Origin of the sequence: Melioribacter sp. Ez-97 (genome assembly GCF_051488665.1) — a bacterium.
Taxonomy (GTDB): Bacteria; Bacteroidota; Ignavibacteria; order Ignavibacteriales; family Melioribacteraceae; genus Melioribacter.
Genome location: NZ_JBPSEG010000003.1, coordinates 173,015 through 230,685, shown reverse-complemented (window position 1 = coordinate 230,685; position 57,671 = coordinate 173,015). Strand labels below are relative to the sequence as shown.

Sequence of the window (57,671 nt, the reverse complement as noted above, 5' to 3'; positions counted from 1 at the left end):
CACGATATCGATATGTAATGAATTTATAAGAAACGCCAACAAAGCCATCGACACTACTTCCGGGGCGTTTCAAACGGAGTTAAAAACATATAAAGCGGAAGCTCGCTTTTTAAGAGCTCTTTCGTACTGGCACGCTATTGATATGTTTGGCAATGTTCCTTTTGTTACCGAGGAAGACCTGCCGGGCGCTTTCTTCCCGAGAAGAATAACACGCTCTGAACTTTTCGAGTATATTGAAAATGAGTTGAAAGAAATTGAAAACGAGCTGGCGCCCGCAAGACAGAATGAATATGCGCGGGCAGACAGAGGAGCTGCATGGTTTCTGCTTGCAAAATTGTATCTCAATGCAAAAGTGTATACCGGTACAGAGCGATACACAGACGCACTTACTTATTTGAATAAAGTTATTTCGGCGGGCTATTCTCTCGACAACAGCTACGAACATTTATTTACAGCCGACAATAATTCGAGTCCTGAAATTATTTTCCCGATTACTTTCGACGGACAAAACACTCAGCAGTACGGAGGCATGACTTTCATTGTGCACGCTTCCAACGGCGGCGGAATGCCCTTGAACGGAATAGACGGCGGATGGGGCGGTATTAGAACTATTAAAAATTTCGTCGCTAAGTTTAATCTCAAAGAGAGCGATTTTGATTCCGATCCTCAGTATCAGGGTCCCGATAAAAGAGCTATGTTCTTTTTTGATAAATCGACCTGGAAATGGGATATTAACAACGTTGGCACGTTTACGGAAGGAATCGGAGTGACTAAATTTAAAAATATTAGCTCCAACGGAGGTCCGGCTCCTAATGCCCATGCAACATTTGTAAGCACCGATTTCCCGATGTTCCGTCTTGCAGACGCCTACTTAATGTACGCCGAAGCCGTATTAAGAGGAGGTTCGGGCGGAGATATCGGAACTGCAGTCAGCTACATAAACGCTTTGAGACGACGAGCGTATGGCAATGATTCGGGCAATATTACCGCATCCGATCTTACTCTCGATTTCATTCTTGATGAAAGAGGACGCGAATTATACTGGGAAGGGCACCGAAGAACCGATTTAGTGCGTTTCGGACAATTTACTAGCGGTCCTTACGTCTGGCAGTGGAAAGGAAAAGTAAAAGAAGGTATCCAAACGCCTTCTTTCAGAGACCTTTATCCTATTCCAATAAATGATCTCAATGCTAATCCGAATCTTATTCAAAACCCGGGTTATTAAAAATGATAAGTATTACAGTTTAAGGAAGATAAAAATGAAAAAAATAACATTAACAACTTTACTAATGGCGTTGGTCGGATTTCTGATGATCTCGTGCGAACGAGATATTACGGAACCAACAATCAGCTCAAATCCTGCCGGACCTGAACTGGCGAACTTATCCTTGAATGTGCCGTTTAATGTTAATAATGCCGACAGTCTCGTCAGATTCTCCTGGTCAGCGGCGGATTTCGGCTTTAAAGCGTCGGTAACCTATATGGTACAATTGTCGCCTAAGAGCGACTTTTCGGAAAATGTCGCCAATCTTATTACGACTCAACAGCTAAGCGGGAGCGCCACTGTCGATGCAATTAATACGCTTATACTCTCGTGGAATTATTCGATCGGGGAAAATGTAACAGTCTATTACAGAGTGGCAGCTACCGTTAGTCCTTATGTGGAAACGGTCTATTCTGAAATTAAGTCTGCCGCGTTTGTCCCGTATGACGCTGTAATTAACTATCCGATGATTTATGTTCCCGGTTCCTACCAGGGATGGTCGCCGGGAGCCGAAAACGGCAGACTGTTTTCTTACGGATTTAATTCCATTTACCAGGGTATAATACGACTTAAAGACGGAGATAATCCAACTGTCGAATTTAAAGTTACTCTTTCGCCCAATTGGAATGGTCCGAACTACGGCGGCACGTTGACAAAATCCGGCGTTGATTATACGGGCGTACTCGATCCTGACGGCGGCAATTATGTGGTTGATGCCGGAACGTATAAATTTAATGTAAACGTTGACGCTTTGACAATTTCTCTAACCAAAACAGATGATTGGGGCATTATCGGCTCTGCAGTACCCCCGTATGATTGGTCGCAGGATGTCGATATGTTCTATAACGGTCAGAGAAAAGTGTGGGAAATAACGGCAGACTTTAACGCCGGAGAATTTAAGTTCAGAGCAAATGACGACTGGGCGCTTAACTATGGAGATACCGGTGGCGACGGTACGCTGGACGCCGGAGGAGACAATATCCCTCTGCCCGAAGCGGGAAATTACACAATACGATTCGACCCTGAAAAATTAACTTATACGATTAAAAAGAACTGACATTTTTACCGGAAGGCTATCAATATCGGATAGCCTTCCGTTTTTATTTTCACCGCTAAAACGAGAGGCTCTTTTATATGTTTGCCCCAAACTATTACAGACATAACAATCAAATTAAGACGATATTGAATTTATGCATTCTCTTATTATTTACAAGCGTTATATATTCTCAAACCATTTTTACAAGCTCCCCGGCATATCCGTCGCAAACAGATAATATTACAATCACCTTCGACGTAACCAACGCAACGCACCCAAATAAGATTGCCGGATATCAGGGCGACGTTTACGCTCATACAGGCGTTACATTGAGGGATGAAAACGGAAACGTAACGGCGTGGGAAAAGGTAATCGGCAACTGGGGGAATAATTCGGTTCAACCGAAATTGAGCAGGATTGCGGAAAATGTCTACAGGATTACTATAGAAAACCCGAGAAAGTTTTATAATGTTGATAATCCTGCCGTGGACATTATTCAACTCTGTTTTGTATTAAGGAGCGCCGACGGCTCGAAACAAACCGAGGATATATTTGTCCCGATTTATGAGCCCGGAATTACGGTAGTTTTAAATTCGCCGGCGGTGAATAATTATTACGGCGATCCGATGCGTTCGCCTTATTTCATTACAAATAATAATCCCGTACTGATTTCAGCCAGAAGCGCCGCCATTGGAACTTCGACAAAGAGTATGAGTTTGTTTATAAACGGTCAATTGCTCGCCGAATCAAACGCTGATTCCATTGTGTATTCTTTCGTTCCGGATCCGAATATTCATACGAACTTAGCGCGAATAATTGCCGAAGGCATAACAGGGCTTAAGGATACCGTTGAGTTTGCCATCGTTAATGTCCCGACAATTCCCGAAAGTCAAATGCCCGAGGGTCTTCAACACGGAATTAATTACAAAGAAGACGGAATATACCTTGCTCTTTTTGCTCCTTATAAAAAGTTTGTTTACGTGCTGGGCGATTTTAACGACTGGAAAGTCGACGACAATTATTTGATGAATAAATACGAAGCGAGACCCGACAGCGTAATTTATTGGATTAAATTAAACGATCTTACGCCCTCAACCGAGTATGCCTTTCAATATTTGGTGGACGGCGTTATTAGAATGCCCGACCCCTACTGTGAAAAAATCCTCGATCCGTGGAACGATTCTTACATTCCGTCAACCGTTTATCCGAACCTGAAAGAATATCCTTACGGCAAAACCGAAAACATTGTGGGAGTAATCAATACCACTCCGGCAAAATATAATTGGAAAATAACGGATTTCGAGAAACCTCCGAAAGAAAAACTCGTAATTTATGAAACGCTCGTAAGAGACTTTGTAAAAACCCATAGTTTTGCTACTCTAATCGATACAATCAGCTATTTTAAAAAGCTCGGAGTCAATGCCATCGAGCTAATGCCGGTAATGGAATTCGAAGGCAATTCGAGCTGGGGATATAATTCGATGATGCATTTCGCTGTCGATAAATATTACGGCACGGCTGAAAAGTTGAAAGAATTTATCGATTCGTGCCATTCAAACGGAATAGCGGTAATACTCGACGTGGTTTTGAATCATGCGTTCGGTCTAAATCCGCTCGTCAGGATGTATTGGGATACCGCGCAGGGAAGACCCTCAGCAGACAGTCCGTGGTTTAATCAGGTTTCGCCTAATCCTGTATTTTACTGGGGCTACGATTTCAATCACGAAAGCGCCAACACAAAGTATTACGTTGACAGAGTTACATCATACTGGCTTAATGAGTTTAAAGCGGACGGATTCAGATTCGACTTTACCAAAGGATTTACTAACACTCCGGGCGACGGAGGCAATTACGACGCAGCTCGTATCAAAATATTAAAGAGAATGGCAGATAAAGTATGGCAGACCGATCCGGAAGCGTATGTGATTTTGGAACATTTTGCAGCCGATTCGGAAGAGAGGGAATTGTCCCAATACGGAATGATGTTGTGGGGCAATCTAAATTATAATTATTCGGAAGCCGCTATGGGATGGAACGACGCGGGCAAATCGAACTTCAACAGAATTTCTTATAAGGCAAGAGGATTTTCGAATCCGCATTTGGTAGGATATATGGAGAGCCACGACGAAGAGAGACTTATGTACAAAAACCTACATTGGGGAAATTCTTCGGGCGATTACGACATCAAAAAACTCAACTATGCTCTTGCAAGAATTAAACTGGCGGCGGCATTTTTTATTACCGTTCCCGGTCCCAAAATGATGTGGCAGTTTGAAGAACTGGGTTATGACTATTCGATTGATTATAACGGAAGACTGGGCGAAAAACCGGTCAGGTGGGATTATTACACTTCGCCTGAACAATCCGAACGCCAAAAACTTTTCCGTTTTTTTGCTGAATTAATAAAACTCAAAAAGAGTTTTCCGGTCTTTTCTACCGATGATTTCAATATGAATGTGACCGGACCGACAAAGGAGATTACTCTGCTGGATACCGCGATGAATGTTAAAATCATCGGCAACTTCGACGTTGTATCCCGATCTGTAAATTTTTCTTTCCCTGAGGACGGGTATTGGTACGATTACTTTACGGGTGACAGCGTATCAGTGGAAAACGGCAGTTTGTTTGTAAGTTTACAGCCGGGTGAATTTCATCTTTATACTTCGGTAAAATTGCCTGTTCCGCCGGACGGAAAGGAAATTATTACAAAAACCGAATACGAGGAAAATTTGCGGACTAATGATTTTACAGTCAGTCCCAACTATCCAAATCCGTTTAATCCGGGAACCACGCTCGAATGGCGTCAGCCGGAAAGCGGCAGAGTTGCAGTTTCGCTTTATAACATACTCGGTCAAAAGATCGCTGTGCTTCTGGACGAGTATCAATCGTCCGGAAAACACTCGTATTATCTTAATGCCGATAAATTTAATTTGTCGAGCGGAACTTATTTTGTCAATTACAACCTGAACGGATCCGTCAAAACGCAAAAAATAGTTTTAATCAAGTAGTCGCTGCCGATCAAAAAGAAACAACCGAAATAGTTCATACTATTTAATAAATTAAATTTAGCGGCGTGTAAAAAGTTTTTCACGTTATACGCCGTCTTTTTTTTACATCGCGCCCTCTTGTTTGAGAGCTTTTGCCACTCAATTACTTTGCCTGAAGGCGTTACTTATTATCGATATTTTTAATTATCTTTGAAAAAAGTTTAACGCCAATTTTCACGGGGCTAATCATGAACAAGACAGTTTTTTTACTCTTCTTTTTTATTTCGTTAATGGCAAAAGCCGGCGGTATTTCAATTAATCAGGCGGGATATTTAACCGACGCGCCAAAGTATTTTTTTATAAACGAACCTGCTGATTCATTTTATCTGCATGACGCATCCGACGGCAAGCTGGTATTTAAAGGAACGATTCGATTAAAAACGAAAAACGACCCCGCAACAGGAATGGATATTTATAAAGGAGACTTCTCCGGTTTCGACGCGCCGGGCAAATATTATATTGCGCTTGCTAACGGTAAAAAATCGCCGACGTTTGAAATATCGGATACAGTTTACAATAATTTATTTAACGCGTCTCTCAAATCGTATTATTATCAAAGATGCGGAGTCGGACTCGAAAGTAAATATGCGGGAGAATTTAAATACGGTAAATGCCATACAAAAGACGCGCGGTTTCATCCACTTGCGGGAGAAGGCTACAAAGACGTTACAGGAGGCTGGCACGATGCTGGCGATTACGGTAAGTATGTAGTTAACGCGGGCGTTACCGTAGGAACATTGTTGATGGCATACGAATTTTTCCCCGCTAAATTTTTGAGCGACAGCTTGAATATTCCCGAAAGCGGAAACCGTATTCCCGATATTCTCGACGAAGCTTTATTCGAAATCGATTGGATGCTGAAAATGCAGAGGGAGGACGGCGCTGTATTCACAAAAGTTACTAAAGAAAAATTCGAAGACTTTGTAATGCCGGATAAAGACGTTGAAGAAGGACGTTTGATCTATCACGTTTCTTCGACCGCGACGGCAGACTTTGCGGCTGTTTTGGCTAAAGCGTCCCGTTTGATAAAAGACTACGATAAAGACCTCGCTAAAAAGTATCTCGATGCGGCTACCGCGGCATGGAAATTTTTATCTGATAATCCCGGAATAATACCGACGGGAGGCTTTAAAAATCCCGAAGGCACGGTTACGGGCGAATACGGCGATCGGGACGATTCCGACGAAAGAGCCTGGGCTGCGGCGGAATTATTTATGTCCACAGGCGACAAGGAATATCTCGATTATTTTACAATATATGCGCGCAAAAATAATTTCCGTTTTAAATCGATCAGCTGGTCGCAACTCAACGACCTGGCGTACTTTACCATTCTCGCCAATAGTTCCAAAAGAAATATTCCGGAAGATATTAAAGATAAAATCAAAGCGGAATTGCTTGCTTATTCGGATTACCTTACCGCAAAAAGCGACAGAGACGGCTACGGGGTTACTATTCTGCCGGGAGAATATCGTTGGGGTTGCAACTCGGACGTCCTGAACAATGCGCTAATTTTAATTATAGGCTATGAAATAACCGGCGATAAGAATTTTTATAATCTGGCGTTAGGACAATTGAATTATATTCTGGGAGCTAACGCGCATAAAATTTCGTTTGTTACCGGTATCGGCGCCGATTACGTCCGTCATCCGCATCATCGTCCGACTGCATCCGACGGCATAGAAGAGCCTGTGCCGGGATTCTTGTCCGGAGGTCCGAATCAAAACCTTCAGGATCCTGTTCTGTTAAAATTATTCGACAAAAATACTCCTCCCGCAATGTGTTACGCGGACGATACCGGCAGCTGGTCGTCAAACGAAATTGCCATCAATTGGAATGCTCCTCTGGTTTTTGTAAGCGGCTATTTCAAATAATTTATAAACCCGGTTCGGATTTGCGTTGTCAAAAAATACGTAAATCAAACCGGGTGAATTATGAAAAGCATAAGAAGAGGAATAATAATTTTAACGCTCTTAATATCCGGCTGCTCGTCTGCCATACTTTTAGAAAAGAGCGAAGTAACAAATGTTATTATCGACGCTAATCCTTCCGAATGGAAAGGCAAGTTTTATAATTTCGAGGACAAAAAAATCGGGGCCGCCTACACGAACGACAATCAGAATCTGTACCTTTGTATTACTTTCGGAGACTTCAGGAGTTTTGCGCCGGTATTGAGAGGGGGACTAACGTTATGGGTCGAATCAGATAATCGGAAAGTCGGTCTGAAGTTTCCGATAGTTTACCGGGAAAGAAGAACCGGCGATTTTAATAGAGATATGCTCGGAAACAGGGAAGAGATGCGTAAGATGTTCGAAAAACGGCTGCAAGAGTTTCTGGAAAATCAAAATGAAATCGAAATACTCAACGAAGAAAATTATCCTCTGGCATTGATTAATAAATCTGATAATACTTACGGTATTATCGCCGACATAAACCGTTTTGAATCCGAGATCATTTATGAATTGCAGATGCCAATCGGAACCGGATTGATAAACCGGGACGATGACAATTTAATAAAGGTGAAAATCGAAACCGAAGAACCGGCTCGTATGACTGGGGATTTCGGGGGAGGCATGAGAGGCAGCCGGGAAGGAGCACGTTTGCAAAGATTCGCCAATATGTTTGAACCGCTCGAACTCGAATTTTCACTGAAATTGTCCTTCTGATTTTTTGTTGTTGACGGCGGTTTTCTCGATACTTTTCCGATTAAAAATCGGAAAAACTCGAAAACCTTTATTTTGAGAACGGTTATCGAGTAGCGTAGCTGTCGAAGGAAGCGGTTTGAGATAACTCCCAAACGACGGTTTTCTCGATACTTTTTCGGCTGTCGCCGAAAAAACTCGAAAACCTTTATTTTGTGACGGTTATCGAGTAGCGAAGCTGTCGAAAGAAACGTTTTGAGATCATTCCCGGACGACGGTTTTCTCGATACTTTTCCGATTAAAAATCGGAAAAACTCGAAAACCTTTTTTTGTGACGGTTATCGAGTAGCGGAGCTGTTGAAAGAAACGTTTTGAGATCATTCCCGGACGACGGTTTTCTCGATACTTTTCCGATTAAAAATCGGAAAAACTCGAAAACCTTTTTTTGTGACGGTTATCGAGTAGCGGAGCTGTTGAAAGAAGCGTTTTGAGATAACTCCCGGATGACGGTTTTCTCGATACTTTTTCGGCTGTCGCCGAAAAAACTCGAAAACCTTTATTTTGAGAACGGTTATCGAGTAGCGAAGCTGTCGAAGGAAGCGGTTTGAGATAACTCCCAAACGACGGTTTCCTCGATACTTTTTCGACTGTCGCCGAAAAAACTCGAAAACCTTTTTTTGTGACGGTTATCGAGTAGCGGAGCTGTCGAAAGAAACGTTTTGAGATAATTTCCAAACGGCGGTTTTCTCGATACTTTTCCGATTAAAAATCGGAAAAACTCGAAAACCTTTTTTTGTGACGGTTATCGAGCAGCGGAGCTGTCGAAAGAAACGTTTTGAGATAACTCCCGGATGACGGTTTTCTCGATACTTTTTCGGCTGTCGCCGAAAAAACTCGAAAACCTTTTTTGTGACGGTTATCGAGTAGCGCAGCGTATCGAGATAACCGGAGCCACCCGAAAATTTATTAAATTAATAATCATTTGTATTAATTTAATAACCGGAATTTTCTTTTTGCTTCAAATGCGCCGTTTTCTGTACTTCCGAAAAGGCATAAAATTTGTTTAATAATTTGGTTTAACCATTTTTCGGATAACGGGAGAAAAGTAAAAATGAGCAAAATTCAGCTGGTAATGGGAATCGATGTCGGGGGGACAAATACCGCATTCGGATTCGTCGATCGGAAAGGGAAACTGATTTACGACGCTTCGCTGCCGACAAAAGCGGAATTGGACGCGCGGCAATTATTCGAAAGAATATTTAATGCGGCAAATAAGTCGTTTAAGAAATTTGAAAAAAAATATGAATTGGTGGGAATAGGCATTGGAGCGCCGAATGCAAATTACTATAAAGGCACGGTAGAAAAGCCGCCCAATCTGAATTGGGGTAAAGTCAATGTAGTTAAACTTATTAAAGAATTTTCCGATTTGCCTGTGGTCATCACAAACGACGCAAACGCAGCGGCTCTGGGAGAAATGATTTTCGGAGCGGCGAAAGGAATGAAAAATTTCATCGTTATTACGCTTGGCACGGGACTCGGCAGCGGCATTGTAGTCGACGGAAATCTTGTATACGGCAGCGACGGCTTTGCCGGCGAACTCGGGCACACTACATACGATCCCAACGGCAGACTATGCGGATGCGGAAGACTGGGATGTCTCGAAACGTATGCCTCGGCTACCGGAATCAAAAGAACTGCGCTCGAATTGATGGCTAAATATCCGTATCCGAGTTCATTGAGAAAATTGAATTGCGAAAAATTATCGGCAAAGGATATTTACAATGCCGCGGTAAAAGGAGATAAAATCGCTCTCGAAGCTTTTGATTTTACGGCAAAAGCGCTCGGATTCAAATTGGCAGATACCGTAGTGCATCTGAGCCCCGAAGCAATAATACTCTACGGCGGACTGGCTCTTGCCGGCGACCTGATTATCAAACCGACGAAAAAATATATGGAAAGGCAGATGCTGAATATATTCAAGAACAAAGTGAAAATTATTCCTTCGGCTCTTCCGGGCAAAGGAGCTGGGATTATGGGAGCCGCCGCGCTAATCTGGAACGAATTGGAAAAAAATTAACGACGCCTGCAGTCTGCGCTTTGCAGATGTTGTCGATTCCGTTTGTATTATCGGGGATTTAAAGAAGAATTTAGTTTTGCATTAATTCTTGCCCGATCAAAAATGCATCTATTTGTTTTATAAAATTTACAGGGTTAACATTATGAAAAAATATCTCCTTTTGTTTTTTATCGGAGCTCTTGTATCGGCTCAGAATAAAACTCTCGATCAAAAAGTCGATTCGGTTCTCGCTTTAATGACCCTCGACGAAAAAGTCGGACAACTCGTTCAATACAGCGCGGGATGGGATACGGGAACGAGAACAAGAAAACCGAAAGAGGGACATGAAGAATTAATTAAACGTGGACAGATCGGTTCGTTTTTGAATATTGTGGGAGCCGAACAAACCAAACGACTCCAGAGAATCGCCGTGGAAGAAAGCAGACTTGGAATACCATTGATTTTCGGGCTCGACGTAATTCACGGTTATAAAACGACATTCCCGATTCCGCTGGCTGAAGCGTGCAGCTGGAATCCCGAATTAGTAGAGCTCTCCGCACGCATGCAGGCAATTGAAACATCGGCTGCGGGAGTACATTGGACTTTCAGTCCTATGGTCGATATCGCAAGAGACCCGAGATGGGGCAGAATAATGGAAGGAAGCGGCGAAGACCCGTATCTCGGTTCGGTTATGGCTGCAGCGCGCGTTAAAGGCTATCAGGGTAAAAACTTATCGGATATTAATTCCATACTTGCCTGCGCCAAACATTTTGCCGGTTACGGCGCAGTCGAAGGAGGAAAAGATTACAACACGGTGGATATATCGGAACGTACGCTGAGAGAAATTCATCTTCCTCCTTTCAAAGCCGCCGTGGAAGCCGGCGTCGGATCGTTAATGTCGGCTTTCAATGAAATCGGAGGAGTGCCCTCTTCTGCAAATAAATTATTATTGACCCAAATACTCAGAAACGAATGGAATTCGGACGCGTTTGTTTTAACCGACTGGAATACAATCGGCGAATTTCTCGTTCACGGAATCGCACACGATCTGAAAGAGGCGGCTAAAATTGCAATCGAAGCTTCGGTAGACATGGATATGGAAAGCAACGGCTATCATTATCATCTGGCGGAGCTAGTTAAAGAAGGAAAGGTAGACGTTAAATATATCGATAACGCCGTAAGACGAATTCTCAAAGCAAAATTCAAACTCGGTTTGTTCGACGATCCTTATAAATATTGCAATCCGCAGCGCGAAGCCGAAGTTACTTTAAATGAAGAATTACGAAAGGCTGCAAAGCAAGTCGCTCTTGAATCGGTTGTATTGTTGAAGAATGAGAACAATCTTCTTCCTCTGGATAAGAATATCAAGTCGATAGCGTTAATCGGCGAGCTCGCGGCGTCGAAGGACGACCCGCTCGGTCCGTGGTCGCAGCAGGGAACGCCAGAAACGGTTGTATCGATACTGGAAGGATTGAAAAATAAAGTCGGCGACAGGATTAAGATTAATTACGCCGAAGGGTGCAAAGTGCGCGGCAACGATAAATCGGGTTTTGCCGAAGCAGTCGAAGCGGTCAAAAAATCCGACGTGGCGATTGTGGTTATAGGAGAAACCCGCGATATGAGCGGCGAAGCCCATTCGAGAGCCACTCTCGATTTACCCGGCGTTCAGGAAGAATTGATAAAAGAAATAGATAAAACCGGAAAGCCCGTAATAGCGATTTTGATGAACGGCAGACCTCTGACTATAAACTGGGTGTCTGAAAATATACCGGCTATAATCGAATCGTGGTATCTCGGTTGCGAACACGGAAACGCCGTTGCAGATATTCTGTTCGGCGATTTCGTACCGTCAGGCAAACTTACGGTTACGTTCCCTAAAGGAGTCGGTCAAATACCGCTCTATTATAATCATAAAAATACCGGTCGTCCGTACAATCCGGAAAACCCGCGTTTTACTTCATACTATATCGATTTCAGTCTCGAACCGCTTTATCCGTTCGGCTACGGACTCAGTTATACCACTTTCGAATATTCCAACCTGAAATTGAAAACTGATAAAGTTAATGCAAGCGACACGCTGCGTTTCAGCGTGGATGTTGCCAACACGGGAAAATACGAAGCGCAAGAAATTGTGCAGGTATACGTCAGAGACCTGGTGGGAAGCGTAACGCGACCGGTTAAAGAGTTGAAGGATTTCAAAAAAATAAATTTGAAACCCGGAGAAACCAAAACGGTCGAATTCGAATTGCCGGTCGAACGTCTGAAATTTTTCGATATAAATATGAATTACGTTCTTGAACCGGGCAAGTTCAAACTTATGGTGGGACCTAATTCCAAGGATTTGATGGAAACGGAATTCGAATTAATTCAATAAAATCCGGAGCGATAATGTCTATTAAAAATATCCTTCTTCTTTTAACGCTAATTTCCTTTTCTTTTTTTAATTGCAAGGATGAAAACCAGGCGGTTACGAATCCTGCTGAAGATGCAAGTCCAAAAACAATTGTTGAGTTGATCGGACCTCTGAAAACAGCCGGAAACAGAATTGTCGGGAAAGCCGATACCGCCGTAGTGTTGAGAGGAATGAGTCTGTTCTGGAGTCAATGGGGCGGCAAGTATTATAACGAAGAATGCGTAAGATGGCTGAGAGACGATTGGAAATGCACGATTGTAAGAGCGTCGGTCGGAATCGAAAGCGGCGGTTATCTTTCCAATCCGGATGCGGAAATGCAAAAAGCCGAAACGGTTATAAACGCCGCGATTAATCTCGGTATTTATGTAATTGTCGACTGGCACGACCATCACGCCGAAAATCATCTGGAAGAAGCCAAAGAATTTTTCAAGACAATAGCTCAAAAATACGGCGACAGACCGAATCTGATTTACGAAATTTACAACGAGCCGATGCAGGTGTCGTGGAGCAAAGTCGTCAAACCGTACGCTGTGGAAGTGATTAAAACCATCAGAGAATACGACCCGGACAATTTAATCGTCGTTGGAAATCCCACGTGGTCGCAGGACGTAGACGTCGCGGCAAAAGACCCGATTGACGATGTTAACGTTGCATATTCGCTCCATTTTTATTCCAGCACTCACAGGCAATACAACAGAACAAAAGCCGCAAACGCGCTCGCCAACGGAGCGGCGTTATTTGTAACCGAATACGGATTGAGCGAAGCCAGCGGCAACGGCAATATCGATATGAACGAAGCAAATCGCTGGTTCGACTTCATGGAACAAAATAAATTGAGCAGTTGCAACTGGTCGGTTATGGATAAAAACGAAAGCTCAGCGGCACTGAAGCCCGGCGCTTCTGCTACCGGCGGATGGAACGAATCCGACCTGACGCTATCGGGCAATACAATACGAAATTACATCCGCTCGCATAACGCTCCATTATTCGAACTTTTAACTAAACAGAGCAAGCGATGAAGTTGACAAAACACCTCCTTTGGTTTGTGATTCTTCCTTTAATTACAATAAACGGACAAAACTTTACCGGCGGTTTTAATTTTTATCTTCCGTCGGACGATACCTCGTCTCAGAATTTTCTGCCGAAGTTCCCGGTAAGCGAAATCAAAGATTTTGTTAAGACAGACGACGACGGGCATTTTAGTATTAACGGGAAACGGATACGGTTCTGGGGAACGAATCTGGGAGCGGACGCCGCATTCCCGCCGTTGGACAAATGCGAGTTCCTTGCGGGAAGAATGCGTAAATTCGGAATTAATCTCGTCCGGCTTCATCACCTCGACAATCCCTGGTCTAACCGGAGTCTGGTGGGAAAAACATCGACGCGCGAACTCAATTCCTATTATCTCGATATACTCGAATTTCTGATCGATAAATTGAAACGCAACGGCATATACATCAATATGAATCTTCATGTGTCGCGCACTTTCAGAATAAACGATAATGTGCCGGCTTACGATTCGCTTCCGGAATTCGGAAAGGGGGTAAATTTTTTCGACCCGTATATAAAAAGTCTTCATAAAGAATATGCCCGGCAGCTTCTTACGCATGTAAATCCTTATACGGGTTTGCCGTTGAAAGACGACCCGGTTATGGCAATGGTTGAAATTACTAACGAAAATTCGCTCTATCGTTTCTGGCGGGATAATAATCTCAAACCGATTGCCGACGGCGGACAACTCCCTTATGTTTATTCGAAAAAGCTCGACAGTTTATGGATCGAATTCCTTCGAGAAAAATATCAAAACGACGAGGCGCTTAAAAACGCATGGAATAGTTATATAAAAGGAGCGGGCGCGGGCGAACAAATCGAAGACGGCGGCTTCGAATCGGGATCGAAAGGAAATTGGCAGCTCGAACAACATTCCGGCGCGGCGGCTCTTTTTACGATCGATTCGAACGAGTCTTACAAAGGCGGAAAAAGCGCAAAAGTGGAAGTGACAAAATCTTCCGACCAGAACTGGCATATTCAGTTCAAATATCCGTATGCGACAGTTAAAAAAGATTCTACTTACACGGTCAAATTTGCCGCCAAATCGAGCGCTCCGGTTCAAATAAGCGTAAGCGTAATGAACGACGGCTCCCCGTATACTTATTACTCGGGAATGTCGCTTAATTTGAATTCCGGTTGGCAGGAATTTTCGTTCAGCTTCAGAGCGCCGGAAGACAATAACGGACATACACGCCTGTCGTTCAATCTCGGATTGGAAGTCAATACATTCTGGTTCGACGATTTCAGTTTTGCCGCTGCAGGCATCGAAGGGCTGCGCGAAGGCGAATCGCTTGCGTCGGGCAATGTGAAGAGAATCGATTACAGCAAGGCGGTTCAATTTTCCTCGCAACGCGTTAAAGATATGTCGGAATTCTATATCGATCTGGAACGTCAATATTTCAAAGAAATGATGGCATACCTGAAAGATACAATCGGCGTAAAAGTTCCGATTGTAACGACGAACTGGAATGCGGGCACAGCCGATTTAGCGGCAATGTCCGACGGCGATTATGTGGATAATCATGCTTACTGGGATCATCCTCAATTTCCGAACGAGCCGTGGTCTTCGACCGACTGGCTGATCAATAATACGCCGATGGTAAAAGACGTTAACGGCGGGACTGTTCCCGGACTCTATGCCGGACTGCCGGTTAAAGGGAAGCCGTTTACTGTAAGCGAGTACAATCACGCTTTCCCGAATCGATATCAGGTCGAATCGGTTCTATTTTCAGCCGGATACGCTTCGTTCAACGACGCCGACGGATTTATGTATTTTGCCTATGACGAAGCTTACGACTGGAGCGTCGATAAAATCAATAATTATTTTGCAATCAACAGGAACTCCGTTTTGATGTCGTTCTTTCCGACGATCGCATACGTATTTCGGAACGGCATCGTAAGACCTTCTTCGGAGCCGGTGTATCTTTCTTACACAGCCGACACAATATACGCGCTGCCGCGCGAAGACGCTTCCGGCTGGACGGGTCCGACTTATTTCGACAGAAAACTCGCTTTGAAACATTCTGTTAAAACGGAATCGTATTTCGGAAATCATACAACCGGCTTCGAAACTCTTGAGCAGCCGCCTGTCAATCCTTACAAAACCGACACGGGCGAAATCGAATGGGATGCCGATAAAGGAACGATAAGCATAGTTACGGATCGATTTGTGGGATGCGGAGGATTCTTTAACGGATTGCTGAATAAAAACGCCGGCGGCTTGAAGATTATCGATACGCGCGGCGGTAACGACTTCGGCGTAATCACATGGCTTTCGCTCGAAGGCGACTCGCTTTCCGAATCGAGAAAATCTTTGATTACGATTGCCTCGCAAATTCAAAACAGAGGAATGACCTGGTACAATAACAACACGACTCTCAAAAACAGCTGGGGCGGAAGTCCCACCGAAATTCTTCCGCTCGACTTGACGCTCGAATTGAACATCCTTGCCGATTCGATTAAAATTATTCCGCTCGATACGAAAGGAAAAGAGAATTATACGAAAGCTTTTACGGTTCTTCCTAACGCCGGCGGCAAGTTCGTTGTCGATTTGAATCAATCGGTTCTTAATACCCTCTGGTTCGGAGTCGAAGCTTACGGCGAAGGCGTTCCTACTTCAATAAAAGAAGAAAGCGCAATAAATTACGATTACAATTTAATGCAGAATTATCCGAATCCGTTTAATCCCTCGACGCAAATCGAATACAGCGTGGGAAAAGAAGGTTTCGTATCGCTGAAGGTTTACGACGTTCTCGGCAGGGAAGTAAAAACTCTCGCCGAAGGATATCACAAACCGGGCGGCTATAAAATTTTGTTCGACGCTTCGGAACTCTCCGCGGGCGTTTATTTCTACCGGCTCGCTGCCGGCAATGCGGAATTTACAAAATCGATGCTGCTGGTGAAATAAATATTGCGCGATTTAATTGAAATTATTAAGTTCAAACCTCAGTAAATAAATTATAGGGCAAAGAGGCATCCTAAAACGAATGATTTTATTTGTTGCGTTAAATGTAATTGGCAAATCATTTTTGAGATAAACGTAAGTATTAAAATCACAGATTCAGTATTAATTCAGGATCCGGTTAGTGAAAAGTCTTATCGAAGAATATCTTAAAAATCTAACAAAATCCTTAGATAAGGGAGACGCCAGGGAAGAAAGCTATTATAAGCATCTCGAAAATCTAATAATAGAGTTCGCTACGCTTAAAGAAATTAAGAATGTCGATGTTACAATTCTCCCCAAAAAAACAGAGGCGGGTAATCCCGATTTTAGGATATGGGACGGTAAAAATCATATTACCGGTTACATTGAAGCCAAAGAGCCTTCGGTTACAAATCTTGATTACATTGAGGATACTGAACAACTGAGGCGATATCTTTCTACGTTTCCCAACGTAATATTGACAAATTTTTACGAGTTTAGATTATACAGGGACGGCGAACGCATTAAGCAAGCTATGATAGGCCGTCCTGTAATTGCAAAAAAACTTAAAACGGCTCCGCCGGTTGAACAGGTAAAAGATTTTGAAGAACTATTCGAATTATTCTTTTCTTATTCTTTGCCTAAAGTTCAATCAGCGCAAACTCTTGCTGTGGAATTAGCAAAGCGCACCCGTTTTCTGAGAGATGAAATTATTTCCTTGGAAATGGAGGAATCAGGCGCAGAGAAGGGAAAAAAAGAGCATAATAATATTGCGGGTTTTTATGAAGCTTTTAAAAAATATCTGATAGCGTCTTTAACGGAAAAACAATTTGCTGATTTATACGCGCAAACTATTACATACGGTCTTTTTGCGGCAAGAACGAGAGCCTCGGATGAATTTAACCGCAAACTTGCATTTGATTATATTCCGCATACAATAGGAATACTCCGGGACGTCTTCCGTTTTATCTCGCTTGAAGACCCGCCAAAATCGCTCGAAATAATAGTTGACGATATTTCTGAAATTCTTAACGTTGCCGACGTATACAAAATTTTGAGAGAATATCACGGCAAAGGCAAGGATCCGCTTATACATTTTTATGAAACTTTCCTGGCTACTTACGATCCCGAAGTAAGAGAACGCCGGGGAGTTTATTATACGCCCGAACCGGTTGTAAACTATATTGTACGCGCAGTCCACTCGATTCTAAAAAGCAGGTTTCAACTAAACGACGGACTTGCCAGCGAAGAAGTAAAACTGCTCGATCCGGCGGGCGGCACTTTAACTTTTCCCGCCGAAGCCATCAAACTCGCAGCGGAAGAATTTAAGAGCAAATACGGAAAAGGCGGCTTGCATGCATGGATTCAAAAACACATTTTAAGCAATTATCACGCTTTTGAATTAATGATGGCTCCCTATGCAATCGGTCATTTGAAAATCGGTTTGATATTCGAAGAACTGGGTTACAAAATGAAAGACGACGAGCGCTTCAAGCTGTACTTGACGAACACTCTTGAAATGGAAGAAATCAGTCAAACCGAAATCCCGGGGATATCGTCATTAAGCGAAGAAAGTCATCTGGCGGGAAAAATAAAAAAAGAACAGCCTGTTCTCGTTATTCTGGGCAATCCCCCTTACAGCGGTATTTCATCCAATATAAACGAATGGACTGAACGCCTTCTCAAAGAAGATATTAACGGAGCGCAAAGCTACTATAAAGTCGACGGTCAGCCTCTGGGCGAGAAAAAATTGTGGCTACAGGATGATTATGTGAAATTTCTGCGCTTTGCGCAGTGGAAAATCCAGACGTCGGGTCATGGAATCGTAGGGATGATTACAAACCACAGTTATCTGGACAACCCGACTTTCCGCGGCATGCGCCAGAGTTTGATGAAAACTTTTGATGAGATTTACATACTCGACCTGCACGGAAACAGCCTGAAAAAGGAAACCGCGCCAGACGGCGGAAAAGACGAAAACGTATTCGATATTCGCCAGGGCGTGGCGATTGCCCTTTTCATAAAAAACAAGAAGCCGGGCAAGACAAAGGTTTTTCATGCCAACCTGTATGGACTACGGGAAAAGAAATATGACTGGCTGGATAAAAACGATTTTACTGCAAAAAATTATAATGAAATCAAACCTGCTTCACCGTGGTATTTTTTTATTCCCCGAAACACTTCACATATTCAGCAATATCTGGAATGGAAGAGAATTAATGAAATATTTAAACAAAACACTGTAGGTTTTGTAAGTGGCAGAGATTCAATGACTATTGCTTTCGATGAGCATGAAATATGGACAAGGATTAACAATTTTATCCGTTTAGATATTGAAATTGCAAGACAATCATATGGTTTAGGAAAAGATAGTAGAGACTGGAAAGTAAAAAATGCACAGAATGATATAAGAAAATCAGGACCTTCACGTGAACTAATTAAGAAAGTAACATATAGACCGTTCGACATCAGATATACATATTATACTGGTAATTCACGTGGTTTTTACAGTAGCCCACAAGTATCAATCATGCGCCACATGCTGGAAGAGAATATTGGTTTGACAATTGGCAGAGCAGGGCAAGTTGTTGGATCGGAACATTTATGGAATCTTGTTTTTATCTCTGAAAATATTATTGATTTTAATCTATACTATCGTGGTGGTGAACTGCTTTTCCCTTTATATCTTTATCCAGACAAAAACAAAAAAGACCTGTTCAACCAGCGCCAAACCGAAAGAGAACCCAATATTCCTGATGATATATTTAACCTTCTAAAGTCAGCATACAAACGTAAACCGTCGCCGGAAGAAATCATTTATTACGTCTACGCCGTTTTCTACAGCAATATTTACAGAGAGACATACTCCGAATTTCTTAAAGTTGATTTCCCGCGCGTGCCCTTTACTACGGAATATAAGTTATTTAAATCGATGTCAAAATTAGGCAACGAGCTCGCCGATTTACATCTCTTAAAAAGCAAAACGTTGGATAAACCGATAGCTAAATATCAGGGAAGCGGATCAAACGATAAAATCGAAAAGGTTATTTACAAAGAGGAAGAACAACGTATTTATATAAACGACGAAAAATATTTCGAGGGCGTCAATCCGGAAGTCTGGAATTACCAGATAGGAGGCTACCAGGTTTTGAGTAAATATCTGAAAGACAGAAAAGGCAGAATAATGGACGACGCCCCGCGTTACTGCCGTATTGTCACTGCATTGAGCCGTACTATCAAATTACAAAAAGAAATAGACAAAATTTATACCGATATAGAAAAGAAGGAGAAAATAATTTAACGCGTATTACTAATCTTTCGCCTCGGCTTGATTGACATTAAAATATATTTTATGTTTGACTTCAATAAGAGAAGGCAAAATTAAAGGGCGTTTTATTCGATACAAATAATAAATCCGGTTACGGCAAAACGGGATGTATAACAAACTTTTAAAAATAACTCATTCAAGAATATTCGGGATAACGCTCGGAGCGGTTTCCGCGTTGCTTTTGATTGCAAATCATTTTTCGAATACGGAATGGCTGGACGATTTGAGCAGTTTGGTCTTCGGATTTTTTGCCGGAGCGGCGCTCGGAACCAAATTCTGGACGGGCAAAACCAAATAGCTCGAATTAAATAAACTTATAACCGGACTCAGGGCGTGATTGAAAAAAGTAAATAAACTAACCGCTCCGTGTCCGGTCGTACGCATTTTTTCTTATTCCCAAAAACGGAAAGTCATGAAGCAGTACGAACAAGTAATTGAAGTAATGAGAAAGAACGGCGGCTATGCCACTCTGGGTTTCCTCTATCAAAACGTTGACGTCTCGAATTGGGCTACTAAAACTCCATATGCGTCGATACGCAGAATTGTTCAGGACGGCAGATTCTTTTTTAAGATAAAACCGGGATTGTGGGCTTTAAATGAATCTAAGGCGGAGATATTAAACAAATTCAAGCTGGAAAAATCGCCGTCGCGAAACGCCGACTTTAATCATTCGTACTACCAGGGACTGCTGCTCGAAATAGGAAATTTAAAAGGCTTCAAAACATACATCCCTCCGCAGGATAAAAATAAAAAGTTCTTAAATACAAAACTGGGCGACATTGCGGCGTACGACAGAATATTAAATTTCTCTTATCCCGAAATTGTCAGAAGAGCCGGAACTGTCGACGTTATTTGGTTTAATTCCAGAAAACTTCCGCATTCCTTTTTCGAAGTGGAACACTCGACCGATATTCAAAACTCTTTACTAAAATTCACGGATCTTCAGGATTTCAATGCCGGGTTTTATATAGTTGCGGCAAATGAAAGGAAAAAAGAATTCGAAGCGAAAATCGGATACTCGGCTTTCAAAGATATAAAAGAAAGAGTTAAATTTTTGGATTACGAATCCGTCTCAAAAATTCATTCGAATTCTTTTGCGCAGGCTAAGTACGGTTCGTTATAAAATTATTTATCGTAGATTTATTTATTAACTCGCAATAGCGCCGTTCTTATAGGTTCTTTTACGATTTTACGGTAAGGAGAAGATAAACATTGTTAAATAAATAGCGGGGGTAAAATGAACGGTCAGGAAGTAAATCACAGGGAATTATACCGGCTGCCGTGGAATCTGGCGGACAACGCAATATCTTGGCTCGAACCGACTGCAATATGCAATCTTGCGTGCGACGGTTGTTACCGCGAGAACGAAAAAGATTCTCACAAAACGCTCGACGAAATTAAACGCGAGCTCGACGTATTCCAGTCGAAAAGAAATTCGGATTGCATTTCGATCGCAGGAGGCGACCCGCTGCTACATCCTCAAATTGTGGAAATCGTAGCCGAAATAAAAAAGAGAGGTTTGAAACCGATACTCAATACAAACGGCGCGGCGCTCGATAAATCTTTATTAAAGGATTTGAAAAAAGCCGGCGTTTTCGGATTTACTTTTCACGTGGACAGCAAACAGGGCAGAGGCGGAAAATGGAAAGGAAAAAATGAAATTGAACTGAACGAATTGAGATACGAATATGCGCGTATGTTAGCCGACGAGGGCGGAATTGCCTGCTCGTTCAATTCGACTGTTTACGAGGACACGCTTCAATATCTGCCCGAAATGATTAAATGGGCGGAAGAAAATATCGACATAGTACACACAATGGTTTTTATCGCCTTCAGGCACGTAGTTCCGAATTTGCCGTTCGATTGGTACGCCGGCGGACAAAAAATCGACTGGCAGGCAATCGCATATCATTCGGACAACGAACGCAAGGTCGATATCCTTTCGACCGATATGGTCGCCGAGGCGAGGAAAATCTATCCCGACTTCAGTCCTTCTGCATATCTCAACGGAACCGAAAAAGTCGATTCTTTCAAATGGCTGTTAACCGAACGCTTCGGCTCGAAAGGGAAAATTTACGGCTATGCCGGCGCTAAGTTTATGGAAATGGTGATGACATTCCATCATCTTCTAAAAGGAACGTATCTTTCGTACGCGTCGCCGGGACTGGCGTCGATGGGACGCTCGACAATGCTGATAAGTTTTCTTTTCGACAGAGGAGTCCGGAAAGCTTTTGCCAATTATCTCAAGAATCCGTTGAATATTTTCCGCAAAGTACACATGCAGACGATTCTGTTCATTCAACCGGTCGATTTTATGCAGGACGGACGTCAGAGCATGTGCGACGGCTGCCCCGATATTACGGTTTGGGACGGAGACCTTGTTTGGTCGTGCCGCCTCGAGGAACAAAAGCAATTCGGAATGTTTCTCCGCTCCGTGCCTAAGCGGCAAGGAAACGGATAAATTTCCGTTTTGCCACGGGCAGAACGGTTTCGTTGAACGGAAAGTCCACGTCCGTGTCCAGATTGTAAGTCGCCGGATTAGGCAGGTCGGGATACTTCTTGATCAGTTCGAGTTTGATTGCTTCCGGCGGCACTACCGTCGCTTCTTCTTTGAAAGCTTCCAAAAAATTTGTTTTAAGCGACTGGAACGGCACATTTGAATTGACGACTTTTGCCATCGAAAATTTATAAATATAGAGCATCCGTTCCTGATTGTCCCTTACGAAAAAATAACCCTCGTCTTTGTAAATCGGGAGAAGTCCGATTTCTTTGATTTCTATATTATTTTCAACAAAGTCGTAAACGGCTGCTCCTTCCTCGAGCGTTTCTTTTATTTTAGGAAGAGCCCACTCGATAAACGAAAATACCCGCGATATCTTTTCCTCGCTAAGATTTTCTTCCGTGTATTCGTAAATCAACTGCTGATTTTCCAGATCGATGCCTGTAATCTTTTTCGAACGGAGTTTGTTGAATTCTTCTTTGCTGTTGATTAACTGATGCAGCTGGTTGCTCACTTCCACAATTTCGCCGAAGAACGGATAGAGCCTGTATTTGTGAAATTCTTCTTTATAATTTTTAAGAGCTGCCAGCAATTTATATTCCGCCAGTTCGGCGTCGTCTGCGGATGTAATGAATATGTTTAAGTCCAGGTGTTCCATAAAACCTCCACCGGATAAAATTAATTTCTGATTTATTATCGTAAGATATGACTTTGGGATTAGCTTATTTTCATAAGGGTAACAATTTTTCTCACTATAAATTCAACTTTGTGCATAACGATAATAAATTATTTTTTATTTGTCAGTGCAAAAATTCGTCATAAAATTTTTGTTAATCAGGTCACACCGTTCGTTTAGTTAAAGAAGAATTCATTATATTTTGGCAGTTGATAAGGGCAGGTATGAAGAAAAAAAACGTCGATCCGGCAGTTACCTTTTTTATATCCGTAGTGGGTCTTGTCGTAATATTTATGGTGCTCAAAGAACTGCGCCATATCTTCATTCCGTTTGTCATTTCATATTTCCTTTATTTCGTATTCGAGCCTCTTAACGGATTTCTTAAACAAAAGAAGATTCCTCTTGCCGTTACAATATTGCTGAATATAATAATTACCCTCGCGCTCTTTGGCGGAGTAGTGCAGATAATTGTCGGACGTTTTGTTCGTTTCGGCGAAGCTTTGCCTGTTTATCAGGAAAAGATAGTTCGTCTGTTTCAGGAAGGGATGCATTCGATCGGAATGAACGACACGATGATGCGCGAATTTCTGAAGACGATTCAAAACATTAATTACGGCTCGATTGTAGGCGGACTCTTCTCGTCGACTCTCGATATATTTGTGAGTCTTTTTCTCATACTCTTCTTTTTCATTTTCATCAGCAGCGGTCACGAAAAAATATTCGAAGCAATTAGAATCCGGTACGTCGAAAAAAACGTCAAGTCGACCGTCAAAAAGCTCAAAAAAGAATTGAAAGAAAAAAGTATCAAAGAGGGATTGCAGACAAAATCGTTAGACGACCAGCTTGCCACTATGACAATTCAGAGAGAAATGAAATTGAAAAAAACTTTCAAAGATATTACAAGCCAGGTGCAAAAATATATTATCACGAAATTTCTCATCAGTCTGACGCTCGGTGTGCTTGTGGGACTTGTATTGTGGCTTTACGGAGTGGAGTTTTATGTCGTATGGGCGACGCTTGCGTTTCTTTTGAATTTTATTCCCAATATCGGTTCGATAATAGCGGTAATATTGCCGGCATTAATGACGCTTATACAATTCGAATCTTTCGGTTATATGATACTTGTAACTGCAACGTTAATTTTAGTGCAAAACATATTGGGCAATATTGTCGAGCCGATGGTCTTCGGCGACCGTTTGGGATTAAATCCTCTCGTAATTTTGATTTCTCTTATGCTCTGGGGATATATCTGGGGGATAGTGGGAATGTTCCTCTCGGTGCCTTTGACGGCGGTAATAAAAATCATTATATCGAATTCGAGCTCCAAAAACATGCGTTTTCTCGCCAATTTGATGAGCAATTAAATCTCCTTTCGGGAACTTTTCTTCGCTGCTGTCTGTAATTGAAAAGCCTTAATTTTGGTAGTGCGGAGCGGCTTTAAATTTATTATATTTGTCTCAATTGAAAAGTAATGTATAAATAAAAAGAGCAGAAGAAGAGCAGATGAATCGTGTTGGGCAGTTGCCCCGATATGTAAGGGGAGGAAAGTCCGAACTCCGCAGAACAAGGTGCCGGGTAACGCCCGGGGTTCCGGTTAAACCGGAACACGGATAGTGCCACAGAAAACAGACCGCCCTGACTTTAGTTGGGGTAAGGGTGAAAAGGTGAGGTAAGAGCTCACCGCTTCGGCAGTAATGCCGGAGGTCCCTTTACGGGATCCCGCCTCCGGCGGGACAAGGTAAACCCCACCTGGAGCAAGGTCAAGCAGAAGGTCTTCCCGTTTTACGGGAAAAAGGTTGTTCGCCTTTAGCGCCTTCGGGTAGACCGCTGGAACCCGGCAGCAATGCCGGGTCTAGACAAATAACTGCCGTCCGCCTAAGGCGGATTACAGAATTCGGCTTACAGACACGATTCATCTGTTCCCTCTTCTGAATAAAATATGAAACCTAAACGCTGGAAACTAAAAGATTTACCCGATGAAAAATCGATTCTGGCGCTCGCAGACAGCCTGAATATTTCGAATGCCTTAGCCGTCCTTTTGATTCAAAGGGGAATTACAAACTTTTTTGAAGCCAAAACGTATTTCCGTCCCTCGCTCGAATCGCTTCACGATCCGTTTATGATGGACGGTATGCAACAAGCCACGCAGAGGGTTATTGAGGCGATTACCGGCAATCAAAAAATTTGCGTCTACGGCGATTACGACGTCGACGGCACCTGCTCGGCGTCTTTGATGTATCTCTTCCTTAAAGAATTGGGCGCCGACGTGATGACTTACATTCCCAATCGTCTTACCGAAGGCTACGGCATATCGAATCAAAGCATCGACTATCTGAACGAGCAGGGCGTAAATCTGATTATTTCCGTCGACTGCGGAATTACGGCGGTCGACGAAATCGAACACGCCAAATCCCATAAAATCGATACCATCGTCTGCGACCATCACCAACCGAAGGAACAATTGCCCGAAGCTTATGCGGTTCTCGATCCTTTGAAACCGGGCGACACCTATCCGTTCAAGAGTCTTTCGGGCGCGGGCGTTGCATTTAAATTGGCCACCGCTATTGGCGACAGAATCGGCAAAAAAGAAATGGCGTACAAATATCTCGACCTGGTTGCGCTTGCCAGCGCGGCGGATATTGTTCCGCTTGTCGACGAAAACCGAATCCTTGTAAGGGAAGGTCTCGAAATTATTAATAAAAATCCGAGACCCGGCATCGAAGCTCTGATTCGATCGGCAAGAATGGAGCCGGGTAATTTATCAGCAGGACAAATTGTTTTTACGATTGCGCCGAGAATCAACGCCGTCGGGCGACTCGGCGACGCTCATCGCGCCGTCGAATTGTTTACGACTAACGATCCCGGCAAAGCCGGTCAACTGGCAAGAATTCTCGAAGAGGAAAATTCGAAAAGAAGAGAAATCGACGAAGCCACTTTCAGCCATGCCGTCAGTATTGTTGAAAAACAAATCGACCTGAACGCCGACATGGGAATCGTATTGCACGATCCCGAATGGCATCCCGGCGTAATCGGCATCGTAGCGTCGCGTCTGGTTGAAAAATTTTACCGTCCCGCTATCATGCTGACTACGGTCGACGGTATTGCCAAAGGCTCGGCGAGGAGCATTCCGGGATTTAATATTTACGAAGCGTTACAAAGCTGCGAAGATCTTCTGCTCCAATTCGGCGGGCACGAAGCGGCTGCGGGTCTTGCAATCGAAATCGATAAACTCGACGAATTCAAAAAACGCTTTAATGATATCCTCTGCAAATCGATGAACGAAGAGGATATACTACCCGAAATTACGATTGATTTCAAGCTTTCTTTTTCGGAGATATCTCCTAAATTTTTACGAATCCTGCGCCAGTTCGCTCCGTTTGGTCCGGGCAATATGCGTCCGGTCTTTTTGAGCGAAAACGTCAGTCTGGTTTATCCTCCGAAAATTGTCGGAATGAATCACATCGTAACTTCTTTCAAACAGAACGGCAACGACAAAGTCTTCGACGCTATCGGATTCAATCTCGGTTATTATGCGGATTATATTGATAAAGACCGGGATTTAGTGGATATTGTATATACGATTGAAACAATTAATAAAGACGGCAAAGAATTTCCGCAATTACGCATAAAGGATTTGAAAATCAAAAATAATATAAAGGAGTAATTTATGTCCGGACATTCAAAATGGGCTACCATCAAAAGAAAAAAAGCCGCATTAGATGCCAAGAGAGGTAAATTATTTACTAAACTGATTAAAGAAATAACAATAGCAGCCCGTCAGGGCGGAGGCGATCCGGAAGGCAATCCGCGACTCAGACTGGCGATAGATAACGCAAAAGCCGCTAACATGCCCGCAGACAATATAGAACGCGCAATTAAAAAAGCCACGGGTGAGCTTGAAGGCGCCACTTATTACGAAGTGGTTTACGAAGGCTACGGTCCCGGCGGCATTGCAATTTTGGTTGAAGCCGCTACGGATAATAAAAACAGAACCGTCGCGGAAGTCCGCCATATCTTTTCGAAAAACGGAGGCAGCCTCGGCGAATCGAATTCCGTAGCATGGATGTTCGAAAGAAAAGGCATTATTACCGTTAAACGGGAAGGTATGTCGGAAGACGAAATGATGGAAATTATTATCGACGCCGGCGCTGACGACTTGCAGACCGAAGATGAATTTTTCGAAGTGGTTACAACTCTCGAGTCTTTCGAACCGGTAAGACGCGCTTTGGTCGAAAAAGGCTTGCCGGTTGAAAACGCGTCGTTGCAGTGGATTGCCCAAAATCAGGTCGAAGTTAAAGGCGAAGAAGCTGAAAAGGTTATGAAGTTGATTGAATCGCTCGAAGACAACGACGACGTTCAAAACGTCTTTACGAACGCCGACTTTGTAGAAGAACAATAAAATGAGAATTTTAGGTGTTGATCCCGGCACTCTTATAACGGGTTTCGGGATCATCGATTTTAAAGACAACGAAATTTCTTACATCGCATCGGGTATAATACGCATTCCCGCCGTAAACGACTTTTCTCTCAGACTAAAAAAAATTCACGACGATTTAACCGCCGTAATTAAAAAATATAAACCGGACGAGTTCGCTCTCGAGACGGCTTTTTACGGTAAGAACGTTCAGTCGGCGCTTAAAATCGGTTATGCGAGAGGAGTTTCGTTATTGACCGCCGCTCAGAATAATTTGACGGTCAGGGAATACTCGCCGAGAGAAATTAAAAAAGCCGTCTGCGGAAAAGGCTCTTCTTCGAAACAGCAAATTCAATTTATGATTTCGAAAATCTGCGACATTAAAACTTCGGATTTGAAATACGACGAAACCGACGCATTGGCGGTCGCCGTTTGTCACGCATTTAAATTCAAAGCCCCCGCTTCAAAATCGAAAAGCCGCAACTGGAAAGAATTTATCGAAAAAAATCCCGACAGGATATTATCATGATCGGATATTTAAGAGGAAAAATCGTTTCGGTAAAACCGACTCAATTGATACTCGACGTTAACGGAGTCGGCTACAAACTGAACATCTCAATTGCCACTTACGAAAAAGTAAGCGGCGGCGAAGAGGTCGAATTGCACACATACCTTGTCGTCAAAGAAGACGCGCTCGATTTGTACGGTTTTTATAACGAAGAAGAAAAAGAGATGTTCGAGTTGCTCATTAGCGTGAGCGGAGTGGGACCTAAGACGGCTCTCGGTATTTTATCCGGAATAAGAGCGGAAGAGATTAAACGGGCTATAATTACGGGCGACGTTTCGAAAATTGTATCGGCGCCGGGAATCGGAAGGAAAACCGCAGAAAGATTGATTCTCGAATTAAAAGACAAAATTAAAACTGTGGGCGAACCGGAACAAGCTGCGGGTTTAAGCGACATTTCCGGCGACGCAATAGCCGCGTTGGTTAATCTGGGCTACAATCAAAAAACGGCTGAAAAGGCGGTAAGAGCTGCGCTGGATAAAAATCCCTCGATCGCACTCGAGGATTTAATTAAGGAAGCGTTGAGCGGTATGATGAGATAGATCCTCTTTATTCGGTTTCCTCGATGCAGTCGCTTAATCCGAGAAAATCGATTAATCTGTTGTGCGCGTCTTCGGACAAATCCACGTTGTATTTTCTGTAAAACTGAATAGTAGATTCGATATTCTGGAAATAATGCTGGCAGTTATCGCAATTTTCCAGATGATTTTTGATTTCGATGCATCGGGGCGAGTCGAGTTCTTCCCCGAGATTATCGCAAATGTGATACATTACGTCTTTGCACGAAATTTTATTTGAGTTCATGAGCGAATCTCTCGTTTAATTCGTTTCTTAAAAATGCGCGCGCTCTGTGCAGTCTCGATTTGACTGCCGGCACGGTTAAATCGAGTATCTTTGCAGTCTCTTCGGTCGACAAACCTTCCACGTCCCTTAGCATAAAAACCACTCTGTATTCAGGGGCAAGTTTTTGAATCGATTCGTCGAGTATCATTTTCAGCTCGTTATTTTCGGCTACTTTGTCCGGCGTCACTTTCCATTCGGCGATCTCTTTTTCGTCTATATATGTTTCGTCGTCGTCAAAAGACGAGAATCCGTATCTGTTTTCGGAACGGGCGAGCATAAGACAATGATTCGCTACAACGCGGTAGAGCCAGGTAGAAAGCTTTGACTGTCCGGAAAACTGACGCAGATTTTTTACCATGCTTAAAAATGTTTCCTGCATTGTATGCTCGGCTCTTTCGCGGTTTCGGCACAATTTGAATGAGAAATTATAAACCGTCTGTTCATACATTTTAACCAGTTCCGCCAAGGCTTTTCTGTCGCCGTTTTGAGCCGCTTCGATTAATTGCTGTTCGTTCATTTGGTATGATGCCGTCACTTTAAAATAGTTTCAAAATTCGTGTCGAGACTTTTCCACAAATAGAGCGAAGCTACCGTGGAAAAGGGCGACCACTTGTTCTTTTTTGCCAATTTTTCGATTTCTTCGCCCGAAGGCAAATTTTTAAGACCGTAATTTAACATTATCGCTTTTCTAATGCCAAGATCGTCTACGGGCAATACATCGGGTCTGCCGAGAGTGAATATTAAAAACATCTGCGCGGTCCACACGCCGACGCCTTTGACTTTTGTCAGTTCCTCGATAATTTCCTCGTCCCGCTTTTTCGAAAAATTTTTGAGTTTGACTTCGCCTTCTTTTACTTTTAAGGCGAGGTCTTTAACGTATTTTACTTTTGCATTCGAAAGCCCGAGCGAGCGGAGCGTTTCGTCTTTTGCCGAAAGAATAGAATCCGGGTCAGGAGAATTATCGAAATGCGCTAAAAATTTCCTGTTAATCGAATCGGCGGCTTTGATCGATAATTGCTGTCCGATTATTGCTCTTAAAAGCGCAATGAAGTATTTTTTGTGTGTCGGTAGATTGCAAATCCCGTTGTTTTTTATTAATGTTGAAAGCACCTTATCGTTTCTGCTAAGGTGAGCGAGCGCTCTTTCAATCTCAATTTTTTTCATAACGATTCAGACTATTTTATGGAAAATCAATTAATAAGCAGATTAAGTAAGAATAAGTTACTGAAAAATGCCGATATATCTAAAATCGAACCGGATAAAATAAAAGGAAAGCTTTTCACCGTCAACGAAGGCGAGTATGTTTATAAAGAAGGCGAACCGGCGGATTCAGTTTATCTTATTATTTCCGGCAAAGTCAATTTGATTAAGAAAAAACTGCTCGGCAAGTCGAAAGCTTATCTCTTCGAAGAAAACGAATTCTTCGGTCAGGATGAAATGCTCGAAGGAACTTCGAGAACCACTGTGGCTGTCGCTTTGTCCGATTCTTATTTGATTGCGCTTTCGAAAGAGGAAATAGAATATCTTCTTCAAGTTGACGAGAATATAAAAAAGAATTTGACCGAAAAACCGGAAGAGGAAGAAAACGTCCGCAAATCGACTTTTGAAGAAGATAGCGGAGAAAAAGCCGGACCTTCCGGAACGCAGGAATTTTTCATGCCGATTGACGATAAACAATTTCCCGACAATAAAGAAAACGTAAGCGACCTTACTTCGATTGATTTTCCCGATGAAAAAGTCGAAACAAAAGAAGAAGAGAAGAAAGACGATTTTAATTTCGATTTCCTTCTCGACGAAGACGGAATTCCCAAGCCCGAATCCGAATTGCCTGAAATTGACGAAACGCCTGAAAAAGAAAATCTCGACGAGACAATTTTCGATTTGCTGACCGGACAGGAAGAATCCGTAGAATCAGGTGAGGAAGAACAAGAAGATCAAAACGAAGAATTTATTCCCGACACAATTACAACTTCCGGCGATACGGCAGATAAACAAGAAACAAAAGTTGAGCAAGTTGACGAAGCAACGGAAGAAAGTGTTGCGGAAACATTGGAAAACGAGCAGTCCAACTTCGAGGAACCCGAACGGGAAAATATAAATGAGGGCAATAATAATACTCGCGATGTGATATCAAAAGAAGAGGAAAATAAAATGGACATTGCTCAACTCAAAAAAATTATCAAAGCGGCTGAACTGGTTAATTCCACAGTTAAAATAGACGAAGTGTTGAAAAATATCGTTGAAGCAGCCACGGATATTGCCGAAGCCGACAGAGGAACTCTCTATCTGATCGACAAAGAAAAAAACGAACTCTGGTCGTTGATTGCAATGGGAAAAGAAATGAAAGAAATCAGGCTGAAGATTGGCGAAGGAATGGCGGGGTATGTGGCAAAAACAGGAGAAGTTCTCAATATCAAAGACGTTTCCAAAGACATCCGTTACAGATCGGATTTCGACAAAGCCAGCGGATATGAAACCAAGAACGCTATTACTTTTCCCATCAAAAACAGAGAAGGCGAAATAATAGGCGTACTTCAACTGCTCAACAGCAAACGAGGCGAATTTTCAAAAGACGACGAAGAAGTTCTGAATGCAATGTCGATTCATGCGGCAATCGCCCTCCAAAATGCCGAGATGGTTGAAAGACTTCTCAAAGTCGAAAGAGTTCAATCCCTCGGTAAGATGGCTAATTTTCTTATTCAGGATATTAAAAAACCGATACTGGTAAGCAAACGTTATGCCGAGCATTTGAGAAATAAAGATTTGACGCCCGACAATATTCAAATAATCGATATGCTGCTCGAACAATTAAATCACGTTGCCGACCTGGTTCAAACCACGTCAAGCTACTCCGAAGGCAAGGCTATTCTGCGAACGATGAATATAAGCCTGAATAAAACATTGAATGATTATGCTTCGCGAATCGGCACTTATGTGGAATCGAGAAATTGCAGCATAAAAAACGAGTTCGACAAAGATGTTACAGTAAAAATCGACGTTAAGGAATTTTATCAGTGTTATACTCATATAATAAAAAACGCCTGCGACGCAATGCCCGACGGCGGCACAATTGAAGTGATGACAAAAAAAGACGATAAGAACGGCGTGGTAAAAATTTTAATACGCGATTACGGTCTGGGTATAGCGGACAGCCTGAAAGAAAAAATATTCGAACCATTCTTTACGCAGGGCAAAAAAGAAGGCACAGGGCTGGGACTTTCGATAACCAGACAGATAGTCGAAGCGCACAACGGTAAAATTGAAGTCGAAAGTTCGCTCGGCGAAGGCACTACGGTGATTGTTACCATACCGTTTGTTTCCGGTATGTGAATGATATGAAGTATAATCTGATTACCATTCTGGGACCGACAGCCGCGGGTAAGACGCGGCTTGCGGCGCTTCTGGCTCATCGATTCAACGGAGAAATTATTTCTGCGGATTCACGCCAGGTATACCGCGGTTTGAATATCGGCACGGGCAAAGACCTCGACGACTATATTGTAAACGGAAAGCAAATCAATTATCACTTGATTGACGTCGTCGAACCGACCGAAGAATTTAATCTCTATTCCTTCAATCAGATGTTTTATCGGGCTTACGATGAAATTCTCCGGAACAATAAAATTCCTTTTCTTGTCGGCGGCACGCCGCTCTTTATCCATTCTATATTGAAAGGATATAAACTCGGCAAAGCAGATTTTTCCAAATACGACGAACTGAATCAACTTACTGACGACGAATTGAAAAAGATTCTCTTACAAATCAGTCCCAAACTTCACAACACTACCGATTTGTCCGACCGGGACAGAATGATAAAAGCTATTATTGTAAAAAGCGCGGAGGAAGAACCCGCAAAAGTAAAAATCAATTCGTTGGTTATCGGAATAAAGTACGATAGAAACGAAATAAAAAAGCGTATTACCGAGCGCCTCAAGAAAAGATTAAAAGAAGGAATGATTGAAGAGGCGGAAGAATTGATCAAGTCGGGTTTGACGTACGAAAAACTCGAATTCTTCGGTCTCGAATATAAATATCTGTCGCTCTATCTGAAAGGCGAATTAAATTACAACGATATGTTTCAGAAACTGAACAGCGCAATTCACAATTTTGCCAAACGCCAGATGACCTGGTACCGTAAAATGGAAAGGGAAGGAATCGAAATTTTTTGGCTCGAAGGCGCCGACCTCGAAAAAGCAAACCGGATAATTAAAGATTATTACTTTAATGAATAATTTACCCGACTTTATTAAAAAATATAAACAGCTGGAATTAAACAGACCGATCTTTCCGCAGGATGAAAGATTGTACAATAACATTGCGGTTATACCCGCTATTGACGAATACGATAATTTGATTGCGCTATTGAATTCGCTTGCCGAACTCGAAAAAAGATATCTGGACGAAACGCTGTTTCTCTTCGTAATCAACAATTCAGACAAAGCTAAAGAAGAAATAAAAGAAAATAACAAACGCAGCCTGGAGACGTTGAGGAATCTTATTCAAAAAAAGATTACTGACAAGAGGCTAAAAACTAATTTAACCGAATCCGGTTTGAATCTGGGAATTGTGGACGCGTCTACTCGGGGATACGAGCTGCCCGTAAAACATGCCGGGGTAGGCTACGCGCGTAAAATAGGCATGGACCTTGCGCTTACAAAGTTTGATTATTCGAACGACAGAAAGAAAATACTCGTCTGCCTGGACGCCGACTGTATTGTGGATCGTAATTATCTGATAGAGATTGTCGATGGCTTTAATAAAAGAAATCTTAACGCGGCTTATATCGATTACGAGCATACTTTGCCGGCAGACGAAATCGAAAAGAGCGCTGCAATAACTTACGAAATCTTTCTCAGATATTACGTTCTGATGCTTAAATATTCGGGCTCGCCGTACGCTTATCAGACTATCGGATCCACCATGCTTTGTACCGCCGAATTTTATTGCAAAGCAGGAGGCATGAACAAAAAGAAAGCGGGGGAGGATTTTTATTTTCTCGAAAAATTAAGAAAACTTACGGAAATAAAATTGATATCCGGCGCAAAAGTAAAACCCGCCGGAAGAATTTCATGGCGCGTTCCATTCGGCACAGGCAGAAGCATAAACGAATTTTGCAACAGCGTTAAAGAAAAAGGCAACCCGGAATCGGAACTGTACGTTTATAATCCTTTCATATTCGAACTGCTTAAAGAATGGAACGCTAAGTACTATGACGATTATAATCTGGACTTAGAAAAAATATTGAAGTCGGCCGGTTCCGTTCATGAAGGAATCCGGAAATTTCTTGAAGAACAGGAATTCCCGGTCGCCTGGAAAAGAATTACGAATAATACAATAAAACCCGAACAGATTAATAAGCAGAAATTTTTATGGCTCGACGCTTTCAGAACTATGAAGCTTATACATTATTTGAGGGACAATTATTTCCCAAATGTCAATTTGTTCGACGCCGTTGATAAAATGTTCGAATTGTACGATGTAAAGCCGGGTATTGCCGGGAAAGGAAATTTGCCCGAGATAGACGTAATGATGAGATATCTCGATTATATAAGAAAATTGTATGTGAAAATATTGGAGTCCTAAAAATCGAGTAAGCCCTTTTTAGGTAAAGGGCTTACTCTAAGTAATGTTACTCTTTTGCGCTGTCGATTTGGTTGAGCAAAACCTCGACGGCTTTTTTCAGTTGAGGATCCCAGCCTTTTTCAAGCCAGTCAGGCGGATTCTCAACGATAATATCCGGAACGGCTGGACCTAACTCCTGATTCTTGTCGTTCGCTTTTACGAACCAGCCGCGGAATGGGAGCCTTACGTAAGACCCGTCTATTAATGTTCTTGCGCCGGTTGATATGACCGAACCGTTTGTGGGATATCCGACGAGAGTTCCGATTCCTAAATTTTTATAAGCGTGTGAAAATATTTCCGCATTCGAATAACTGCCTTCGTTGCACAATGCAACCGAAGGTTTTAACCAGGCGGCAAATACAAGGCGTTCGCCGATCGGATAATAATCTCTGAATTTTTTCTTCTCTTTTTCCAGATGTTTTGCCGCCCCGCGAGGAATTGTATATGCATGCTGTTTGTAATTCAGAATGGTCATCAGCAAATCGGTGGTAAATCCTCCTCCGTTATAACGCACGTCGATTACCAGACCTTCTTTGCCGTATCCTGCCGCCGTAAGTTCCCTTTCGAAAACTTCAAGACTCGGAATGTTCATTCCTTGAATGTGGATGTAACCCAATCGTCCGTTCGAATATTCTTCAGTCAACTTCTTCCGGCTGTCTACCCATTCTTTGTAAAGTAGATCCCGTAATGATTTTACGGGGCGAATAACTACTTCCCTTGTATTTCCCTCATTGCCTTGAACGGTAAGCAATACCTTTTCGCCCGCGGTTTTATTGAAGTATTTGTAAAAGTTAGTTTTTGCGTCGACTTTAATTCCGTTGACGGCGGTAATAATATCGCCTTCGTAAAGTTTGCTTTCGTTTTTATCGGCGGGAGAACCCGGGATGACGTGTTTGACTAGCATGCCGTTCCCGGCGGGGAATAATTCGGCTCCTATCAAGCCTGTTTCGTCTTCCTGTGTTTCGGCGATATCGCGGTTACGGAATCCCATGTGACTGGAATTTAATTCTCCCAGCATTAAATTGAACATATCTCTGAAATCGTAATTGGTAGAAGCGGCAAGGCAAAGCTCTTTGTATTTATCTTTTAGAGCGTTCCAATCTTTTCCGTGAAAGTCGGGATCGTAAAAATTATCTCTCAAAGCCCGCCATGCTTCTTCGAAAATTTGTTCCCTTTCGCCGGGGTAATCGACGAACATTTCCGCCCGGAAACCGAGCTCTTCGCTTTTATCTTTTTTTGTGTCGATGCGGGCAATAGTTCCGCCTCTTTTCATGTAATAAAGTTTATCGTCTTTCGAAATGAAAAGTTCGGACGGATTGACGCCCGAATGAGTTAATTCCTTTATATCTTTTCCGTTCCACTTGATTGAATAAATATCGCGTCCTTTTGACGAAGAGTTTTCGGCTGTGTAATAAAATGTTTTGCCGTCGGCTGAAATAACAACGTCGTCTTCATTGCCCGAAAAGTCGGTTACGCGCACAAGCCGTTCGTGTATGTTTTCGAAATCTATTTTAATGTCTGAATTGCTCTTTTTGTTTTTTGCCGAGTCTTCCTCTTCTTCCCAATCCTCTTGCGTTTTTTCCCAATCCGATTTTTTCAGCCATACAAACCATACGTCGTCGTCTCTGTTGTGACGTTCTGAAATAAACGCCAGTTTAGAGCCGTCTTTGCTCCAGTGCGGGTTGAAATCGGAACGCGGATGCATGCTGATATTCACGGCGGGAGACGAATTATCAGCCGCCTGAATAAATACTTCTTCATTGAAATACAAATCGTCCATCGAGTATGCCAACCATTTATCGTCGGGACTCCAGCAAACTCCGTGAGGCTCAGCCCACCCGTCTTGCAATGTAATTCGGTCGTTCAGTTTTCCGTCGCCGTCGATTGAAGCCGTAATCAACTTTTTCTTTTCGCCTTCAAGAATGTAGGCGATCTTATTTTGTTTGTTGGAAACCACCGGTTCGGCTTCGTCTTCTTTTGTGTTTGTCAAACGGATTATTTTGCGTTTGAGCGTTTTGAATAAATCGGATTCATTCGGATCGGACGACTTGATTAAATACAATTCGAAGTTATTATCTTCGCGGTCGGAAGTAAATACCAGCGTAGTGTCGCTGAGCCACGCAATTCCTTTGTCGTTAAAAGGTGAGTTCGAAAGGTTTATCGATTTGCTGTCCTCTTTGTTATTCTCCTTCAGGAATATTTCTCCCCTTACAACGTATGCCATTAGTTTACCGTTCGGCGATACTGCGTATTCGGTTGCGTCTTTGGAAAAGGTTTTGAATACTACTGGGTCGTATCTGTAATCGGCGGAAATTCCAATATCGACTTTCCGGAAGTCGTTTGTTTTTGTGTCGAGCAGATAAATCGATTTGTTTTGCTCGAAGACAATGAAATTACCGTCGCCCGAAATATTAAAATGCCTTATCGAATGATCTTTGAAATTCGTTATCTTCTCCGGCTGTGACGACTGACTGCCGTATTCGTCGAGCGTGATTTTGTAAATATTATATTGCCCCGATTCGGAGCTTAGAAAATAAAGGGTGTTGTCGTCTTTCCATCTGGGTTGTATGTCGTTTGTTTCGAAGAGTTTAAGTTTGGTATACTTATCGTTTTCGAAGTTGTAAATCCAGATTTCACGATTAGACGGACCTCTGTATTCGAGACGTTCGACCGGATTAATATCTGCCCGAACAAAAGCGAGCAGTTTGCCGTTCGGGGACAATGACGGCTCGTAACCTTGAGCGCCTAAAAATCTCTTTTCAGTTCCGCCGTCTTTCGATACGACGTAAATTTCGGGAGGGCGTTCGATTTTTCTGAACTCGCGGTACGTATTGAATAAAATATTTCCGTCTTTGGTAAATGATGAAATATTATCGTTAGCCGAATGATATGTCAATCGTTCCGGTTCGCCGCCTGTCGATGGGATAATAAAAATATCGTCGTTGCCGTAACGTTCGCCGGAAAACGATATAAATTTTCCGTCGGGACTGAAAACCGGATAGCTCTCGTAACCTTCGTGAACGGTTAAACGGACTGCCTGTCCGCCTCCGGAGGGAACAGTCCAGATATCGCCCTGATAAGAAAATGCTATTAACGAACCGTCGTTGTTAATTGACGGGAAACGTAAAAGCTTATCCTGAGCATTTAAAATAGCCGAAGCCAGAATAAGCAGAAAGATTATTCTTTTCATCGATCCTCCGTAAGAAAATTTGTTAAAGAAGATTGCTTGCCAATTCGGCAAGTAAAGAGCGCTCTCCTTTTTCCAGATTTACATGAGCGTATAATTTCTGACCTTTAAAATGTTCTATCAAATATGAAAGTCCGTTCGACTGCGCGTCGAGGTAGGGGTGGTCGATTTGATAGATATCGCCGGTCAGAACAATCTTGGCGCCTTCGCCGGCGCGTGTAATAATCGTTTTGATTTCATGAGGCGTTAGGTTTTGCGCTTCGTCTACTATAAAATAGATGCGTTGTAAGCTTCTTCCGCGAATATAACTCAAAGGTTCTATAACCAATTTCTCTTCTTTGAGCATATTGTTGATTGTCTGATAATTTTTGTCAGTCTCTTTGAATTGGTCCTGAACAACTTTCAGATTGTCCCAGAGCGGCTGCATATAGGGCGCCAGTTTGCTTTCGACGTCGCCTGGCAAAAAGCCGATGTCTTTATTGCTCAACGGGACGACAGGGCGAGCCACGTATATTTGTCTGTATTCGCTTCTAACCTGCAAAGCGCTTGCCAGCGCAAGTAAAGTTTTGCCGGTTCCGGCTTTGCCCGTTAACGTGACGAGCGGAATCTCTTTATTAATTAGCGCATTGACGGCAAATGTCTGCTCGGCGTTCCTCGGTTTTATTCCATAGACTGTTTCTTTGTCGATTCGATGAAGAGCTTCCATCTCCGAGTCGAGGTATGCCAGAATCGAACGGTTTGTGTTTCTCAAAATAAAATATTTATTCGGCGCGGCGTCAATTTTATATTTCTTTATGATTTTTGTGGCGGGCGCTTCATAAGGCGGCTGATAAAGTTTTTGAAGAATGCCGTCGTCGAAGTTTTCTATAGTCTCTTTGCCGCTGTAGAGTTCTTCGACGTTCGGAATCCGGTCGGTCGTGTAATCTTCGGCTGGAATTCCGAGAGCTTTGGCTTTCATCCTCAAATTCACGTCTTTGCTTACCAGAATTACTTTCCGCTTTCCGTCGAATTTTTGTTTTGCTTCGTAAGCCGCGCTCAATACGCGATGGTCTACGTTGTCTTCCCTGAATACTTCCTGAATTTCTTTTGCAAGACCTTTTGTAATTACGATTCGTATCTTGCCCTTGCCTTCCCCGAGCGAAATGCCGCCGTTGAAAATATCGTTGCCCGTAATCGAATCGAGCGTGCGCGCGAATTCTCTGGCGTTTAAGTTAATTACCTGATTGCCGCGCTTGAAATGGTCGAGCTCTTCAATGACAACCAGCGGGATTATTATGTCGTTTTCCTCAAAATGATTGATACAGGTTGGGTCGTGCAAAATAACGTTTGTGTCGAGTACAAAAGTCTTGGGATTTTTCTTTTTCATAAAAGAACAAAATTATTTTTTGTTTTCGATATTATACGTAATTTCTTTTGGAACATACGAAATTTTTAATGCAAAAGGAAAAATATTTTGCCGGAGGTGAGTCATGCCGCTTAAATCGGTAAATCCCGCTACGGGAAAATTAATTAAAGAATTCCCGGAAATGAGCAAAAAGGAAGTTGAAGAAATAATTTCGGCAGCCGGCTCCGCTTTCAACCAATGGAAAGAATACGATTTGAAAGGACGGTGTGATTTGATGAAAAATGCGGGAGCGCAATTGCTGAAAGAAAAAGAAAAGTACGCGGAAATAATTACTAACGAAATGGGCAAGCCGATAAGCCAATCGATAGCAGAAGTAGAAAAGTGCGCATGGGTTTGCGATTACTATGCGGAAAACGCAAAAGATATTCTGAAGAACGAAATTATCGAAACTGATGCAACCGAGAGTTTTGTCTCCTTCGAACCGCTCGGAGTAATCCTTGCCGTAATGCCGTGGAATTTCCCGTTCTGGCAGGTTTTCCGGTTCGCCGCGCCGGCATTGACGGCGGGCAACGGAGCCGTTTTAAAACACGCTTCGAATGTGTCGATGTGCGCTTTGGCAATCGAAGAAGTTTTCGCCAAAGCGGGCTTTCCTGAAAATCTGTTTCGCACTCTTCTCATTCCTTCTTCTGCGGTAAAGTATATAATCGATAATGATTTGATTAAAGCCGCCACTTTAACGGGCAGCGAATTCGCAGGAAGCATGGTCGCTTCGGAATGCGGAAGTAAGTTAAAAAAGACCGTGCTTGAACTCGGCGGCAGCGATCCTTTTATCGTATTAAGAGACGCCGATGTTGCCGAAGCCGCCTCGGTGGGAGTAAAAGCCAGAATAATTAATAACGGTCAAAGTTGCATCGCCGCAAAAAGATTTATTGTGGCAGAAGAAATTTACGACGAGTTCATGGACAGGTTTACCGATAATATGAAAAACCTGAAAATAGGAAATCCGATGGAAAAGGATTGCGAATTGGGCCCGATTGCAAGAGAAGACCTGTTGGCAGAACTTGAAATGCAAATTAGGAAATCGGTAGAAAAAGGAGCGGCGATTTTAATTGGGGGTAAACGATTGAACAGAGAAGGCTTCTTTATTGAGCCTACGATTCTGGAAGGAGTTAAAAAAGGTATGCCCGCTTACGAAGAAGAATTATTCGGACCTGTAGCCTCCGTAATAAAAATTAAAACGGAAGAGGAAGCGATTAGAATTGCAAACGATACTCCGTTCGGACTTGGCGCAGCAATTTGGACGCAAGATATTGAAAGAGCAAAGTCGTTGGCTCGTAAAATCGAAGCCGGCTCTGTTTTTATAAACGGAATGGTCAAAAGCGATCCTCGACTTCCTTTCGGAGGAATCAAGAAATCAGGTTACGGTAGGGAACTGTCACATTACGGTATGAAAGAATTCGTAAATATTAAAACCGTCTGGATAAAATAAAACCGGCGCTTTACAGATTAAAACGCCGGTCTTGATAAAGAGAGTGTTGATTTTCTAAAGCATTTCCTTTAAAAGATTATCGACCGCGTTCAAAGCTTCGTCGATGCGGCTGACGTCTTTTCCGCCTGCCGTTGCAAGGTGAGGTCTTCCGCCTCCTCCGCCGCCTACGACTTTTGCAACTTTTCCGACTAAATTTCCGGCGGAAAGTTTTTTCTCTTTGATCAGGTCGTCCGATACTACGCATACAATTCCAACTTTACCGTCGATATCGGAAATTAACAATCCTACGCCGCTTTTCATTTTCGACCGGAGTTCGTCGCCCATCGATTTCAGATGGTCCATATTGTCGACCGTTACTCTGCCTTTGAAAAGCTTAACTCCGTTAATCTCTGCGGGATTGTCTGTAATGTTGTCGAGCGCGGAAAGTTTTTCTTTCAGTTTCAGATCGGATAATTCCTTTTCGAGTTTTTTCTTTTCGTCCAAAAGATTATTGTAAAGCTCTTCCTGTTTGGCTAACTTGATTTCCTGTTCTTTAATGAATTTTTCTACTCCGGCGCCAGTTACGGCTTCTATTCTTCTGATTCCGCTGGCAATCGACGATTCGCTGATGATTTTGAACAGTCCGATTTGGGAACTGTTTTTAACATGAGTTCCTCCGCAGAATTCCATAGTGTAATCGCCGAACTGAACCACGTTGACTTTTTCGCCGTATTTGTCGCCGAAAAACATTAAAGCTCCCATTTCTTTCGCCTGCTCGAACGGGATGTCCCTGTGATGAATAAGCGGCAAATTCTCTCTCAGTTTTTCATTAATGAGCGATTCGATTTGCTCTAGCTGTTGACGGCTCGGTTTTTCGAAATGGCTGAAATCGAAACGGAGCCGGTCGGGACCGACATACGAGCCGGATTGTTGAACATGCGTTCCGAGGATTTCGCGCAAAGCTTTGTGCAAGAAATGAGTGGCGGAATGGTTGCGCATTATGTCCCATCTTCTTTTTTCGTCCACCTGCGCGATTGCATTCATTCCGGGTTCTATTTTTATTCCATCCGGTTTATTCACAACGTGCACAATCATATTGTCGAGTTTAGCCACATTAACCACAGGTAATTTGATCCCGTCGATAATGATAAAACCGGTATCGCTTACCTGACCGCCGGCTTCAACGTAGAAAGGCGATTTGTCAAGAATAAGGAATATATTTTTTTCGTCTTCTTTATAGCCGACAATTTTAGCTTCCGATTTCAACTCGTCGTATCCGGTAAACAGAGTCGGCGCTTTCCCGATGAACGTAAAATCTTCGATCGAATCGGTTCTCATATTTGCAGCTGTCGATTTATCCCGCGCCGATTTCCGGGCTCGTTCCTTTTGCTCTTCCATTAGTTTATTGAATTCATTCTCGTCGATAGTAAAGCCTTGTTCGCGAGCCATCACGTTTGTCAAATCAACTGGAAATCCGTACGTATCGTAGAGCTTGAAAACTTCGCTCCCCGGAATAACGGTCTTTTTTTCGATCTTGAGTTTTTCGATGAGCGAGTCGAAAAGTTCGAGTCCGCGATCGAGCGTTACGTTGAAACTCTCCTCTTCGGCTTTAATTATTTTTTCGATATTGTTTTGATTTTCTTTTATTTCCGGGAAAACATGCGAGAAATTTTTAACGACAGTATCGACAATCCTGAAAAGGAATGGCTCTTTTAAATTTAGCTTTCTGCCGTATCTTGAGGCTCTTCTCAAAATTCTTCTCAATACGTAGCCGCGTCCGTCGTTGCCCGGTATGGCGCCGTCGGCAATTGCGAAAGTAAGCGTGCGAATGTGGTCGGCAATAACGCGCATTGCAACGTTTACAATGCCCTGATCCGTTTTGTCTTCCGCCGGAAGCGTATAATCGTATTTATGTCCGCTTAAATTTTCGATGGCGGAAATGATAGGAGTGAAAATGTCGGTATCGTAGTTCGACTTTTTACCCTGCAGAACTGCAGTAATTCGTTCGAAGCCCATTCCGGTGTCTACATGCTTGGCGGGCAGCTCATTCAGTTTGCCCGTTTCGTCCCTGTGATATTGAATAAATACAAGATTCCAGATTTCGATGCAGAGCGGACTGCCTGCGTTAACCAGTTTGGGATTGTCGTAATCGTCGCTCAGATTAATATGAATTTCCGAACACGGACCGCATGGACCGGTTTCGCCCATTTCCCAAAAGTTGTCTTTCTCGTCGAATCTCAAAATGTGAGCGGGATTGATATCTGTCTCCGATTTCCAGTACTGGTAAGCTTCGTCGTCTGTTCGATAAACGGTAGCCCATAATCTTTCTTTGGGCAGTTTCCAGACTTCGGTCAATAATTCCCACGCCCAGGCAATGGCTTCCTTTTTATAGTAGTCGCCGAACGACCAGTTGCCGAGCATTTCGAAAAATGTATGGTGATAAGTGTCGTGTCCCACTTCTTCGAGGTCGTTGTGTTTGCCGGAAACGCGTATGCATTTTTGAGTGTCGGCGGCTCTTTTATATTCTCTGCTTCCGGTACCGAGAAAAACATCTTTGAATTGATTCATCCCGGCATTGGTAAAAAGGAGCGTCGGGTCGCCATGCGGAATAACCGGCGCGCTCGGCACTATTTTATGCCCTCTTTCAGCAAAGAAATCGAGAAACTGTTGTCTGATCTGATTCGATGTCATAATGTTCCGTTTTTTAGGTGTAAATATAATAAAAACGGATTGAGTAATACCTTAGTGAACGATCAGACGGCGACTTTATTTTTACGGCTTTTTTTAATCTTCTTTTTATACCAGAGGTAAAATCCGGTAAAAACAAGAACGGTAACGCTAAAGCCGTTTATAGTTATCCAGATCCATTCCAGTTCTTTGCCGAAGAAAGCCCTGCCAGAATGTAGATGAAGTATTAACTCTTTGAGAGCAATATAATTTTCGTCTGCTGTTTTAAATTCGGCAGCATAGGCAAAACTTGATGTTAATTCGATTGTGTCGATTCCTTTTTTACCGAGAGCAACGTAAAATTTACCGTTTGAAAATCTTCCCGCATCAAAAACATCGCCGTTATAGATTTTTGACCAGACGTTGTTTGTATTTATCCAGAGCCCCTCTTTACCGCCGGCGAAGATATCGGAGTCAATTGCTTTTATGAAGCGTATTTCGGTATTTGTTATGACCGGGCTGGGAGTTTTGTTCTCTTCGGTCGTAAAAAATAGACCGTACTTTGTGCCATAATAATTAATTCTTCCGGCTTGATAAAAACTTTTTATGTCGGAAAGAGGATTAATTTTTTTTGTCGTTGAATTTTCAATAAAATATCCCGGGAAGAGATTTTTACTGAAGAAGATTTCTTCGAAGCCCAATTCATCCCTGAAAGGCAAAGCGATAGCTGTTATTGAGGTTATAAAGATAGGGAGCGCCAGAAGCGCTCCGATCCAATTGTGCCATTTATATAAATTTTTGCGAAGTTTATTTGAATTCAGAAGTTCCATTGGAATCCCAGATTAATTATTCTTCCCGTAGTATTTTCATTTTCGATTTTTGTTGATTTATCCGTGGTTTCACGCTTTACTTTTTTTAGTGAATCGAAAATATCGCTGATTCTAAGATAAATCTTTCCGTTTTCGTAAATTTTCTGAGATAACCCCAAATCTGCGTATGTAATTTTGTCTTCCGACTTTTGTGTAGCCGGTTTCGGACCGATAAAATTTGCTGTAAGTTGAGCATTCAAACCAAAATCGAATGAAAAATCGGCAATGATTTTGGCAGTCCATTTTACTTGATCGTTCAGCGCTTCGCCTTCGAAATCAACGTCGGTTATCTCGGAATCGAACCAGGAATAATTGGCGTTGAGCTGGAACCATTTGAACGGTTTTACTGCCGTAAGTAATTCTACCCCGAAGAGGTATGCGCGGCTCAAGTTAACAGGCTTTTCGAATACGATGCCCGAGTCGTTTTCGCTTATAAGTTTTTGTATCACATCGTCGATCTTTCGGTAAAAAATATTAGAACCTACATTGAAGTTCTTAAAATTCCGCATATAACCGACTTCAGCAACCCATGCTTTTTCGGGACGCAGATTAGGATTGCCGGTTTTGATTTTAGAGGGGTCTTTATCGTCAATAAAAGGATTCAGGTCCTTAAATCCGGGTCTGCGTAAACGTCTTCCGATACCAAGTGTTATAAATTCGTTCTCCGATAGATTATAAATCATATTTAAGTTCGGAAGAAGAAGCAAATAGTCGGAATTAACGGTCAGGGTATCGAGAAAAGAGTCTGAGTTCAAATTTGTGCTTTCGATTCTGATTCCGGGGCGCAAGCTGAGATTGCCGACGTTTATTTTTGTATCGGTATAGAAAGCATAGATGTCTTCCCTCAAATTAAAATTGTCCTGATTCGAAGCCGATGTTTTCCATGATTCGGTTTTGTAATCATATTCCAAAATTTCTTTAAGAGCGTCTCGTTTGTCGCTTGTAAATAAGAAGCCGACTTTTATTTCTGTTTTTTCGAATGGCGAAAATTTATAGGATAATCCGGTTCTCATTTTACGTTCGTCGATTATTTCGCTTTCGTCTTTTTTGACGGGATTAGGAGATTTCAACGAGCCGTCTTCGTTATATTTATATTCGTTTTTGCGGGCTAATTTATCCTGATTGCTGAAATTTAATCCCGCATAAATTTTTAATTCCGAATAGTCAGAAAAGTAGTTCGTAAATTCGGTGTAATATTCATTGAAGTAGTTGTTCTTTTCTTCGTCGTTTATTTCGACTGTGTTATCTTTGAAAGACAAGTCGGATTTTAAATTCAGTTTGCTGCCTTTTTTTTCCTTCGATTCGTTTTGGCGAGAGTAAGTTGATTCGAACAGCAGATTTGAATTTTCTCCCAATAATAAATTGACCCCGCCTTTTAAGAAGTCGTTTTTAAAGCTTTTGTCTTCTTGTACTGACGTAACTTCCTGTCCGTCAAATGTTCCGTTTTTAAAATTACTTTTTACGCCGTCTTTGATGTTGTCAATAAGGCGATTCAATCGCGAATAGTCGGCGTATAGGTTAACTGATGAGAAATTATAATTTAGAGAAAGGTCGGTCGAAAAGCCTTCGTTGTTGTCCACGGACGCCGATGTGTTAAGCGACCATGTTTTAGGCAATCCTTTTTTACGCGTGACGATGTTGATCAGACCGTTAATTCCCTCGCTGTCGTATTCCGCTGAAGGGTTCGATAATATTTCTATGTAGGCTATTTGATTGGCGGGCAGCATATCGATAACGGTTTCCCTGTTGTTGCCCTGAATACCGCTTTCTTTACCGTCGATAAGTACTTTTGTATAGGCATTCCCAAGTCCCCTGAAACGAACGTCTCGGTTGTGATTGGGACTTCCTCCCATATAGACCGAAGGCATGTTTTTCAAAATATCGCCGCCGGTGCCGTTTCTTTGAGCGGTTAGGTCTGCTGTGTTATATGTTATAGCTCCCGGGCTAATTTTTGTAACTCCGATGTTGCTTGTAACCATCACTCCCGCCAAATCAATTTTGGAAGTTCTCAGAATTATATCGCCGAGATCCAAAGCGGAGCTCCGGAGTTCGAGATTCTTATAATAAGTTTCGTAGCCTAAATAAGAGATCTTTAAAACATATTTACCCGGATTTAGAGCAGTCAAAATAAATTGACCCGCATTATCCGATGAAGTTCCCTTTACGATAGAAGAATCGACTGAGTAGAGCAGCATTATATTTGCCAGTTCGAGCGGCGAAGAATGAGTGTCTACTACTCTGCCCCGGACGGTGAAACTCTGTGAGTAGACCAAAACATTAAGCGCCAAAAGTAGAAATAAAACACGCATTTTTGCTCCTTATTGAAATTTAGATTAAGTATAAATAACGTCTCAAACTTAATTCTCTCTCTTTTTATCCGCAATACTTAGATTTTAGTATTCTTAGGTCCTTTATAGGAGCGGTTGATTAGGCAGTAGTTATTGTGTGCGGCGGGCTGGAAGGTAAAAATTTTCATTAAAATAAAATAAGTTGTAAATTTGAAATGCATATCATAGTTTTGAAGAGGCAATCGAAGCGGGTTAAGGTGAATAAATTCAAGAATTATAGCGACATAGAATTAATGCAGGAGATAGCGAAGTTCGAATCTCGCGCTCTGGAAGAATTATACGACAGATATTCGCCTCTCCTGTATACGATTGTAAAGAAAATCGCGCCTGACGAAGAATCCGCCAGAGAGCTTCTTGTTGAAATATTCTCGATTATATGGAAGAAGAGCAATAAATTCGATTTTACAAACGGCAATGTTTATGCGTGGCTTGTAACGCTTACGCGGAATAAAGCGGTCGATTTTCTAAGACGCAGCCGGAAATCCGAATCGATATCTCAGATTTACGACGACGAATACGAAGATTATTTCATACTTCCCACATTTCTGCCGGGAATGGATAGCCTCGACCTTGAAACTGCGAGAAGCCTGAAACCAAAGGTTGAAGAAGCTCTGTCGGAATTGACGGACACTCAAAAGTACGTTTTGCATCTTGCGTATTACGAAGGCTATACGATTGACGAAATTGCAAATAAATTGAATGTGCCCGTCGAGACGGTGCGCAATAAAGTGATGACGTCTCTCCATAATTTCAGAGATAATCTGGCTAAGGAATAATATGGCAAAGAATGCGGTTCACGAAATGATTGCCGCCTTTGCGGTCGGTTGTATGGACAGGGATAATTTTATCCAATTCAAAGATTATATCGACGCGGGCGGCGAACTGCCCGAAGGCGAACTGCAGGAGATGCAAAATATTGTCTCTTTAATACCGATTATTCTCGATATCGAAAAACCCGACCCGTCTCTGAAAGACGAAGTGGCGCGGCGGCTTATCGGAATGAAAGACGAAATTAAAACTCGAATCAGGGAAGAAAAAAAAGCCACTGCGGAAAAATTTTCAACCCGTACAACCAAAGCCGGCACGAAAGCAAGTTTTCAACTTACCAATCTTAAAAAGACGCAGCCGAAAGAAAAAACGGAAGAGCCCGTCAAGACCGGAACGGGCAAGACTTCCGGCGCAATCGATCGTTCGATAATTCCGGAAGAGCCGAGCAGATATTTTACAGGTCAACAAACGCAAATTAAACCCGCTCCGCGCTCTCCGGGAAAATCCGGCAGCCTGGTTGGCTGGTTTGCAATCGTGCTGTCTCTCGTTCTTTTTTCACTTCTGGGATACTATTCGTTTACGTCTGTTGAAGAGTTGAATCAAAAAATTACGGATATTGAGCAGGATATCAACGTTTACCGGAGCGAATTGGCGCGCACGAATAATTTCGTAAATAATTATATAGCTTTGATTGAATTTTTCAATTACGGCGACATTACAATCGTCAACTTAAAATCGAATACGCCGGGAGAAAACGCATCGGCAAAAGTGCTGCTGTCTTTCGACGCAAAAGAAGGACTGATTCAATTCAGAAACGTAAAGCCTCTGCTTGCAAACCAGGGATATCAGCTGTGGCTCGTCAGCAGGGGAATATCGTATTCGATGGGAGTGTATCAACCCGCGGGGAACGAATTCCTTCATATAACATCGTTTCCGATTATTCCAAAAGAAAACATTGAATCGCTTAAAATAACAATCGAATCGAATACCGGCTCGCCAACGCCGTCGGTCAATGAATATATGTCGGCGCCGTTCCCACAGGAAAACCGCAGACGTTAATCGTACTGTTTCCTCTTTAAAAACAAACCAACGCCTCCCGCAATTAATACCGCAGGCAATATCTTTATTGTATAACCGACTGCTTTTACAAACAGGTTATGCGCCAAGGGGAATTGTTGAATATAATAAGCGGCTGCAGTTGTAAACGCGCCCACAATAAATCCGTATAAAAACGCCTTTTCTTCGGAATTGTCGATATAGAGAACCAGTAAAAATGACGTTATCGAAAACAAACCCGAAAATATTATAACCCCGGCGCTCAAACGAATGTTGTAATGATTCAAAGAAAACATCAGAATTGAAACAAGAAAAACGAAAACTGAAAAAAGCAAGGTTTTCCGATTCCTTGTTTTGACCGAAAGGTAATTAATTGAAATTCCGTAAAGAGCTGTAACTATTATTATTCCCGATTCGTAAAAGTCAATGCCCGAATAGATATCCGCAATCTGCAGGCAGCCTGCGACAAATAACATAGCTCCGGTCAATGTCCTGAAATTAACTTTCATAATTGAAAGCTCCCGTTTCTTTCCCGACGAAAAGCGACATCAACAAATAAAGAATCAAAGAAAAACCCGCGGTCAACAAAACGCTGATCAAAAAGACGGTTCTAATAACGGCAGCATCGTAAGAAAGATAATCCGCCAAGCCGCCGCAAAGTCCCGTAATAATTTTATTCTTTTGCGACCTGTAAAATTTCATCTGATTTTCTTCTGTAACGGGGTGCAGGCGCTTATTCCTGAGCGCAACGTAAATTCCGGTAATTATCAAAACCCCGCCCATTAAAGTCGACCGGTTGTCGAGCAGGAAATATGTTCTGTGAGTAAGATTAAAATCGCTCAGAAACAGATATAATCCCGAGGTCATCATCAAGCTGCTTAGAAAAATAAGATTGTTCTTTTTGTCGGTAATGATTGAAGTGACGGTTCGTTCAAGCGGTATCATAACGGACGCAATAAAATATAATAGAATAACCCATCCGCCCAGTAGCACAGAGAACATAAAGGCGACTCGTATCTTTGAAGGGTCGATACTGAAATACTTTCCCAGTCCGCCGCACAAGCCGGTAATAATGTAATCGGAAGACGAACGTTCCAGTCTTTTAACCGGCGGCAGTTTCTCAGGCGGAATTTCGTCTTCAAATAAATTCGGAAAATCGTGTTCTTCCATTTTTCCGCATCTGAATTTAATTGTGTTGCAAAGTATAAATTATTTTGTCAATTGTAAAAAATATTTCGTAATAGATCACGATAAAAGAATTTAAGCTTACTTTTTGAGTTTAAAAGCCGTTATTGCAAAAATTTTTTTGCCGCGGAGCTTACATAATTTCAAAAAAAATATTACATTAAACAGCGATTTTATGTCTGTTTACCTTCTTGTCGATCCTTTTTTGAGTTATGTGTGTGCCGGTTTAAAATCGGATAAGGATAATAACAAAATAAAAACAGCTTAAGTTTTTCAGAATTATCGGGAGTAACAAACATGTGGTCAGCAATAGCTATAATAATCGTATTGATAATCCTGCTTCTGATTTATGAATACAGATTGCGGAAACCCGACCAGTTGGTGTTGTACGAGTCGGACGGAAAAATCATACTCAGAAAAGGAAGGTTCTATCCGCGCCATTTGAGTCTGGTGCTGCCCAGAACGATCCATTCCGTCCAATTAAATATCGATTCGACCGCGAAAGGAAATCTCGATATAAAGATAAAAATGACGCTTAGCGTAGCGCTTTCGCTCGAAAATATCCATAAATTGATTAAAGCCGGCGGTTGGAATACAAAAGCAGTCGAAAAAGCCACAAAAGAACTCGAAATTCTGATTGAAAGTTTGGTGAGGGAATTCACGGAAAAATTCGAAATCGAGGAACTGAACGGCGAAAAAATTTACGAATATTTGAGCAAAAAAACGGATGTCAGTAAAGATAAGTTCGGATTGGAAATAGTTTCGATTTCGATTCAGTTGATTGAAATTCTCGATTCCAAAATTGCCGACGCCATCAAACAACAGGAGTCGGCTCGTATACTTGAACAAACCGAAGAGCTGAATCAAAAAGCCCGCATTGCTGCGGCAAAGGCAAAATTCAAAGCGGAAGAAGAGATCGCTTTGATGGAAAACCAGCTCGAAATGAAAAAATACGAACTGAAAAACAAAGAGATCGAGAAGGAAGCCGAAATTGCCGAAAAACGAGTTAAAGAAGAACTAAAAAGAAAACAGATGCAGCTCGAATTCGAATCGAAAGAATTGGAATTGCTCAAGAATAATCCGGAATTGCTGCTTCTTACGCCTCAAGCCGCTCGTCTTGCCGAAGCAAGTCAAACGCTTAAGAATGCGCGTACGGTGGTTTCTCTATCGTCCGCCGATTTGCCTCAGGGCTCGGAATTAGCCGGACTTTTTCAGAATCTTCTGCATAATCTGACTGGAAGCAAAAAGAAAAGCAGTGAAGGAAAAACCGAATAGCTATCAGAATGAATTCAAAAGACCCGCTGTTACTTTTTGAACTGAAACCGATAAAAGCGGCAAAAGTTTCGGAAATAAGCGAATCGACAGCCGCTTCTTCCGTGCCGGTTCAGGAGAGAGTTAATTTCCATATCGGAAATCCGGTTCAGGACGACCGGCTTCACTCTCTTTATATGCGCATGGCGATGAACGTCGGTTTGCTCGACGAGAAATTTTCGATTGAAAATCCTGAAGAATTTTGCCGCGAATTGGGCTGTTCCGACAGTGATATCCCGAAAGTTAAATTGATTGCGGAGCTTATAAAAAGAGCAGCTCCGTATTCGCCGCGCGGCGGGTATGTTAAGTCGAAACCGGAATTTATTGTCGATTTTTTTAATGATTGGCTTTCGCATAAACAGCAGGAACCGCTTTCATACGATACGGGCGCAAAATCGGGCAAAAGGGAAATAATCATTGCGTCTAACGGAATTGCCGAAACTCTGCGCGTTTTTCTCCATTCGATTTCGGAATTTTTGGTCAATCTGCCTGCCGATGTTCTTTTATACGATTACGAAATTCCCGCGCATCTTAAAAACTTTGAAGGAATACGTTTTCACAATCTCGGAAATACCGAAGGCGCGCTTCTGCCTCAATTGACCCGTTTGTTGAATAAAGATAACTCTCCGAAGTTTCTTATTCTGGGCGGCATTACCAGCGAAGAAATAAGAAGACAATTAAGAAATCTGAGTTTGGAACATCCTCTTTTTTTTGTCGAAATAAATAACGCTCCGAATCACCTGTCGCTGGCGCGCGAAGCCAAAATGATGAACCGCGTTCTTCGTTTTATAACTCCCTCGGCGTTTTCAAAAAAGCTGAAAGGTTTTTCGCTGGTTTTTATCGCCGGCAATCATGAGTTTATTAAAGTTCTTGAAAATGTCCACTTCAAGCTGAAAGGAACGCCTTCTTCGACGGAAATCACGTTATTGAATTATCTTCTGAAAAACGGAATCGGGGAAGATAAAGAACCGCTTGAACTCGATATCGAAGCCGATATAGAAGGCGGATCGGTTAAATTCGGATTCGAACCGCTTTCCGGAATTGCCGGTACAGCCGAAAAAGTTATCGGCAAAATTGCCGAATCGAAAAGCCGCGATATTGAAAAAAAGATTGACGGCATCGTACAAAAATTCAATTCTCATATCACGGGACAGGAACGGTTTTCCTCGAAAATCAGTTACGACAAATTTGCGTCGTACAGCGCGGTCGAACTGTTCGACGAAATGACGGATAATTTTAACAACGACGAATGGAAAAAAGACCTCAAAGCTTCGTATCTGAGCGCATTTATAAATCATCATCCGGAATATAAACCGGAGGACTGTCTGGTAGTAAGCGGTTCCTCGAGAACGGCTCTTAGCATACTCGGATTCCATTGCGGAATTCGGGAAGTAATAATTCCCGACCTTAGCTGGACTTACGAACATTGTTTTCCCGAAGTGGTTACCGTTCCCTTAAAAGATGATTTTCAAATTGACGTTGATGCAATTATTAACGCCGTTCGAAACAAACTTTCGAATGACTCCGGATGGAAGAAATACGGAGCGGTTGTTTTAAACAATCCTCATAACGCCACCGGTCAAATTTTCGACAGAAATGATTTGAAAAAATTGCTCAAGCAGCTGCTCGAAGAAGAAATTATAATCGTCGACGATTTGTCGTATCAAAATGTTAAGCCTTCTTTAGAACCGGAAAAGGTCGACACGCTGCGTCAATTATGCAATGAACTTACAGAGGAAGGCTATCTTACGAGCGAAAAAGCAAAATTTCTGATAACAATTCATTCGATGTCTAAAACCGATTCGTTTGCGGGCGCCCGACTGTCGGTCGCAGAAATTCGGCATCCCGAACTGCGGGATAAATTCAAGAATATAATCGATACTTTCCGCGATAATGTTTCGGCTGTATTTATTTCTTATCTGCTTTACCGCAACAAAGTCGAAGACGTAAAAGCGTATCATAAGTTTCGGAACAAGATATTTTACGACAGAAGCAATTCGATAGTTAAAGCAGCCGAAAGTCTTCCCGCGGAAAGAAACAGATTCAATATCAAAATTAAGCCGCCGGCAGGGAGCATGTATCCGCAAATGATAATAGAAAATCTACCTGCGGGATTATCGCTCGACTGGCTGGCTTCGGGTCTTGCCCGGCAGGGCATCGGACTCATTCCTCTTTCGACATTTGCCCGTACGGAAAAAGGTTTCGAAACCGGAAGAAAATCTTTCAGACTAACGCTGGGCGGTTCAGACGGAGCCGAAGTCCTGGCAAGGAAAACGCGCCGCGTTTTAATCGATCTTAACAGGATGATCGCCGAAGAATCCGCTAATTATAATAAGCGTGAATTCGAAGTAAAGAAACTTAATCTGAAGAAAAAAGTCGCGCTCGCGGATTTTTCCAACGAATGGAATGAGCTGGAAAATCGTATTCTCAACAACATCGAACATATATTTAACAGCCATCTGAATAAAATAAACGGCGGAGCGGATTATTCTTTTAATAAAAAGAAATTTATCGGTGAATTTATTCCTTATAAATTATCGGTCTACAGGAACAGATTCGAAGAGCTCCAATCGTACGTCAACGAATTTGCGGGATACATACTTTCGGACAATCAGAAAAAATTCGAATCGATTCTGGAACGCGAATTTTATAAAGATTCGCTCGAAAGGCGTAAGAGCGCATTCCGGACAAGAATGTTCGACAGAACCGTTCATCCCACTCAAATGTATTCTATCAAAACGGATTTGATAGCCGAAAGAATAATCGAAAACCTGCTCAGAGGAAACCGGATTGCAGATGGCGATCTGGAAAGATTGAAAGAAGAGCTTGCAAGGGAATATCTGGGATTAAACGTGGCTATTGTTTCGAGCGAGGAGCCTCAGGAATTGATACTCGATTTGAATGCAATAATCTCGGCGGAAAATTTCATCGGTCTTTATTCGGATAATAAATACGAAACATTTCTCTCCTTCTGGGGAGACTGGGACGGCAGCAATCGTCCTTCCGGTCAGGGGCACAGTCTGGTTGCGTTTGTGTTGATCGAGAATATTGTCCGCCAGGCGAGAATTTTGGAGCTGCTGTTAAAGAACAATCCTTCACTCATACTCGACGAATATCTTATTCGTGAATTGGAAAAGCTGCCTCAACGAAACAAACGATTTACGGCGCTTTTGAACCAGATAACTCAACTGACTCATCAACTCGAAAAGAGATACCGCGGAACTCTGCCGTTTAATTTGCAGCCGGGCAAATTGAGAAAACTCGGAATGAAACTTCATATCGCTCAGGATCCGCTTACGCGTTTGTGGCATCATAACGACCGCCTCGAAAGAAAAATGCTCGACCTGAGAATTAAAAGAAGAAATACGCTCGAATATTATTTCGATTTGAATAAAAGACTGCGCAAAACATTACGCGCGAATATCCCCGGAATTATGAAAAATCTTTCGGACAAGCGGCTGCTTCTTGAAACTATCATGTACAGAGACTTATTGAGAAGATTCGTCGTTACTCCGCGTATTCATCAAAAATTAATTACGGCTCAGGATCAATTCGCAATCGATACGACCGTGCATAATATTAATGAGATTAATGAAATTGCGGCTAAGTACGGAAATCCCGGTATGGTTCTGGCTCTTCAGGTGAGCATGACTACGAAACCGGAGGCGTTGATTTCGCTCGACAGGAAAATGAGATCGAAACGCGAAGAAATCCTTAGGGAAAACAATAATCTCGATTTACCCGGAGTATGGCTTGTGCCGTTGTTCGAAGACCTCGATTCGGTAAAAAACATAAAAAATTACCTCGACAAAATTTGGGAATATTCTTTCCAGAGCAGAAGAATAAATCAGGATACCGCCGATCGTTTTAATGAAATTATTACCGAAATATTCGTCGCCGGTTCGGATTTGAGTCAACAGGTCGGACAGGCGATGGGTATGAATCTTTACAGGGAATCGAAATACGATTTAATGACCTGGCTGGCGTCTCACAATCTGATAGGGCGCGTACGGATGAAAATGGGCAGCGGCGAACCGATGCAGCGCCAGGGCGGTTATTATTCTGAAGTTGCGGGAGAGGAACTTTTCGTTGATTCTTACGTTTCGCAATCCCGTTTTAAAGAATACCTGGCGGAATCGACGCGTAAAAGCGCTCAGTACGCAACCACGCCGCTCCTGGGCGTTTTTGCGGGCGGCGACCTGCGGACTTTCCAAAGCAACATTTCCGAAAAGTTGAGACACATTACAACTTATCAAAGAGCGCAGCTTCTCTATCATGTAATGGAAGCTCAAAAGTTCAACGAAAAAGAAATTCTAAGAGCCGGCGAGCCGTTGTCGGAAACCAGACTTCAGTTCAAAACAAGAGGTCTGCAGGAACTTGAACGACTTACCGTAGGGAAGAAAGACGAAATATTCAACGAATTTCTGAATCTGCACCGTGAGAATTTCCGTCAGATATTATACGGCAGAGAAGAAGACGTCGTGGGAATTCATCTGATATCGTATTTTATCGGAAGGACGACTCCGCCTTTACGCGATCGTCCCACAGTGCGCCCCGGACAGGGAGTCGGCGAAGGCGCCGGTCAGAAAATTCTGGAAAAAATTGCGGGCACTATACCGTTCTCGAAATACGGAAGTCTTCTGCGGGCTATATCGCATAATCAGTCGCAGAGCGTGATTCTGGGCGTTAATCAGTTGACTACGGGATTGTTTCGCGCTCTCAACAATTTTTCACAACGCGAATTTGCCGAAGGCGAACCGGTCTACTTAATAACCGAGCGGATTTTGCCAAAACTGCCTGTCTATGAAATGCTTCAAACGCTCAGAATATATCACGACGTCGATTTGGAATATCTGGGCAAAATGGAAAAAGCTTTTCCCGCGGGCAATTCCGCGTTGATCGCTCTACGCGAAGATATCGATTCTATGCGCAATTATTTGAGCTATTTCCAGAAAGAACTACTCAGAAGACACGGGCTGGAAGTCTCCGAGTTCTTTGAAGGCGATGAATTTATACCCGATTTATTACCGACGCTCAGACCGGATGTGGCTGTGTTGCTGCAAAAGAATTTGTTCAATACGGACGTCGAAGAAATATTAAAAGACATTAAAGGAAATGTAGACGAGAGATGGCTTGAGGAAGTAAAATACTTAATGAAAATTCCGGAAGAAATCCGGATGTGGCGCAGGAAAATATGGGATTTACTGGAAGAACCGGTTTATCAACGAGTTGCAAGTTTCGTCGAACTCGCCATTGCGCTCTATTCAATCTCGTCGAGTTCATCTTATAAAGAGTATCTCTTTTCTCCCAAAAAATTGAAAGCCGCTCCTCAATTCGCCCGGTCTCCTTTCGACGACAATATGCAACAATTCCTTTCGGCTGCCGTCGAATATCTTTCCGCGATTTCGCAGGAAATGGTTGAAGTGCCGATCAATATTATTCGAGCGCTGAAAGAAGTCGAAAGAATTATTAAGATCGAAGAGCAGGCTCTCTCGCCGAAAGATCAGGATAAATTGAAATTCTATCTGCTGCAGATAGCGCGCCTTGCGGGTGAAAACGGTTGATCCTAAATTTGATTCCGTAAATTTTGACAAGGGGGAGATAAAATGAATGAATTTCAGACTCTCGGAAAAATTCTTGTCGTCGGCGGAATTGTTTTGCTTGTTGTCGGACTTTTATTAATCTTCTTCGGTAAAATCCCATATCTCGGAAAATTACCCGGCGATATTACATTCAAAGGAAAAAATTATACAATTTATTTTCCGCTGGCTACTTCAATAATTATCAGCATAATTATTTCTTTGATATTATATCTCTTCAGAAAGTGAAACCGAATTGATAATTGTTCATCTTACCTTATAGAAAATAATTGAACAAAATAAGAGGAATCAATGGCAACCAAAACAGCAATAGTTAAACATATCGAGGGGGTAACGTTTTTAGGCAAGACGGACTCGAATCATTGGGTAACGATGGACGGACCCGAGCAATTCGGAGGAAGCGACGCGGCAATTCGTCCCAAGGAACTTCTTTTAATTGCGCTCGGCGGATGTACGGGCAGCGACGTGGCGGTTATTTTGAAAAAGAAAAAAGTAAAGTTCGACGCTTTCGAAATGAATATTCAGGCTGAAGTTCAGGAAACTCACCCGCAGGTATTTACAAAAATTCATCTCGAATATGTCTTCTACGGAAAAGACATACCGAAAGAAGCCGTCGAAAGAGCTATCGAATTGTCGCAGAAAACTTATTGCAGCGTAACGGCAATGTTGCAAAAATCGGTGGAAATTACTCATTCTTATAGAATTGAAGAAGAAAAGAAATAATAAGCTCAGAGGTATTCGGGCGGTATCGGCTTTCTGTCCGAATACCCGTTTGTTAATTCGTGATAAAACTTAATTTCCTCTTCGTCGCTTCGCCAGCAGAGATAAACTTCCTTGTTGTTTATAAGCGCCGGAAAGTCTACCAGCCCGATCTGAAAATTCCAGTCTTTATATAAGCATCCGATTTCTTCGAGCTCTTTTATATAACCGTTTATCTGCGAACTCATTTTAAGAATATCGGGATTGCCCTGATAATGCCCGCCCAGCAAATCCGACTTTGACCTTATTTCGTATGCCGTGTTGATTATATCTCTTACTATCCTTTTAACAAGCGGCAGTGTCCTGTTGGCTTCCGCTACTGTAAAATATTTAACTTGTGTTTCCACCCGGTTTTTCCTTTCGCACAGTCTTTAATCAAATAATGTCTCTTTAATGTTAATAAAATTTGGGATAAAAGAAAATAAAAACCGTACAAATTATTTTAAGTTTTGTATATTATCGGAGTAAATGGGTGAAAACAGAATGAAAAAAGACAATAAATACGGCAAAAAAACAGAACTCGCGTTGAATACATGGATTAAACTTGCCAGAGCTTACTCAACATTCAGTCGCCTGGCAAACGAGGACATCAAAAAGTACGGACTTACACCGGCTCAATTTGCAGTTATTGAAGCGCTCGGACATTTGGGACCTTTGAAAGTCAGCGATATTTGTAAAAAAATTCTTGCTACCGGCGGTAATATGACCGTGGTACTGGACAATGCGGAAAAA

At 42.4% G+C, this 57,671-nt stretch carries 41 protein-coding genes and 1 other RNA gene (2 of these 42 running past the window's edge); 30 read left to right on the top strand and 12 right to left on the bottom strand.

What is annotated here, in order from left to right; all coding sequences use genetic code 11:
• The 13 genes from ACSSWA_RS05590 to ACSSWA_RS05530 form a co-directional block, all read left to right on the top strand.
• Positions 1-1,225, top strand: partial view of a RagB/SusD family nutrient uptake outer membrane protein gene (locus ACSSWA_RS05590; protein WP_437355574.1) — the 3' portion only. 392 nt of this gene lie to the left of the window's left edge; the window shows 1,225 of its 1,617 coding nt (coding positions 393-1,617); the start codon falls outside the window, past its left edge; its stop codon occupies positions 1,223-1,225.
• 34 nt (positions 1,226-1,259) lie between these two features.
• Positions 1,260-2,321, top strand: coding sequence for a SusE domain-containing protein (locus ACSSWA_RS05585; RefSeq protein ID WP_437355573.1), 1,062 nt, complete (start codon positions 1,260-1,262; stop codon positions 2,319-2,321).
• A gap of 77 nt (positions 2,322-2,398) precedes the next feature.
• Entirely contained in the window at positions 2,399-5,308 is a 2,910-nt protein-coding gene (locus tag ACSSWA_RS05580) for an alpha-amylase family glycosyl hydrolase (RefSeq protein WP_437355572.1), read from the top strand.
• Between the two features lie 227 nt (positions 5,309-5,535).
• On the top strand, positions 5,536-7,218 hold the full coding sequence (locus ACSSWA_RS05575; protein ID WP_437355571.1) for a glycoside hydrolase family 9 protein: 1,683 nt from the start codon (positions 5,536-5,538) through the stop codon (positions 7,216-7,218).
• A 60-nt stretch (positions 7,219-7,278) separates the two neighbouring features.
• Positions 7,279-8,010, top strand: coding sequence for a hypothetical protein (locus ACSSWA_RS05570; RefSeq protein WP_014855434.1), 732 nt, complete (start codon positions 7,279-7,281; stop codon positions 8,008-8,010).
• Between the two features lie 1,087 nt (positions 8,011-9,097).
• Complete coding sequence (locus tag ACSSWA_RS05565) at positions 9,098-10,063, top strand: ROK family protein (protein WP_437355570.1); 966 nt, start codon at positions 9,098-9,100, stop codon at positions 10,061-10,063.
• A gap of 142 nt (positions 10,064-10,205) precedes the next feature.
• The gene (locus ACSSWA_RS05560; protein WP_437355569.1) at positions 10,206-12,416 is read left to right on the top strand and encodes a glycoside hydrolase family 3 N-terminal domain-containing protein; all 2,211 of its coding nucleotides are present in this window, start codon (positions 10,206-10,208) and stop codon (positions 12,414-12,416) included.
• A gap of 14 nt (positions 12,417-12,430) precedes the next feature.
• On the top strand, positions 12,431-13,474 hold the full coding sequence (locus ACSSWA_RS05555; RefSeq protein WP_437355568.1) for a glycoside hydrolase family 5 protein: 1,044 nt from the start codon (positions 12,431-12,433) through the stop codon (positions 13,472-13,474).
• Positions 13,471-16,413 carry a carbohydrate binding domain-containing protein gene (locus ACSSWA_RS05550; protein ID WP_437355567.1) on the top strand — a complete coding sequence of 981 codons (2,943 nt, stop codon included), beginning with the start codon at positions 13,471-13,473 and terminating at the stop codon, positions 16,411-16,413. The genes ACSSWA_RS05555 and ACSSWA_RS05550 overlap by 4 nt, the downstream gene beginning before the upstream one ends.
• 178 nt (positions 16,414-16,591) lie before the next feature.
• Positions 16,592-19,729: a type ISP restriction/modification enzyme gene (locus tag ACSSWA_RS05545; protein WP_437355566.1), complete on the top strand. Its 3,138-nt coding sequence runs from the start codon at positions 16,592-16,594 to the stop codon at positions 19,727-19,729.
• Positions 19,730-19,862: 133 nt separating this feature from the next.
• Positions 19,863-20,054, top strand: coding sequence for a hypothetical protein (locus tag ACSSWA_RS05540; protein ID WP_437355565.1), 192 nt, complete (start codon positions 19,863-19,865; stop codon positions 20,052-20,054).
• A 114-nt stretch (positions 20,055-20,168) separates the two neighbouring features.
• Entirely contained in the window at positions 20,169-20,879 is a 711-nt protein-coding gene (locus ACSSWA_RS05535) for a hypothetical protein (protein WP_437355564.1), read from the top strand.
• Between the two features lie 114 nt (positions 20,880-20,993).
• Positions 20,994-22,217, top strand: a complete 1,224-nt coding sequence (locus ACSSWA_RS05530; protein WP_437355563.1) for a radical SAM protein — start codon at positions 20,994-20,996, stop codon at positions 22,215-22,217.
• On the opposite strand, the gene ACSSWA_RS05525 is transcribed toward ACSSWA_RS05530, so the two are convergent.
• Positions 22,195-22,914, bottom strand: a complete 720-nt coding sequence (locus ACSSWA_RS05525) for a hypothetical protein (protein WP_437355562.1) — start codon at positions 22,912-22,914, stop codon at positions 22,195-22,197. The genes ACSSWA_RS05530 and ACSSWA_RS05525 overlap by 23 nt on opposite strands.
• A gap of 242 nt (positions 22,915-23,156) precedes the next feature.
• Between ACSSWA_RS05525 and ACSSWA_RS05520 the strand changes: the two genes are divergently transcribed.
• The 6 genes from ACSSWA_RS05520 (at position 23,157) to ruvA (ending at position 28,453) form a co-directional block, all read left to right on the top strand.
• Positions 23,157-24,296 (top strand): AI-2E family transporter, encoded by a 1,140-nt coding sequence (locus ACSSWA_RS05520; RefSeq protein ID WP_437355561.1) that lies wholly within the window; start codon positions 23,157-23,159, stop codon positions 24,294-24,296.
• 141 nt (positions 24,297-24,437) lie between these two features.
• An RNA gene (gene rnpB, locus ACSSWA_RS05515) (RNase P RNA component class A) lies at positions 24,438-24,850 on the top strand.
• Between the two features lie 21 nt (positions 24,851-24,871).
• The gene (gene recJ, locus ACSSWA_RS05510; RefSeq protein WP_437355560.1) at positions 24,872-26,596 is read left to right on the top strand and encodes a single-stranded-DNA-specific exonuclease RecJ; all 1,725 of its coding nucleotides are present in this window, start codon (positions 24,872-24,874) and stop codon (positions 26,594-26,596) included.
• 3 nt (positions 26,597-26,599) lie between these two features.
• A complete protein-coding gene (locus ACSSWA_RS05505) occupies positions 26,600-27,331 on the top strand; it encodes a YebC/PmpR family DNA-binding transcriptional regulator (protein ID WP_437355559.1) in 732 nt (243 codons plus the stop codon).
• Position 27,332: 1 nt separating this feature from the next.
• A complete protein-coding gene (gene ruvC / locus ACSSWA_RS05500; RefSeq protein ID WP_437355558.1) occupies positions 27,333-27,875 on the top strand; it encodes a crossover junction endodeoxyribonuclease RuvC in 543 nt (180 codons plus the stop codon).
• Complete coding sequence (ruvA, locus tag ACSSWA_RS05495) at positions 27,872-28,453, top strand: Holliday junction branch migration protein RuvA (protein ID WP_437355557.1); 582 nt, start codon at positions 27,872-27,874, stop codon at positions 28,451-28,453. The genes ruvC and ruvA overlap by 4 nt, the downstream gene beginning before the upstream one ends.
• Positions 28,454-28,460: 7 nt before the next feature.
• Here ruvA and ACSSWA_RS05490 read toward each other — a convergent pair whose 3' ends face one another.
• From ACSSWA_RS05490 to ACSSWA_RS05480, 3 genes are read right to left on the bottom strand one after another with little or no spacing between them, the layout of a single operon-like run.
• Entirely contained in the window at positions 28,461-28,715 is a 255-nt protein-coding gene (locus tag ACSSWA_RS05490; RefSeq protein ID WP_437355556.1) for a zf-HC2 domain-containing protein, read from the bottom strand.
• Positions 28,702-29,271, bottom strand: a complete 570-nt coding sequence (locus ACSSWA_RS05485; protein ID WP_437355555.1) for an RNA polymerase sigma factor — start codon at positions 29,269-29,271, stop codon at positions 28,702-28,704. Before ACSSWA_RS05485 ends, ACSSWA_RS05490 begins: the two co-directional genes overlap by 14 nt.
• 14 nt (positions 29,272-29,285) lie before the next feature.
• Positions 29,286-29,918: a DNA-3-methyladenine glycosylase family protein gene (locus ACSSWA_RS05480; protein ID WP_437355554.1), complete on the bottom strand. Its 633-nt coding sequence runs from the start codon at positions 29,916-29,918 to the stop codon at positions 29,286-29,288.
• A gap of 18 nt (positions 29,919-29,936) precedes the next feature.
• On the opposite strand from ACSSWA_RS05480, the gene ACSSWA_RS05475 reads away from it, so the two are divergent.
• From ACSSWA_RS05475 to ACSSWA_RS05465, 3 genes are read left to right on the top strand one after another with little or no spacing between them, the layout of a single operon-like run.
• Entirely contained in the window at positions 29,937-32,084 is a 2,148-nt protein-coding gene (locus ACSSWA_RS05475; protein WP_437355553.1) for an ATP-binding protein, read from the top strand.
• A 5-nt stretch (positions 32,085-32,089) separates the two neighbouring features.
• A complete protein-coding gene (gene miaA, locus ACSSWA_RS05470; protein ID WP_437355552.1) occupies positions 32,090-32,986 on the top strand; it encodes a tRNA (adenosine(37)-N6)-dimethylallyltransferase MiaA in 897 nt (298 codons plus the stop codon).
• Positions 32,979-34,337, top strand: coding sequence for a hypothetical protein (locus ACSSWA_RS05465; protein WP_437355551.1), 1,359 nt, complete (start codon positions 32,979-32,981; stop codon positions 34,335-34,337). Before miaA ends, ACSSWA_RS05465 begins: the two co-directional genes overlap by 8 nt.
• Before the next feature lie 46 nt (positions 34,338-34,383).
• On the opposite strand, the gene ACSSWA_RS05460 is transcribed toward ACSSWA_RS05465, so the two are convergent.
• Positions 34,384-37,566 carry a S41 family peptidase gene (locus ACSSWA_RS05460; protein ID WP_437355550.1) on the bottom strand — a complete coding sequence of 1,061 codons (3,183 nt, stop codon included), beginning with the start codon at positions 37,564-37,566 and terminating at the stop codon, positions 34,384-34,386.
• 22 nt (positions 37,567-37,588) lie between these two features.
• A complete protein-coding gene (locus ACSSWA_RS05455; RefSeq protein ID WP_437355549.1) occupies positions 37,589-38,929 on the bottom strand; it encodes a PhoH family protein in 1,341 nt (446 codons plus the stop codon).
• Positions 38,930-39,032: 103 nt separating this feature from the next.
• Here ACSSWA_RS05455 and ACSSWA_RS05450 point away from each other — a divergent pair, with 103 nt between their 5' ends.
• Complete coding sequence (locus ACSSWA_RS05450; protein ID WP_437355548.1) at positions 39,033-40,397, top strand: NAD-dependent succinate-semialdehyde dehydrogenase; 1,365 nt, start codon at positions 39,033-39,035, stop codon at positions 40,395-40,397.
• 54 nt (positions 40,398-40,451) lie between these two features.
• Here the strand turns inward: ACSSWA_RS05450 and alaS are convergent, their stop codons facing one another.
• From alaS to ACSSWA_RS05435, 3 genes are all read right to left on the bottom strand, one after another.
• Complete coding sequence (gene alaS / locus ACSSWA_RS05445; protein WP_437355547.1) at positions 40,452-43,067, bottom strand: alanine--tRNA ligase; 2,616 nt, start codon at positions 43,065-43,067, stop codon at positions 40,452-40,454.
• Positions 43,068-43,129: 62 nt separating this feature from the next.
• Positions 43,130-43,873 (bottom strand): PepSY domain-containing protein, encoded by a 744-nt coding sequence (locus ACSSWA_RS05440; RefSeq protein ID WP_437355546.1) that lies wholly within the window; start codon positions 43,871-43,873, stop codon positions 43,130-43,132.
• Positions 43,861-46,221, bottom strand: coding sequence for a TonB-dependent receptor (locus ACSSWA_RS05435; RefSeq protein WP_437355545.1), 2,361 nt, complete (start codon positions 46,219-46,221; stop codon positions 43,861-43,863). Before ACSSWA_RS05435 ends, ACSSWA_RS05440 begins: the two co-directional genes overlap by 13 nt.
• A 236-nt stretch (positions 46,222-46,457) precedes the next feature.
• On the opposite strand from ACSSWA_RS05435, the gene ACSSWA_RS05430 reads away from it, so the two are divergent.
• Both ACSSWA_RS05430 and ACSSWA_RS05425 read left to right on the top strand, forming a co-directional pair.
• Positions 46,458-47,036 (top strand): RNA polymerase sigma factor, encoded by a 579-nt coding sequence (locus tag ACSSWA_RS05430; protein WP_437355544.1) that lies wholly within the window; start codon positions 46,458-46,460, stop codon positions 47,034-47,036.
• Between the two features lies 1 nt (position 47,037).
• Complete coding sequence (locus ACSSWA_RS05425; protein ID WP_437355543.1) at positions 47,038-48,087, top strand: anti-sigma factor domain-containing protein; 1,050 nt, start codon at positions 47,038-47,040, stop codon at positions 48,085-48,087.
• On the opposite strand, the gene ACSSWA_RS05420 is transcribed toward ACSSWA_RS05425, so the two are convergent.
• Positions 48,084-48,593 carry a hypothetical protein gene (locus ACSSWA_RS05420; RefSeq protein ID WP_437355542.1) on the bottom strand — a complete coding sequence of 170 codons (510 nt, stop codon included), beginning with the start codon at positions 48,591-48,593 and terminating at the stop codon, positions 48,084-48,086. The two genes, ACSSWA_RS05425 and ACSSWA_RS05420, sit on opposite strands and share 4 nt — an antisense overlap.
• Positions 48,583-49,254, bottom strand: coding sequence for a PspC domain-containing protein (locus tag ACSSWA_RS05415; protein WP_437355541.1), 672 nt, complete (start codon positions 49,252-49,254; stop codon positions 48,583-48,585). The genes ACSSWA_RS05420 and ACSSWA_RS05415 overlap by 11 nt, the downstream gene beginning before the upstream one ends.
• A gap of 312 nt (positions 49,255-49,566) precedes the next feature.
• Between ACSSWA_RS05415 and ACSSWA_RS05410 the strand changes: the two genes are divergently transcribed.
• The 4 genes from ACSSWA_RS05410 (at position 49,567) to ACSSWA_RS05395 (ending at position 56,903) form a co-directional block, all read left to right on the top strand.
• A complete protein-coding gene (locus ACSSWA_RS05410) occupies positions 49,567-50,544 on the top strand; it encodes a hypothetical protein (RefSeq protein WP_437355540.1) in 978 nt (325 codons plus the stop codon).
• 8 nt (positions 50,545-50,552) lie between these two features.
• The gene (locus ACSSWA_RS05405) at positions 50,553-56,144 is read left to right on the top strand and encodes an aminotransferase class I/II-fold pyridoxal phosphate-dependent enzyme (RefSeq protein WP_437355539.1); all 5,592 of its coding nucleotides are present in this window, start codon (positions 50,553-50,555) and stop codon (positions 56,142-56,144) included.
• A gap of 42 nt (positions 56,145-56,186) precedes the next feature.
• Complete coding sequence (locus ACSSWA_RS05400; RefSeq protein ID WP_437355538.1) at positions 56,187-56,408, top strand: DUF2905 domain-containing protein; 222 nt, start codon at positions 56,187-56,189, stop codon at positions 56,406-56,408.
• 63 nt (positions 56,409-56,471) lie between these two features.
• Positions 56,472-56,903, top strand: coding sequence for an OsmC family protein (locus ACSSWA_RS05395; protein WP_437355537.1), 432 nt, complete (start codon positions 56,472-56,474; stop codon positions 56,901-56,903).
• 5 nt (positions 56,904-56,908) lie between these two features.
• Here the strand turns inward: ACSSWA_RS05395 and ACSSWA_RS05390 are convergent, their stop codons facing one another.
• The gene (locus ACSSWA_RS05390) at positions 56,909-57,286 is read right to left on the bottom strand and encodes a DUF2203 domain-containing protein (protein WP_437355536.1); all 378 of its coding nucleotides are present in this window, start codon (positions 57,284-57,286) and stop codon (positions 56,909-56,911) included.
• A gap of 121 nt (positions 57,287-57,407) precedes the next feature.
• Between ACSSWA_RS05390 and ACSSWA_RS05385 the strand changes: the two genes are divergently transcribed.
• Positions 57,408-57,671 carry the 5' portion of a MarR family winged helix-turn-helix transcriptional regulator gene (locus ACSSWA_RS05385; protein ID WP_437355535.1) on the top strand. It continues 207 nt past the right edge of the window, so only the first 264 of its 471 coding nucleotides appear in the window; it begins with the start codon at positions 57,408-57,410; the stop codon falls past the right edge of the window.

Coding starts and splice junctions, on each gene's coding strand:
- ACSSWA_RS05585 (WP_437355573.1), top strand. CDS start 1,260: ATGAAAAAAATAACATTAACAACTTTACTAATGGCGTTGGTCGGATTT.
- ACSSWA_RS05580 (WP_437355572.1), top strand. CDS start 2,399: ATGTTTGCCCCAAACTATTACAGACATAACAATCAAATTAAGACGATA.
- ACSSWA_RS05575 (WP_437355571.1), top strand. CDS start 5,536: ATGAACAAGACAGTTTTTTTACTCTTCTTTTTTATTTCGTTAATGGCA.
- ACSSWA_RS05570 (WP_014855434.1), top strand. CDS start 7,279: ATGAAAAGCATAAGAAGAGGAATAATAATTTTAACGCTCTTAATATCC.
- ACSSWA_RS05565 (WP_437355570.1), top strand. CDS start 9,098: ATGAGCAAAATTCAGCTGGTAATGGGAATCGATGTCGGGGGGACAAAT.
- ACSSWA_RS05560 (WP_437355569.1), top strand. CDS start 10,206: ATGAAAAAATATCTCCTTTTGTTTTTTATCGGAGCTCTTGTATCGGCT.
- ACSSWA_RS05555 (WP_437355568.1), top strand. CDS start 12,431: ATGTCTATTAAAAATATCCTTCTTCTTTTAACGCTAATTTCCTTTTCT.
- ACSSWA_RS05550 (WP_437355567.1), top strand. CDS start 13,471: ATGAAGTTGACAAAACACCTCCTTTGGTTTGTGATTCTTCCTTTAATT.
- ACSSWA_RS05540 (WP_437355565.1), top strand. CDS start 19,863: ATGTATAACAAACTTTTAAAAATAACTCATTCAAGAATATTCGGGATA.
- ACSSWA_RS05535 (WP_437355564.1), top strand. CDS start 20,169: ATGAAGCAGTACGAACAAGTAATTGAAGTAATGAGAAAGAACGGCGGC.
- ACSSWA_RS05530 (WP_437355563.1), top strand. CDS start 20,994: ATGAACGGTCAGGAAGTAAATCACAGGGAATTATACCGGCTGCCGTGG.
- ACSSWA_RS05525 (WP_437355562.1), bottom strand. CDS start 22,914: ATGGAACACCTGGACTTAAACATATTCATTACATCCGCAGACGACGCC.
- ACSSWA_RS05520 (WP_437355561.1), top strand. CDS start 23,157: ATGAAGAAAAAAAACGTCGATCCGGCAGTTACCTTTTTTATATCCGTA.
- recJ (WP_437355560.1), top strand. CDS start 24,872: ATGAAACCTAAACGCTGGAAACTAAAAGATTTACCCGATGAAAAATCG.
- ACSSWA_RS05505 (WP_437355559.1), top strand. CDS start 26,600: ATGTCCGGACATTCAAAATGGGCTACCATCAAAAGAAAAAAAGCCGCA.
- ruvC (WP_437355558.1), top strand. CDS start 27,333: ATGAGAATTTTAGGTGTTGATCCCGGCACTCTTATAACGGGTTTCGGG.
- ruvA (WP_437355557.1), top strand. CDS start 27,872: ATGATCGGATATTTAAGAGGAAAAATCGTTTCGGTAAAACCGACTCAA.
- ACSSWA_RS05490 (WP_437355556.1), bottom strand. CDS start 28,715: ATGAACTCAAATAAAATTTCGTGCAAAGACGTAATGTATCACATTTGC.
- ACSSWA_RS05485 (WP_437355555.1), bottom strand. CDS start 29,271: ATGAACGAACAGCAATTAATCGAAGCGGCTCAAAACGGCGACAGAAAA.
- ACSSWA_RS05480 (WP_437355554.1), bottom strand. CDS start 29,918: ATGAAAAAAATTGAGATTGAAAGAGCGCTCGCTCACCTTAGCAGAAAC.
- ACSSWA_RS05475 (WP_437355553.1), top strand. CDS start 29,937: ATGGAAAATCAATTAATAAGCAGATTAAGTAAGAATAAGTTACTGAAA.
- miaA (WP_437355552.1), top strand. CDS start 32,090: ATGAAGTATAATCTGATTACCATTCTGGGACCGACAGCCGCGGGTAAG.
- ACSSWA_RS05465 (WP_437355551.1), top strand. CDS start 32,979: ATGAATAATTTACCCGACTTTATTAAAAAATATAAACAGCTGGAATTA.
- ACSSWA_RS05460 (WP_437355550.1), bottom strand. CDS start 37,566: ATGAAAAGAATAATCTTTCTGCTTATTCTGGCTTCGGCTATTTTAAAT.
- ACSSWA_RS05455 (WP_437355549.1), bottom strand. CDS start 38,929: ATGAAAAAGAAAAATCCCAAGACTTTTGTACTCGACACAAACGTTATT.
- ACSSWA_RS05450 (WP_437355548.1), top strand. CDS start 39,033: ATGCCGCTTAAATCGGTAAATCCCGCTACGGGAAAATTAATTAAAGAA.
- alaS (WP_437355547.1), bottom strand. CDS start 43,067: ATGACATCGAATCAGATCAGACAACAGTTTCTCGATTTCTTTGCTGAA.
- ACSSWA_RS05440 (WP_437355546.1), bottom strand. CDS start 43,873: ATGGAACTTCTGAATTCAAATAAACTTCGCAAAAATTTATATAAATGG.
- ACSSWA_RS05435 (WP_437355545.1), bottom strand. CDS start 46,221: ATGCGTGTTTTATTTCTACTTTTGGCGCTTAATGTTTTGGTCTACTCA.
- ACSSWA_RS05425 (WP_437355543.1), top strand. CDS start 47,038: ATGGCAAAGAATGCGGTTCACGAAATGATTGCCGCCTTTGCGGTCGGT.
- ACSSWA_RS05420 (WP_437355542.1), bottom strand. CDS start 48,593: ATGAAAGTTAATTTCAGGACATTGACCGGAGCTATGTTATTTGTCGCA.
- ACSSWA_RS05415 (WP_437355541.1), bottom strand. CDS start 49,254: ATGGAAGAACACGATTTTCCGAATTTATTTGAAGACGAAATTCCGCCT.
- ACSSWA_RS05410 (WP_437355540.1), top strand. CDS start 49,567: ATGTGGTCAGCAATAGCTATAATAATCGTATTGATAATCCTGCTTCTG.
- ACSSWA_RS05405 (WP_437355539.1), top strand. CDS start 50,553: ATGAATTCAAAAGACCCGCTGTTACTTTTTGAACTGAAACCGATAAAA.
- ACSSWA_RS05400 (WP_437355538.1), top strand. CDS start 56,187: ATGAATGAATTTCAGACTCTCGGAAAAATTCTTGTCGTCGGCGGAATT.
- ACSSWA_RS05395 (WP_437355537.1), top strand. CDS start 56,472: ATGGCAACCAAAACAGCAATAGTTAAACATATCGAGGGGGTAACGTTT.